The organism is Nitrosospira sp. Nsp18, assembly GCF_900103145.1.
Classification (GTDB): domain Bacteria; phylum Pseudomonadota; class Gammaproteobacteria; order Burkholderiales; family Nitrosomonadaceae; genus Nitrosospira.
This window is the reverse complement of the sequence record NZ_FMWY01000019.1, coordinates 1-57671: the sequence shown is the minus strand read 5'-3', so window position 1 is coordinate 57671 and position 57671 is coordinate 1. Positions and strand designations below refer to the sequence as shown.

The following is a 57671-nucleotide window of genomic DNA, read 5'->3' as shown; positions in this document are numbered from 1 at the left end:
CATACACTTCCCTCCGTCCAACTACCGGATTTAGGATAATTGGACCACGCGGGGAAGCTTGCGATTAATCCGTTATTGCCCCCCGGCTGGCGCTCGAAACCGATTTCGCATATTTTGCAAGGACGCCTCGCGTATAACGCGGATGCGGCGGCTTCCATTCGGCGCGGCGTCGTGACAGCTCTTCTCCCGAGACGTTGAGTTGCAGCAGGCGCTGTTCGGCGTCGATGGTAATGGAATCGCCTTCATGCACCAGCGCGATAGTGCCGCCTACGAAAGCTTCGGGTGCCACGTGGCCCACCACCATCCCGTAGGTTCCCCCAGAAAAGCGGCCATCGGTGATGAGTCCGACCGAATCTCCTAAACCTTCTCCAATAAGGGCGGAGGTAGGGGAAAGCATTTCGCGCATTCCAGGACCTCCCTTGGGACCTTCGTAGCGTATCACGACGACGTCGCCGGGTTGGATCTGCCGTGCAAGAATGGCCGCCATACAGGTTTCTTCGGATTCGAATACCCGTGCCGGGCCGGTAATTCTTGGTGTTTTCACCCCGGTGATTTTGGCTACACAGCCTTCAGGAGCGAGGTTACCCTTGAGTATGGCGAGGTGGCCCTGAGCATACATGGGATTTTCCCATTGCCGGATTACATCCTGATCCTTGCGCGGCGTCGACGGGATATTCTTTAATACTTCCGCCACGGTCTCGCCACTTATGGTCACGCAATCGCCATGCAACAGGCCGTGTTCAAGCAACATTTTCATTACTTGGGGAACACCTCCCGCTTTATGGAGGTCGGTGGCCACATACCGCCCCGAGGGCTTCAGATCGCAAAACACCGGCACCTTGCCGCGCATGCGTTCAAAATCGTCGATGGTCAGCGTCACTTCCGCAGCGTGGGCAATGGCCAGAAAATGCAGCACCGCATTGGTTGAGCCACCCACCGCCATAATCACGGCAATGGCATTTTCTATCGATTTTCTCGTGATGATGTCGCGCGGGCGGATCTGCTTCCTGATGGCATCAACCAAAACTTCCGCGGAGCGCGCGGCACTCACGTACTTTTCGTCATCCTCCGCCGCCATGGTGGAAGAGTAAGGCAGGCTCATTCCCATTGCTTCGAAGGCCGACGACATGGTATTGGCGGTAAACATACCGCCGCACGAACCGGCGCCGGGGCAGGCGCGGCGCTCCACTTCGAGCAATTCTTTCTCGTCTATCTTGTGCGCCGTAAACTGCCCGACAGCTTCGAAAGCGCTCACAATGGTGAGATCTCTCCCGTTGTAATGGCCGGGCTTGATGGTGCCGCCGTACACGAAAATGGCGGGAACGTTCATTCGCGCCATTGCAATCATCGCTCCCGGCATGTTCTTGTCGCAACCCCCGATTGCAATTACTCCATCCATGCTTTCCGCCTGCACCGCAGTCTCGATCGAGTCCGCAATCACTTCGCGAGACACCAGCGAGTACTTCATTCCTTCCGTGCCCATGGAGATGCCATCGGATACCGTGATCGTGCCGAACATTTGCGGCATCGCGCCCGCTTCTTTCAACGCACGCTCGGCATTAAGGGCTAACGCATTCAACCCTTTGTTGCAGGGGGTAATGGTGGAAAAACCGTTAGCCACGCCGACGATAGGTTTGTCGAAATCTTTATCGCCGAAGCCGACCGCACGCAGCATGGCGCGGTTGGGAGAACGCTGCGCCCCCTGGGTTATCGCGCGGCTGCGTTGATTGTCTGGCATAAATACTCCTTGAGAATATTGATAAACTTTGAAAAGCCCCTGAGTCGCGGGGGAACATTAAGGAAGTGATTTAACCTTGATCAGTGAATAACCCAGATAATTCATTAGGTAATTCATTAGGCGGTTCTGCGAGCCTACGCGAGCGCTGGCGGTCAGTTTGCGGCCATTTTCGCCGCTTGCTCGGCGTCCATAGACCAAGCTATGGACTTCTCTCAACCGGCAAAACTGTCTCGCAACCTGCCTCGCCATCATCTCGCGTCCTAATGGATTATCTGGGATAAAAAGAAGCGTGTTCTTTTTATATATCCTCTGCGGTTAATAGCTATTGGCCGTATGTATAATCATTGCCCGGAGAGAAACGCGAGTTTCGTGATTCTGGCTTAGCCCGGATCCATACAGCCAGCAAATAAATTTTATATGGTACGCTTTGGATACCGGCCTTCGCCGCTATCGCGGCTGAAGCGGCTATATTGTCCTCTCGCCAAATCAACAGTATTTTACCTCAAAAAAGCGGAAGCCCATGCTCGTTCACCCGCAGTTTGACCCTATCGCCATCCATCTCGGGCCACTCGCCATTCGATGGTATGGACTTATGTATCTCATCGGATTCGCGTCGTTCATCCTGCTGGGGCGCTATCGCATCAAACATAACCCTCAAGGCGTATTTACGCGCGCCATGCTTGACGACATGCTGTTTTATGGCGTGTTGGGCGTGATATTGGGCGGTCGCCTGGGTCACGTATTATTTTACCAATTCGGCTATTATCTACAGCATCCGCTGGAGATCCTTGCGGTTTGGCAGGGCGGAATGTCCTTTCACGGTGGCTTTCTTGGCGTAATATCCGCAATGGCGCTGCTGGCCCGAAAATATAAGTTGCCGTGGCTGGCCGTAACGGATTTCATTGCGCCGCTTGTACCGCTGGGCCTGGGCGCCGGCCGGATCGGTAATTTCATAAACGCCGAGTTGTGGGGGCGCCCGACCGATGTCTCCTGGGGCATGATTTTCCCCAACGTGGATAACCTCCCGCGTCATCCTTCGCAGCTCTACGAATTTGCATTGGAGGGGTTGGCTTTTTTTGCGCTGATATGGATTTATTCGGCGAACCCGAGGCCGGTCGCAGCCGTCTCCGGCATGTTTCTTATCGGCTATGGCGTATTTCGTTCGGTCGCCGAATTTTTCCGCGAACCGGAGGATGGCTTCATGGGGGTAATGACGCTCGGTATCAGCATGGGTCAATGGCTATCGCTGCCGATGGTTGTTGCGGGAATAATCATGATTACTTGGGCCTATCGCACCCAGCCTATCTTGCCACAGAGACCTGCGTGGTCCGATAAACCGGCCAAGCCTGTTACGGCAGGGAAGCGGAATCGAAGCTAGGAAAAAAATTTCTCATGTCCTTGCGCCATTCCTACACGATTATCGCCCCGCTTTACGACGCTTTTCTGGCGGCTGCAGGCACGGGCCTGCGTGCAGCAAGTCTTGCACAACTACCGCAACAGCCCCGGCAAGGTGGCCTCAACATCCTGATCAGCGGTATTGGAACGGGCCTCGACTTGCCCTATCTTCCCCCGGGCCATACTTATACCGGTCTGGATCTTACCGCCGCTATGCTGGAACGCGCCAAACCCCGGATCGGCAACCTGCATTTGAATCTCGTTCGTGGCGACAGCATGGCTCTTCCGTTTGCCGGCGCTTCCTTCGACTATGTGGTGCTGCATCTCATTCTGGCGATCGTTCCCGATGCGCGTTCCTGTTTGAAAGAGACCGCGCGCGTGCTGAAGCCGGGCGGCCACGTGCTGATACTTGACAAATTTCTCAAGCCGGGCGAGACCGCGTGGTTGAGAAGAGCGCTGAATCTGCTGTCGCAGCATATTGTTACACGGCTCGATGTTATATTTGAAGAGGTGCTAGAAGGCGTTCCGGAATTGAAAATGGAAGCGGATGTGCCGGTGCTGGCGGGCGGCTGGTTCCGTAGTATTCGCCTGACCAAAGACTGACCGGATGCCGAATAGAAGTACTTTTTATACGATGACGAAGCCGGTACCCACGTATTTCAAATATTTATCGGGAGTCTTATGCGCCGCATTGTTGCTTTCGCTGCCGCTGCCGTATTCGCTGCCACACCAGCGCAGGCGTTCGACGTGAAGAGCCCAGGGCCGGACTGGACGGAGGCTTATCACACCAGCGAACTTACCATTTTTATAAAGGACGTGGATGAGGGACGTAGAATCGTGGCAACCACCGAGGTGGTTGCCCGACCGGAGATTATTTTTGATGTTCTCAGTGACTTCGAGCATTACCCCGATTTCATGCCTTATGTAAAAGAATCACGCGTACTCGGGCGCGAGAGCAATGGCGAGGTCATCACTTACGCGCGCGTAGCACCGCCCTTCGTAAGTGAGCGTGACTATCTGCTCAGGGTCAGGATGGTGCGCGGCTCGGCCTCGAACACCGGCGTATTCAAGATCGAGTGGAAGGCAATCCCCGAGATGCAACCCGAGGTCGAGGGGGTCGTGCGTATCAAGCTTAACGAAGGCTCATGGCTTGCGGCGCCGCTTGATGGCGGCACGCGCACAAGGCTGACCTACACGCTGCTGACGAATCCCGGTGGGCTGATCCCGGATTTTGTCGCAAACATGTCGAATACGATTGCAATACCTGAACTCTTCAAGGCCGTAGGAAAGCGCTCCGTTCAAGAAGCGAAAGCAAAAGAGGAGTAAAGGAAAAATGGCAAACTGCGCTTCGAATTAGGCGTTGCACCGCGATACCGCATGCACTTTATTTGCATAAGGTATCGCTCAGACGGAACTGTTGAGGTGCTGATATGTTTGAGCTAAAAATTCTTTTTCTTTTCCTGGCTACGGCTGTTGCCGAAATTATAGGCTGCTACCTGCCTTATCTCTGGCTCAATCAGGGCCAGAGCGCCTGGCTGCTGATACCCGCTGCTGCGAGCCTCGCGTTATTCGCGTGGCTGCTCACTCTTCACCCTACAGCCGCAGGCCGCACCTACGCCGCGTATGGGGGTGTTTACATTTTCGTCGCGATTCTCTGGCTCTGGGCTGTCGATGGTATCAGGCCAACGGTGTGGGACGTGGCAGGCTCTCTGGTGGCGCTTGCGGGCATGGGCATTATCATGTTTGGGCCGAAACATGCATAATCGGTGTAAGTGTGGATTACATCTCTTACAATCGATCTCTCACGATCAGTTTCCTCTTGATGGCCGTTACTCGTTGAATTTGTACTACGCTTAAAACATGCAATCTTTTTTTAAAAATTGTTTATGAGCCGGTTCCAAACAGGGCGCAAGCGGGAATCCTGAAATCTTTTCTACAACTGCCTGATGACCGGCTCCATGTTTCAGCGAACGATAATCAAAAGACCAAAAACATCATAGGAGAGAAAAAGATGATCATGAAAAGAGGTGCTGCGGTATCAGTTCTTTTTCTTGTCGGCTGTTCAGCGATTTCAACGACGCCGGAAGGAAGGTCCGTGGAGCTTCTGACCGAAAAACCAGCAGGCAATTGCAAACCGCTCGGCGACGTCGTCGGCTCTCAGGGCAATTGGTTTACCGGCGACTATACATCAAACAAAAATCTGCTTATCGGCGCCCGGAACGACCTGCGCAACAAGGCATCTAAAATGGGCGGAAACTACGTTTGGGTGCAAGACTCCAGTAATACCAATGCATGGGGAAGTAAAGGCACATCAAATACCACGGTCCTGGGGGTTGTGTACCGCTGTGAGTGAGCGATAACCCTTGCGTTTAAGGTACTCTTTTCCTATTTCGTTTGAAATAGAGGGTGTCAAGGAAGATGTCCAGCAAGGTCTACTACAACAGCGCATGTCCCGTTTGCAACGCGGGAATCAAGGATCAACGCAAGCGCATGGAAGCGTCCGGTATCAAAGATATCGAGTGGGTCGACGTACATGCTCATCCGGAAGCGGTAGATGAGATAGGGACGCCGCTGGAGCAGGTGCGGGAGCGGCTTCATGTCAGGAGTGCGGATGGTCAGCTCAGCGTAGGCGCCGATGCATTCGCTCGTCTGTGGTCACAGACGCCGGGTCAGCGCTGGTTGGCAGCATTGTTGCGTTTACCGGTATTCAGGCAACTTACGCAGTTGGCATACAATTTGTTCGCCCGCCTGCTGTATCGCTGGAACCTTGCAAAGAGGCACTGGTAATGTCCACGCCTGATCAGGTGGTTCAGGCGGGAACGTACCGAAAAGGCGAGCTTTTTCTTTTTCAAATAAAGATCCATTCTTCGAAGTTCAAGCTTGGCGGTGGCGCAGCCATTCGTTGTCAGGCATACGCAAGCGATAGAGGTCCGGCGACTTCGAGAGAACCTGCATGAAGGAGGAAGAGGCTTCCGTTTTACATAGCGGTCCAGTCTGGAAAAAGCTGGGCCCCGGGCTTATCACCGGCGCAGCGGATGATGATCCCAGTGGAATTGCTACCTACTCCCAAGTGGGAGCCGGATTCGGCTATTCGATGCTGTGGACGACATTTCTGACTTTTCCTCTCATGGTGGGCATCCAGATTGTCAGCGCCCGAATTGGACGGGTTACCGGTAATGGTCTCGCAGCCAATATTCGCGAGCATTATTCTCCTTGGATCCTGCACGGCCTCATCTGCTTGCTTGTGATCGCAAACACAATCAACATTGCTGCCGATATCGGCGCAATGGCTGCAGCGCTCAAGCTCCTGATCGGTGGCCCGGCGCATCTGTATGGGGTGGCTTGCGCCGTGGTGTCCCTTGTGCTTCAGGTTTTCATACCGTTTCCGAGATATGCGCCAATATTGAAATTGTTGACGCTGTCGCTTTTTGCTTACGTCGCCACGGTTTTCGCCGTCGAGGTTCCATGGGGTGACGTCTTTCACAGCATAATCATTCCGTCCGTCTCTTTCGAAACCGATTATGTGGTGGCCGTTGTTGCTGTGTTCGGCACTACCATCAGTCCCTATCTATTTTTCTGGCAAGCTTCGCAGGAAGTTGAGGAACAGCGGGCCTCAAAGGGTGAGAAACCGCTTAAGGACGCACCGGAGCAGGCGCGCCATCACCTTCAGCGTATCAAGGTGGATACTTACATCGGGATGGGATTTTCCAATCTTATCGCGTTTTTCATTATGCTGACGGCAGCGGTTACCTTGCACCAACACGGCGTCAGGGATATCCAGACATCTGCACAGGCGGCCGAGGCGTTACGCCCGATAGCGGGGGAATATGCGTTTCTGCTATTTTCGGCAGGCATAGTAGGCACCGGGTTGCTTGCCGTGCCAGTTCTCGCAGGCTCGGCCGCCTATGCCGTGGCGGAATCCTTCAGATGGCGTATTGGCTTGGGCCGCAGGCTCCTGGAGGCCAGGGGTTTTTATATGATCCTGATCGTCGCGACCCTTTTAGGCGTGATGCTCAACTTTACTTCCATCGATCCAATCAAGGCACTGTTCTGGAGCGCGGTAATCAACGGCGTTATTGCTGTGCCCATCATGGTAATAATGATGTCAATGGCGGCGAAACCGGAAATAATGGGGAAGTTTATAGTCACGTCTCGGCTTCGGATACTCGGTTGGCTTGCGACAGCTGTGATGGCGCTTGCGGTGCTTATGATGGCGGCAACGTCGCTGGGATAGCGAGCCCACCACAAAGGTGAAGCTCAGGGGTAGGAAAAATCATTTTCGGTTATATGCGCTTAGATGACAAATGAGCGGTCAACTGCCGGATTCAAGATTATTACCAGCCCATGATCTATGGAACAGGTACGTATCGCGTCCCACCCGCTATTTTGCAAACCGCGCGTCCTAATTGCTGCTGCCAGAAACACCACGTCCGGCCAACACTTCAATAAGTACATTCAGCAGCGCGGTAAGCTCTTCCATATCGACGGTTTCACGAGATAGTGGTCGAAACCCGCGTCAAGTGTTGGCAGAAAAGCTGGAAAATGCTTTCGTTCTGGCCCATTTTTCATGAAAAGCATCACTATGTGACTAAACGCACGGTGGCATCCGGGATTAAATGCAAATATACAAGTGGGTTTAATAGCCTATTGCGTGCGTTTACTCGGCATGTGTTGACCGGAATAGAATCGGCATCACCTCACAAAAAAGGTTATGAATGGATAGCAACGGTCCTACGCTTTTCGGATTGAAAATACTGATCGTGGATGACGAACCGGATGCTCTGGAGTTTACCAAGCTCATACTGATTCTTAACCACGCCTGCGTGATTGCGGCCGGCAACGCTGCCGACGGATTGGAACAGGTACAAATACACAGGCCGGATGTCATAGTCAGTGACATCGGCATGCCCAAGGTGGATGGCTACCAATTTATACGCGAAGTAAGGAATCTGCCTGCGCATACCGGCGGCCAAACCCCTGCAGTTGCCCTTACCGCGTTCAATCGCGCGGAAGATAAAATAAGAGCGATCAACGCCGGTTTTCAAAAGCATCTCTCCAAGCCCTTCGAATTACGGGCATTAATTGACATGATCGCAGGCATGACAGGGAAAATAGGGACATGATTGCAGGCATGACAGGGAAAATAAGCCGTTAAAACGGATGTCTTGCATTCCTGCTTCACAACCCTATTAAGACCTCTTGGTACCTATATTTTGTGGATAGGGGGAAACTACTTTTAACTCATCCAAGGCGGCATTCATTCGTGAGACATATGAATGTTTATGCGGTTTTGGTTATATAAGGCAAGCGATATGAAGCGATTGATTCCAGGTGTGATGATTCTCCTCAGCTTGACGGGTTGTGTCTCCATCACTGAAGGATCAGCAGGAGAAAGCATGCAAAAAGGTGCTGCTGCCGAGGATCAGGGAGATTGGGATGCAGCACGGCGCATTTATGCCCAAACATTCGCTGACAAAAATCTCGCTCAAACAAGCCCCCGCTACAGAGCCGTTCTCCACTACGAATATGGACGATCTCTCGGCGTTACATGCTTTTTTACGGAAACAGAGCACGAGCTCACTCTTGCTCACAACCTTGATAAGAAAAATAGCGGCGTTTTCTATCTTTCGCTAGCAGAGTTGGCCCGGCTTAACCTGGCCCAACAAAAATTTCCTGAAGCTTTGTCTTACTTTGAACGCGCTCTAGCTGAGCTTGACTCCGCCATCACCGCAAAAACCGCGCCCGTCTTCTACGCCAACGTACTTGACGATTATGCCTTGGCTCTTTCCGGAGCCGGGCATCCCGGGAAGGCGAAAGCAGCAACCAGGCAAGCTGCGGAGGTTCGAGCAAACATAATCGGGGAGCAACGGAACGGTGACACGACTCCTTATGGCAAACAATGCGGCAAGTCGTAGGCGCACGCCGAGAGTCTGATAAACGGTCATAACAATCGGATAGGCGAGGAACCAGCGTTTTAACGGTTCCCAGCTTCAAGTAATAAAGTAGAGATATATCTTAATATAATATGCAGGTCCAGGTCTGTCATGCTGCGCCTCTTGTTCATCTCTCTATGAAATGATTGCAGAGGACCGCTTGCAGACGGAGTGAAAATATCTTCCTCAAGCGGTTCGCATGTCCTCGTTTACCGTACGTGCCATTATATAAACATCGCATGCATATCCATAGCAGAGAAAACAAGGCTTGGCTTGGGATCATCTTATGTACGCCGATTTTTCCGAAAACGGTAGTTCATATATCACCTCGGTTAGGTCTTCCGCGTCAGAAATGGATGATGCAGGCGTAGGGGCTCTACGGCTGAAATTTACGATATGAATAAAAGAAAGGAAGAAATATTGTTGTACTCCGCAGCCGTACGGTCTTCTCGGGCAATCCTTGAAGCACGAAAACGGAAGCGCGCGGAGCATGAGCTTGATCAGATAAAAAAAACGTTGGCGAAAACGATGGCGGAACGTGACCGTTCTCTTTCCCTGTTGCGAGCCACCATAGAGTCTACTGCCGACGGACTCCTCGTTACAGATGAGAGCGGCGAGGTGCTTTGCTATAACCAGCTTTACCTGGATATGTGGCCTATCCCTCGTGAACTCATGAAAACTGTACGGCATCAAGCACTCATCCAATATTGTTGCCGTTATTTAAAGGATCCCGAGCAGTTCGTGCTATCAACTGACGAAATTTATAAGACACGGCCGCAGGAAAGTTTTGACGTGCTCCAGTTTCATAATGGCCGGTTGTTTGAGCGATATACGAAGGTCCAGTTTGTGGAAGGACGCGAGATCGGCCGCGTCTGGAGCTTCAGAGACATCACGGAACGCCGCCAGGCCGACTCTTATAAGGCACAGTTGGCCGCAATCGTGGAATCCTCAAACGATGCGATCGTTGTCAAAGATCTCAACGGCATCATTACCAGCTGGAATGCCGGCGCGGAACGTATTTTTGGATACCATGCGAGCGAAATCATAGGTTGCTCGATATCTAAATTGATTCCACCCGACCGCGTGGGAGAAGAAATCAAAATCATGAGCCTTATCAAGAGCGGAAAACTCGCAGATCATTTTGAGACGGTGCGGTGGGCGAAAGGCGAGAAGCCGATCAATGTCTCCGTAACGGTATCGCCAGTAAAAGACGTTACCGGCAAAATTATCGGCGCCTCCAAGGTTGCTCGCGATATCACGCAGAGCAAGGAATCGCAAGAGCGCATCCGGTATCTCGCCCATTACGACCCGCTCACCGGCCTTCCCAACCGCACGTTGTTTGCGGACCGCATGAGAGTGGCCATCGGTAATGCTGAGCGGTATTCCTTTCGGCTTGCGTTGCTATTCATAGACCTGGATCGTTTCAAGCTGGTCAACGATTCCCTCGGCCATGAAATTGGCGATAAGCTGCTTAAAATTGTCGCCGAGCGCATGCACTCCGTCGTGCGCCTTACCGATACGGTCAGCCGGATGGGAGGTGACGAGTTTATTGTCTTGCTCAGCCAGATCGAGGCGCCAGAGGATGCGGCACGTGTCGCCGGGAAGCTTATTGAAGCGGTGTCTCAACCTTACATAATAGAGCTGCATGAGCTGGTATTGACCGCCAGCATCGGGATCAGTATTTATCCGGATCATGGTAAGGAAGCGAGCAGCTTGTTGCGTAACGCCGACGCCTCGATGTATTCCGCCAAAGAGGCTGGACGGAATCTGTATCGATTCTACTCTGAAGAGTCGACATCCCGGGCTACCGAACGGCTCAGCCTTGAACGCGACCTGCGTCGTGCTGTTGAGCAGAATGAAATCTATTCGGTGTACCAGCCGCAGATAGAGCTTGCAACCGGTCGTGTTATCGGCGTGGAAGCATTTACGCGCTGGCGGCATCCGAGCCGGGGATTGGTTTCTCCCGCTATTTTCATTCCTCTGGCAGAGGACACTGGCTTGATTCTGTCCCTTGGGGAACGTGTGCTGCGAGAATCCTGCACGCGGGCCCGCCAGTGGGGTGAGCGCGGGTTCGATTTTGGCGTCTCGGTAAATGTCTCAGCCGTGCAATTTCGCCAGGAGGATTTTACCGATGTTGTACTGCGCGTGCTTGTAGATACCGGCCTTTCACCAGAACGCCTGCAGCTCGAGGTAACTGAGAGCGTAGTGATGCAAGGAGTGGAATCGGTCGTTCAGAAAATGGGTATCCTGGACGCCCACGGAATAAAAGTGGCCATTGACGACTTCGGTACCGGCTATTGCAGCCTATCCTACTTGCGGCAGTTTACTGTTGACCGGCTGAAAATAGATCAATCTTTCATTCGTGACCTCCCGGAGGATGCCGATGCTAGGGCTATTGTCGGCGCTATTGTGGCCATGGGGCGCAGCCTCGGCTTGCGCGTGATTGCCGAAGGTGTCGAGACGGAAGCGCAGGCTGATTTTCTTCAAAGCATCGAATGCGATGAAAGCCAAGGCTATCTATATGCACGGCCCATGATGATAGATGATTTTGAAACGTGGCTGGCGACCTGGACGCCGTGTCAATAATTCTACGATTCGAGCCTTCGCTAAAAAACTGAATGGGGGATATCGGCCGAACGGTCGATCTTTAGCTAATAAGTCAGTTGGAATGCGATTTCGTCGGTTTTGGACCCATTAAATTTCGCCCATACCCTGTAAGCCAATCCTGATGTGCCCCCGGTAGTAGTGCCAAGGGCGTTCTAACCCAGTCCGCAGCCCTTGGATACCGACTGCCGCAAACACTTCATAGCGCGCCTGTGCCTGTGAAACGGTGCTGCCGAGGGAAACACTGTGCGTCAGCCAGACATTGCATCAATGATCGCGCCGCGTCCGCTTGCATCAAAAACATTTTTCTTTGGAGATTCTGCATGAGCAAGCTTGTTCCCTATATTCGGAACTCGGACGGGACAATTGAGCGCATCGGAAACGCTATGTACAACACTGAGAGTAAATTAACAGCACCTTATCTGCATGAAGAACCATTGGTCGGTTTTCCGGAGTCCAAGGTCTATTGGGCAAAGAAGCGTGGCCCCAGCCTTGGTGTAGCTCCTTATTACGGCCATCTTAAAACATTATCCTAAACGACCATTACTGGGGCACGGCTTTGCGCTGATTTACCGTCTGCAGCGAATCGGATGCCGCTACGCTGCTAGCGGCATCCAGAGGATGGTTTACTTGAGTTCTTCGATTACGAGCCGGTGGTAGCGGTGTGCAAACTCAAACGGCACACGGCGGATAACGTTCATGGCGCGATCTGAAGTGACTTTATCCGGCGCATAGATCACAAGAAAGGAACTTCCCTCTTTTGCTGCTTCCAGATGTTTTTCGATGACTTTATCGACGCCGCCCAGATGAGGCAGAAAGTTCCCCTGGTCAAGATTTTTGTTTGCAGCTTCCGTTACTTCCCTGCAGGAGAAAAATGTGCAGTCGTCGGGTTCATACCCTCCCGTCATTAGGTCCTGCTGTACCCGTAGAGCGTCTTCCCTGCTTTGAAATCCGACGACCAGATAGCCGACAGGATAAAACAGACTGAAACTCGTAGGATATTTCGGTTTCTCACTCGTTCTATTTTCACTTGCCATAACACCTCCTCATTGATTGAACTTCTGTTTTATCAAGGTTGATACCACTATTGCGATCGTTTCAATCGCCCAGGATGAACCTGTTCTGAATCTATGCATTTAGGTCGCCTGCTGTTTTGCAAGCTTTTCGGATTCGGCTTGAATTTCCACGATCCGTTGCTCAATTTTGGTTTTAGTTTCCAGAGTTGCCGCCGCAGCCTGCTTCTGGAGGGCCTTGATCTTCGTGTCTGCTTGCTGTTTTAACGCTTCCACCTTGGCCTTTTCGCGTTCCAGGGCGGTTTTCAATTTGGCCTCGGCAGTCTTGATCTTGATTTCCAGCCGGGCCTTATGCTCATCCTCGGCTTGTGCGTACTCCGCCTTGAGCTGAAAAAGCTCGGCATTGCGCGCCTGGATTTCATTTTCAATCAGATCACGTTCAACGTCCAGGCGCCACTGGCGAACTACGATTCCGCCTAGTGCTTCCATCCTCAGGTCAAGCCCCAAGGTCCAGAACTCGTCAACCTCGGCGACCAGAGCGCTCTTTCCGGGCGTTAAATTCCGCGATACCTCATCAACAAACTCCATGCCCACCCCATAATTGAAGGCATCGACCGCGTATCCCAAAAAAGCACCTGCAACCGCGCCTGCGGCAAGCCCCACTGGTCCTCCCAACAGACCCATCAAGCTACCCACGATTGTACCTACTGCCGTCCCAAGAGGCGCTTCGCCCGCTTCATCCTTCATAGAGACCTTGCCGTCTGCACGCTTGGTGATGATGGCCATCCCATGGATCGTAAGCTTTCCTTCATCCTGAAGTTCCCTGAGCGCTTTCCCGCCCTCGTCTGCCTGTGTCTCCGTCGGAAAGATAACGACAATAAAATTACTCATGAATGTCTCCTGTCTGCATCACGGGCCAGCGGACTCAGTTAAAAAACCCTGCTATGCAAGTTGCTCCCAGTCAATGTTGCCTTAACTGTGCGCGAGATACTGCTTTCGTTGCAGCCGGATTTTTTCTGGTTCAAGGCCGTTTATAGTGCCATCGGGGTCCTCAGGTCCGTTCGATGCCGAACGCAAAACTGTTCTTCTCCGGTGTAGGCAAAAAGGGTGCGGGTCGTGGTCTGGTAACGTCATTCACAGCAACGCTTAAATGGACATAGGCCCCCAAACTGACAGAAAACAATTGCCGCGCTTCAATTTGAGGCTAGCCCGGATAAAGGTAGTGGCAAGAGTAGTGAAGCTTAGCTCTCTGCTATGCGCTTCCTTATACTTGTGCACTACCTTATGTGTCTTTCCGCACAGCCACCCACAATTCACGTTTGTATCCTCGCTAACAACCTAGAGTATTCATAGAGATTTCATGTCAATGGCGAACTAAACCCAAGCACGAAGGGCTCGATGACAACTGAACTTGGGTGACATCATGAACGAATTGCTTTCAAAGACTTGGCACTTGTTGGCTTGGAATCACGCTGTTGTGGCTGCTTGTCATTTTTGCCGCCTATGCGTTAATCGGTAGCACCGTTTCCGCGCCGCCGCCTTTCAAAGCAGAAAAGTCGACAGCAACTGGTGGCTGATGCTCGCCTGGCGGGCAAAAAAATGGGGGCAGCATGAGATTCAAACCTCATGAGCTGCCCCATGAAATCTCCTGTTGAGGTTAAGGCAGGGGTTGCCTGGCACCGGTCCTGCCAACGGCAAGGCCGGATGCTAATAAGTTGGCGCACCTAAAACCGGTGCGTTTGATCACATTACTAGAAGGAGGAAAAGGTATGAATCTCACTAAAATGATTGTAGTCACAATTTGCAGCTTGTCCCTTGCCGCTACGGCCATCGCTGCGGATCCCAAGGCAGACAAGGACTTGGGCCCTACCTCGGAGGAGAGTGAGCTCATTAATCTGGGATGGCAGGTCTCGAAACTCAAGGGCGAGAATGTCTATAACGAGAACAAGGAAAAGGTCGGGGATATCGATGATTTTATCGTGACCAAAGATGGGCATCTGGTTTTTACCATCGTGAACCTTGGCGGCTTTCTTGGCTACGGTGATTACAAGGTAGCCGTCCCTGCGCACAGGTTCTCACAGATTGTCCCGAAAGCGATTCTTCCAGGCGCAACAAAGGAAAAATTGAGGCAACTGCCCAGATTCGATTATCGGATCCTGGTAGGAATAGAAAAGGAGCCAGAAAAACGTTAGGCAGAAAACCAGCGGGAACACTTACCGGTGTTCCCGCCTCTGGGGACGATGAGCTGTGAGGGCCTGGTGCACATGGCGCCTCACTCGCAAGTGAGGCGGTATAGGCTCTACCGTGCGATAGCCGAGCGGTTCAAGCCCTTCAATCCGCACAACCCGCGCGGATATCTAAATGGTACTCACATTTCTTAACGGTGTTTTCCAGTATGAGGAATGGTGGTTGTATCTGGCGTGGACTATTTCGATACGTCAGGTGGCGCGGCAGCACGGTAAGCATTTGCAAACCCGGGGCATTTAGACCGGTGAATGATTGGCGGATGAAATAATAGAAAACAGGTATTTTCCAGATATACCCAAGACATTACCAACCGGGTACGAGGCAGGACAGGAGATAAAACGCACCATCCCCAGTCAGATCACTATCTCAACCCCGGTGCGATGCTCTTATCGTGTTTTTTTCAACTTCGAAGAATCATAAGCAGATCGTCGCCGTAACTCTCCAGTTTTCTTGCGCCGATACCGGGCACTTCGCGCAGTTCATTTTCCGTCTTTGGATGCAGGCGCACCAGTTCTGCCAGTGTTGTATCGTGAAACACGACATAAGCGGGAACGCCGTGCATCTTTGCAGCTTCCGTGCGCCATGCGCGCAAGCGCGCCCATAGTGCACGAGCCGGGAGGTCAAGCGCGGCGGATTTATCTTTACGCGCCGCCTTAGTCTTGGCCGTAGCCTTCTTTCTCTCTGGCTGCATGCGCAGACGAACTGTGTGATTTCCAGTCAGTACTGCACGGCTGGCTGCGGCAAGACACAGCGAACCATGACCTTCACTGTCTGCGGTGAGCAAGCCGAGCGCCGCCAGTTGGCGGAATATTGCTCGCCATGCTTTTTCATCCAATTCCTTGCCAATACCGAAGGTGCTGACCTTGTCGTGAGCCCATTGCCTCACACGTGCGGTATCGTTGCCGCGCAGCACGTCAATCAGATGCCCGGCGCCAAAGCGCTGACCGGTGCGAAATGCACACGACAGCGCCTTCTGTGCGGCCACCGTGCCGTCCCACACTTGTGGAGGATCGAGGCAGACATCGCAATTGCCGCACGCGGCATCGGCGGACGATTCGCCAAAATACTCGAGCAGGCGCAAACGGCGGCAGGTGGTGGCCTCGCACAGCGCCAGCAGCGCATCGAGCTTGGCTGATGCGGTGCGTTTGAATTGAGCTTCCGCTGGAGAATCCTCTATCATCCGCCGCTGCTGTACCACGTCGCCCAAGCCATAAGCCATCCATGCGCTGGCGGCTTGACCGTCGCGCCCGGCTCGGCCGGTTTCCTGATAATAGGCTTCCACGCTTTTAGGCAGATCGAGATGAGCCACGAAGCGCACGTCCGGCTTGTCTATGCCCATCCCAAATGCGATAGTAGCGACCATTATAATGCCCTCTTCGCGCAGGAATTCTTCCTGGTTGCGGCTGCGGTCCAGTGCATTCATGCCGGCATGGTACGGAAGGGCGCGTATACCCTTTTCGACCAGCCATGCAGCTGTTTCCTCGACTTTCCTGCGCGACAGGCAATAGACGATACCGGCATCGCCATCGTGTTCAGCACGGATAAAAGCGATTAGCTGCGCCCTGCCGTTTGTTTTATCGACGATCTGATAACGAATGTTGGGGCGGTCAAAACTCGAAATAAAAGTTTTCGCGCCATTGAGGCCAAGACGCCATATGATTTCCTCGCGCGTCACGCTGTCCGCAGTGGCTGTCAGGGCCACGCGCGGCAGGTTGGGAAATTGCTCATGCAGGATCGAAAGCTTGATGTATTCCGGACGGAAATCATGCCCCCATTGGGACACGCAGTGCGCCTCATCGATGGCGAACAGAGAAAGCGGCGTGCGCGCCAGAAGATCGAGAAAGCGCGGGGTCAACAACCTCTCTGGCGCCACATACACCAGATCGTATATGCCCGCGAGTATGCCCCGCTCGACCATGGCCGCTTCCGTCTGTGGCAGAGAGGAATTGAGAAACGCAGCGCGCACTCCAACTTCATGCAGCGCCGCTACCTGGTTCTGCATAAGCGCAATCAGCGGCGAAACTACTATCGCGACACCCTCGCGCAATAAAGCCGGAATCTGATAGCACAACGATTTTCCGCCTCCGGTCGGCATCAATACGAGGCAATCCCCGCCTCCGGTAATATGCGTGATTACCTCGGCTTGCTGCCCACGAAAAGCGGGATAGCCGAAGATATCTTTCAGAAGGGCGAGAGCGCTGGGCGCCATGCTTAAGGAAGTTTCAAAATTAAGGGGGTTTCAACTCAAGGGAGTTTCAAAACTGAGGGAGCTTCAAAATCAAGGGAGTTTCAAGAATTGCCACGCTTCCGACGACGATTTGTAGAAAATCGGGTTGACAACTCGGGCGTGACTACGCAAATCCTGCATCTTAACCGATCAATTTCCATGCCAGGCTTTCCCCCGCCCGCAGCGGGATCAATGTTTCGTTTCCAAAACTCAGTTGCGACGGCACGATCCAGCTTTCCTTCTTCAGCGTAATGCTGTCCTTGTTGCGCGGCAGTTTGTAGAAATCCGCGCCATGGAAGCTGGCGAAGGCTTCCAGTTTGTCCAAAGCCCCCGCCTGTTCGAAGGCTTCTGCATAGAGTTCAATCGCCGCGTGAGCCGTGTAGACTCCTGCGCAGCCGCAGGTGCTTTCCTTTGCAGACCGGGGATGAGGTGCGCTATCGGTGCCCAGAAAGAATTTTGGGTTACCGCTGATGGCGGCTTCGACCAGTTTCTGGCGATGGGTTTCGCGTTTTAGTACCGGGAGACAATAGTGGTGCGGCCGGATGCCGCCCTGAAACATGGCATTGCGGTTAAGCAGCATATGATGGGCGGTAATTGTGGCTGCAATGTGGCCCCATGCGCCTGTAACGAACTCCACCGCCTCTTGGGTGGTGATGTGTTCGAACACGATCCGCAATTGCGGGAACCGCTGCGTAAGGGGCATTAATACCCTGTCCAAAAAAGATTTTTCCCTGTCGAACACATCCACTGCTGGATCAGTCACCTCTCCATGCACGAGCAGCGGCATACCTATCTCTTCCATTGCCGCGAGCGTCTGGTAACATCTGGCAATGTCAGTAACGCCAGCAGCGGAGTTTGTCGTGGCGCCGGCAGGATAATATTTCACGCCATGTATTGTACCGTTTCTCCTGCCTTCGAAAATTTCAGAAGGTGCGGTGTTGTCGGTAAGGTAAAGTGTCATCAGTGGTTCAAAGCGCATATCCGGCGGCAGAGCGGCAAGGATATGCTCGCGGTATATCAGCGCCATTTCGGCTGTGATTATCGGCGGCTTGAGGTTGGGCATGACAATGGCACGGGCGAAGCGGCGTGCCGTATCCGGCAGGACCGCCCGCATTTGCTCGCCGTCACGCAAATGAAGGTGACAGTCGTCCGGGCGGGTAAGGGTCAGGGTTTTCAAGATAACGTGTGCTAATTATTTTTCTAATCTATCGGACGAGAACCTGTAGTGGATTTCAACATTTCGGCGCCACCCCGGATCCCAACCCAAACCAATAATAAATGGCAGGCCGTGGACGACCTTGGATACCGCTCGTGTAAGTTGTACTGCTCGCGCGCCGGATCAGTAGCGGCATTTCCTGACGCGACCGAACCGAGGTCTTGAATTCAAACGCGTCTTTTATACCGGCGCGAAGGCATAGCGGGAGAACCGTATCTGACTGCCGCATCACGGGCTGCTAGCCCGTGATGCGGCCCATCAGTGTTTCGCTGGAGTGTACAGCTTTTTTGGCAATTAGCCGGGTAGCGGCGTCGACCTGTCCCCATGTGTTCCAAAGCAACACGCCGCGCACGAGTCCATCACGTAAATAATAAATCACGCCTTTACGAAAAGGCTCCTCCCAATCTTCGACGATATCCATGCGGGAGTCCAGTTCTCCCACCGCTTCATAGCCCAAGTCAAACAGGTCGGAATAAAAGAAAGGCTGATGATGGTAGGTATCCGATTGCCCTGCCATATTCCGCCCCGCCATTTCACCCATCACATTAGCATTATCCTCATGTTCCACGCGCATACGCTTATCCAATAACGCGCTGCGGAAGTTCGCTACATCGCCTGCGGCGTAAATGTCCGGATTGCTCGTGCGCAATTGATCGTCCACGACAATGCCGTTATCTACCGCCAGTCCCGCCTGCGTGGCCAAGTCGGTGTTGGGCGAGATGCCCAGTCCGGCAACGACGCCATCGGCGGAGATATCTGTGCCGTTTTCCGTGGTTACAATTGTTTTGGCGCCTTCAGTTCTCACGGATTTAACCGTTTCAGACGCAAGTACGGTGACGCCTTTTTCCCGGTAGTATGAATTCAGGAATTCAGCGAGAGGTTGCGCATAAACACGCGCGCCGATGCCGCTTTCCGGGAAAATCATCGTCACCCGCTTGTTGTTCATCGCAAGCGCGGCGGCAATTTCGGAACCGATGAAGCCGCCTCCGATAACAACGAAATCTGAACCGTGCTGACTCAACTCCCGCAGCTTAAGGTAGTCATCTGCGGTTCTGTAGTAGATTATGCTCTCACCAAAACCGGGAAAACTCCGCACCGAGCCGCCCGTGGCGAGCAAAAGCTTTTCGTATGTATAGACGTTTCCGGCATCATCCGTTGCAGTTTTTTTTGATGGGTCGACGGCCACCACTTTTTTTGCCAGATGCATCGCAACGTTTAGCCCGTGCGCATTCCGCCAGATTGATTCGTAAGCCGAGCCCTTCCAGAGAGACTTTGTCAGGGGTGGACGATCATAAGGCAAATGTCGCTCCTCGCAAATCATCGCGATTGCCCCTTCTTGATCGATCTTGCGAATACCGTGAACAGCAGAATCGGCAGTCATTCCACCGCCGACGATAAGGTATTTATGATGTTTCATAATCTTCCCCATTTTATATACGCGCCCAAGCGCAAATTGAGAATTGACCGGATTACGATATTTCAAAAAGCTTTTCGTAGTGTTCAGGAAAAAGATCGCTGCCGCATATTGGGGAACTCAATATAGATCGCCTTATCTAATTGTAGATCAGTCTGAATTCTTTGGTGAATTCCTTTTTTTGGAAGCATGATAGCGCGTCGGATTTATCCGGAACCGGATCGACAACCATCCAGGCGCGGGAAGATTCATCCTCCTTCAACAAGCTTTTGCCAGTATATAATGCGTTCCTCTAACAAATTCAAAGTTAAGGTTGGGCATGTCCCGTTATTACGACAATGAATGACACGAAAACTGACTCTGAAACGACTGTAATTGAGGTTTGCGTGGTGCGTGCGCGCGAGGTGCTGGAGTCTCAACTCCCGAAAATTAAAGACAAAGGATATGATTTCGCGCCACAGTTCAGGCAGATGACGATTCAGCTCTATCTGGTGGGTGTCATGTGGCGCCAGGGTGAGAGTCTCGATTTACCAGTTAATGCTCGCGACCATGCCTTTGCGGCGCTTGAGTCGATGCTCATCAGCGACGGCTTGAAAAAAAAGGATGCTCAAAAACGAGTTGCATTTCTGAGAAAAATGTCAAGAGCGGAGGGCGGCGACGACTCGCTTGCCGTGAGCATGGGCTACCAAGCTATGCCCAACGATGACAGCATCCTGGCAGTTTTTGATGAATATCGAAATGAAACACGCGTTTCCGGCTCATTGTGGCGACTGTATGAGCGTGGTAAAAAGATCATGGTTATCGGCGGTGCGGTGGCTGCTTTCCTGACGGTTTGGGTCGTAACTATTTTTCTTCCAAAAACTGAGGGAATTGACGTGCTGGCGGCTGGGCTCGTGGCTGCTGCCTTGGTTGTCCTTCCAACTTTTCTGGTGGGGTTGCTGATTTATCGAATGAAGATCAGAAAAGCAGACTCGTCGGGCGCGCGTCAATCTTGATCGTGGAGAACATCGGCATCATGGATGGCGCCGGTTTGCACATGGTCACCTAATAGGATGCCTGAATATAGCTTTGCCCTCATTCGCCTATCGGCGATCCACCTCCTGTTCCACTGCGGGTCGGCCTGGCGCTTACAGGGGCTTATTTACTGCCCCTTGGCGTATAATTGACCGTCTAATATTCGCTTAAGGCGATCCGAAGAAACGATGAATGCCAAAATTATGGATGGGAGTGCACTTGCTCGCGAGCTTCGAGCCGACTGTAAGATCCGCGCTGCGGGTTTGACGGAAAAGGGCATGCAACCTGGGCTGGCGGTGGTTATTGCCGGTGATAATCCAGCATCACGCATCTATGTGCGAAACAAGGCGAAAGCATGTAGCGACACGGGGATTTATTCCGAAATACACGAGTTTTCCGAAAACGCGAGCCAGGACGAGGTAATAGAGCGTATTCAGGAACTGAACCGGAATTCTAGGATTCACGGTATTCTCGTGCAGCTGCCGTTACCGCGACGCTTCGAAAGCGATAAAGTGATTGCATCCGTTGCAGTGGAAAAAGACGTGGATGGATTCCATCTTTACAATGTAGGATCGCTGGTTACCGGTAACGCTATTTTCCCGCCCTGCACACCTCATGGGGTGATCAAAATACTGGAAAAATACAGCGTTCCAATTGAAGGGCAGCACGCGGTGGTCGTGGGCCGCAGTAACATCGTCGGCAAACCCATGGCTCTGATGCTCTTGCAGAGAGGCGCGACAGTGACCATCTGTACCTCGAAAACCCGCGATCTGGCCGAGCATACGCATCGGGCGGATATCCTGGTTGTAGCGACCGGAAAACCGCATATGATCACCGCCAGCATGGTGAAGGACGGCGCAGTGGTGATAGATGTTGGCATCAATCGCATGCCGGACGGTAAACTGGCGGGTGACGTGGAGTTCGAATCGGTCAAAGAGAAGGCAGGTTACATCACGCCTGTGCCGGGCGGCGTGGGCCCGGTGACTATCGCGATGTTGCTGTATAACACTATCGAGGCTGCTGAGCGTGCATACGCACGGGCTTAACCGCGACGCAGACCAATCATATCGGTAATCCCAACAATTTCGAGACGAAAATGGAACCCATTCCCGACATAGATCCATCTGAAACACAGGAGTGGCTGGACGCGCTGGAATCCGTGCTGGAGCACGAGGGAACCGAGCGCGCGCATTACCTGCTGGAAAGGCTGGTAGAAAAAGCCCGGCGCTCAGGCGCATACCTTCCTTACAGTGCCACCACGGCCTATATCAATACCATTCCACCGGGCAAGGAAGATCGCTCTCCCGGTAATCACGCGCTGGAACATCGCATTCGCTCTTATGTCCGTTGGAACTCCATGGCAATGGTGCTGCACGCCAACAAGAACTCCAATGTCGGCGGCCATATTGCCAGCTTTGCCTCCGCGGCGACGCTCTATGATGTCGGCTACAATCACTTCTGGCATGCCAGATCGGAAAACCACGGCGGAGACATGATATTCGCGCAGGGCCATTCGTCGCCTGGTCTTTATGCCTATGCTTTTATGCTGGGGGAGCTGACGGAGGACCAGCTCAATAATTTCAGACGCGAGGTGGACGGCAAAGGGCTATCCTCTTATCCGCATCCCTGGCTAATGCCCGACTTTTGGCAGTTCCCCACAGTATCGATGGGGCTGGGGCCGCTGATGTCGATTTATCAGGCCCGTTTCATGAAGTATCTGGACAGTCGCGGACTGGTCAAGACCAGCGGCCGCAAAGTCTGGGCTTTCATGGGTGACGGCGAAATGGATGAGCCGGAATCGCTGGGCGGTATTTCTCTGGCCGCACGCGAGAATCTGGACAATTTGATTTTTGTGATTAACTGCAACCTTCAGCGCCTGGACGGGCCGGTACGTGGAAATGGCAAGATCATTCAGGAACTCGAAGCCGCCTTTCGCGGTGCCGGCTGGAATGTCATCAAGGTGATATGGGGCTCATACTGGGATCCATTGTTTGCCAAGGATACCAAGGGCCTGCTGCAGCAACGCATGATGGAATGTGTAGATGGCGAATATCAGACTTTCAAGTCGAGAGACGGTGCCTACGTCCGTGAACATTTTTTCGGCAAATATCCCGAGTTGCTGGAGATGGTCGCCAATATGTCGGACGATGACATCTGGCGCTTGAACCGCGGTGGCCATGATCCGCATAAAGTCTATGCGGCTTATGCAGCCGCGATACGGCATACGGGACAGCCCACCGTGATCCTTGCCAAAACCATCAAGGGTTACGGGATGGGTGAAGCGGGCGAGGCGCAGAACATCACCCATCAGCAAAAAAAGATGGGTACCACTTCATTGAAAGCATTTCGCGACCGCTTCGGTATTCCAATTGCAGACGACAAGATAGACGATATACCGTATCTGACGTTTGACAAGGCTTCGCCCGAGTATATTTACATGCATCAGCGGCGTGAGGCCCTGGGGGGTTTCATCCACCGGCGCCAGCGGAAGGCGGAAGCGCTGCAGATTCCACCGTTATCCGCATTCGATACTCTGCTCAAGGCGGGCGGCGAGGGGCGGGAATCTTCCACCACCATGGCTTTCGTACGCATACTCAACATTCTGGTAAAGGACAAGAGCATCGGTAAGCGAGTGGTGCCCATCGTTGCGGACGAGTCGCGGACTTTCGGTATGGAGGGGATGTTTCGACAACTGGCCATCTGGTCGTCGACGGGGCAGCTCTACAAACCGGAGGATGCCGATCAACTGATGTATTACAAGGAAGACAAGAACGGCCAGATTCTGCAGGAAGGGATCAACGAGGCCGGAGCGATGTGTTCATGGATGGCGGCGGCAACGGCATACAGCAATCACGGCGTGCAGATGATCCCGTTCTATATTTATTATTCCATGTTCGGTTTTCAGCGTGTGGGCGACCTTGCCTGGGCGGCTGGAGATATGCGTTGCCGCGGATTTTTACTGGGAGGCACTGCAGGACGCACAACCCTTAACGGAGAGGGCCTGCAGCATGAGGACGGCCACAGTCATCTAGCCGCATCCACTATTCCAAACTGCATATCTTATGATCCGACATTTGCGTATGAGATCGCCGTCATTATCCAGGATGGCCTGCGCCGTATGTACGAAGAGCAGGAGGATGTCTATTACTATATAACAGTAATGAACGAAAACTATTCTCACCCGGGGATGCCTGCAAATGCGGAACAAGGGATATTGAAAGGGATGTACCTGTTTCGGGAAGGTAATCCGGCAGGGGAGAATTCAAGTCTCCGGGTACAATTGCTCGGTTCCGGAACAATTCTGCGCGAAGTGATAGCAGCGGCGGAAATACTGGAAAAGGAATATGGCGTCGCTGCCGACATCTGGAGCGCCACGAGCTTTACCGAATTGAGACGTGAAGCGCTGGACGTTACCCGATGGAACATGATGCATCCCGCCGAGGCGCCGAGGTTGTCCTATGTCGGCACGTGCCTTAAGGATCGGAAGGGGCCCGTCATAGCCGCGACGGACTACATGAAAATTTTTGCCGATCAGATCCGGGAATTCGTGCCAGGGCGTTATAAGGTTTTGGGCACAGATGGGTTTGGTCGCTCTGACACACGTGAACAGCTGCGCCGGTTTTTTGAAGTAGACCGCTATTACATTACGATAGCGGCGCTCAAGTCGCTGGCCGAGGAAGGTCAGATCACGGCGGATAAAGTGGCGCAAGCGATAAGCAAGCTCGGCATTGACCCCGACAAGCCCAATCCGGTAACAGTATGAGGGGTCCGCAAAATGGCAAGCGCACATGCGCGAGCTGATTGTGCATTCGAGAGCGCCGAGCATGAACCGATTCGCGCTTCAGTAATATTTTTTCCACTACATCGACAAGAAACAGGGCGGTAAGGGTGATGGGATGGAAGGTGTGAATATGCCGGATCCGGGGTCGCAGATGAAGCCGGTGCATTATCATTTCATTGCAAATACCACACGTAAAATACGAATGAAGGAAGAGGCGTGGCAGAGACCAAACAGGTATTAATCCCCGACATTGGCGATTTTAAAGATGTCCCGGTGATAGAGGTTCTAGTGAAACCCGGTGATTCTATCCAGGCGGAAGACCCCTTGATTTCATTGGAGTCGGATAAGGCAACGATAGAAGTGCCTTCACCATTTGCAGGCATAGTCAAGGATATATCTGTAAAGGTGGGTGATAAGGTTTCTGAAGGTGCGCTCGTTTTGGTAATGGAAGTCTCCGACACGGATAGTGCGCCACCTGATTCCTCATCTGCCTCAGGCACAGAACCAGCAGTGGGTTCAGTCTCAGTTCCTGAGTTGTCCGCACAGCCTTCGCCTTCGGAGGCGCCTGCCGAGTCTCAGAGTGCGCCCGACTCTGAAACCCGGCCACGAGAGCCAGCTTCGGCAGGCCAACCGGTTAGTCCATCGGTAAATTTTGCCTCCGAGACAGACGAAGCCGACTTCGCAAATGCTCATGCCGGTCCATCAGTCAGGCGATTTGCCCGGGAACTTGGCGTGAATCTCGGACTGGTAAAGGGTAGTGGCCGCAAACAGCGCATTCTCAAGGAGGATGTTCAAGCCTACGTCAAGGCTGAATTATCGAAGACGCATGCCGGCGCCGCACTTGATCTGCTGCCATGGCCGGAGGTCGATTTCGCAAAATTCGGCCCGGTGGAGTTGAAACCACTGTCGCGTATTCAAAAAATATCAGGAGCGAACTTGCATCGTAACTGGGTAATGATCCCGCATGTTACGCAGTTCGAGGGCGCTGATATTACAGAACTGGAGGCCTTACGCAAGCAATCCAACGAGGAGATAAAAGAAGAGGGTGTGAAAATAACGGTACTGGCTTTTTTAATGCGGGCCTCCGCAGCCGCGCTGAAAAAATTTCCCGAGTTCAATGCATCGCTTGTCAACGACGGCGGGGAGATGAACCTGGCCATGAAGAAGTATTGCCATATCGGGTTTGCAGCAGATACACCCAATGGATTGATGGTGCCGGTAATCCGGGATGTGGATCAAAAAGGAGTCGTTGCCATTGCTAAAGAGATGGCGGGTCTGGCAGCACTTGCACGCAACGGGAAGCTGAAACCCACCGACATGCAGGGAGCAAGCTTTACCATCACCAGCTTGGGAGGCATCGGCGGCACTGCATTCACGCCTATTATAAACGCACCCGAGGTAGCCATCCTCGGCGTATCCCGCGCCAGCATGCAGCCAATTTATCGGGATGGACAGTTTGTCCCCCGTTTTATTCTGCCGTTGTCGCTATCTTATGATCATCGCGTAATCGATGGAGCAACTGCCGCGCGCTTCACTTCTTTCCTGGCCGAGGCCTTGGCCGACCTGCGGCGGTTATTGCTCTAAAAAAATACCATGAGGACAAAAATATTCTAAACAACGTTTCTCCGCTTCCATGTGTCTGATTTTATCGGCTCATGAATAGTTCCGAGCATACGCTCATCGGTATTTTCGGCGGAACCTTTGATCCTATTCATTATGGTCATTTGCGGATAGCTGAAGAGATTGCCGAAATGATCGATGTGCGAAAAATGCATTTTATCCCCGCTGGGTGCCCTCGTTTACGCTGCTCTCCCGAGGCATCGCTGCAGCATCGGGCTGTTATGGTCGGTTTGGCAATCCAAAGCAACTCCAGGTTTATTCTGGATGAGCGTGAAATCCGGCGTCCCGGAGTAAGTTATAGCGTGGAGTCGTTGCGCGAGCTCAAACAGGAACTGGGGGAGGACGTCGCGCTCTGTTTTGTTACCGGAGCAGACGCTTTCATGAATCTTGCCGCCTGGCACAATTGGCGTGAACTGTTCGGGCTGTGCCACTTTATTATTGCGGCCCGCCCGGGTCATATGCTTGCGGAAAATCCCGATCTCCTTCCGCTGGAATTAAACGCAGAGTGCGCGCGACGCTGGGTATCGAGCGTGGATAGCCTCAAACATGCAACCAGCGGCATGATTTTTATCGCTCAAACAACTTTGCTGGATATTTCAGCAACAGTCATTCGCGCACGGGTCGCCGCAGGGAAAAGCATCCGTTATTTGATTCCCGACGCTGCGCTCGATTATATTGCAGCAAATCACTTATATTCGGAAAAAGGATGACGCTCACTAAGCTGGTGAAAACGGTTGTTGCTGCCTTGGAAGAAATAAAGGCGCGAGACGTTGAAGTGCTGGATGTGACAAAAATAACAGCATTATTTGATCGAATGATTATTGCAAGCGGGGACTCTACCCGACAAACCAAAGCGATCGCCAATAATGTGGCGGAGAGCGTCAAGGCAGCCGGAGGTAAGGTTTATGGCATGGAAGGCGAGCAAAACGGCGAATGGATACTGGTCGACTTGGGTGATGTGTTGGTGCATGTCATGCAGGTTGCTGTGCGCGCGCATTACAACCTGGAGGAATTGTGGGCAGAAGGAATAAAAGTAAACAAGGCTTCCGCAAGTTCGGCCAGGAGCAAAACTCTCGTCGAGCCGTCTGCCGTCAAACGCCGTGCCGCCCCAGCTAAAGCTAAAGCGGTTTCCCCGGTTGAAAAAAATAAAGCCGCCAAGGCAAAGTTGGATTCCTCTGACGACGAGGCCTGAACCGCCACCGTATGAAGTTCATTATTTGTGCGGTGGGTCATAAAATGCCGGAATGGGTCGCGGCCGGGTTTGAAGAATACGCCAAACGGATGCCGCATGAGGCTGCTATTGAACTCCTTGAAGTCAAACCGGAAAAACGCATCGGCGGCAAAAAGGTGGAGCAGTTGCTGGCAGCGGAGGCCATCCGCATCCGGGCATTGCTGCCGGCCAAGCATTATGTCGTTGCATTGGATGAGCGCGGCAGGCAGCAGACCACCATCAAGCTGGCCGATTCTATTACCCGATGGATGGGGGTTGGGGGAGATATCGCTTTTCTCATTGGTGGCGCGGATGGGTTGGACGCCAACATAAAAAAGTCGGCCGATGAAGTTCTGGCATTATCCACGCTGACGCTGCCGCATGGCTTGGCGCGGGTATTGCTGGCGGAGCAATTGTATCGTGCCATGTCGCTTATCAAAGGACATCCCTACCATCGAGCATAGAAAGGCCATGCTCAGGTAAGATTGAGGCATTTCCCGGAGAAGGGCAATCTGGCTTATTCGGAATGTCTCGACACTTTCTACATGACTCTACCAGAAAATCGCATTTATCTTGCTTCCCGCAGTCCACGCCGCCGGGAATTATTGAAGCAGATCGGCGTGAATTTCGGAACCTTATTGCTACGTGAAGCTGCACCGCGGGGCGCGGATATGGCTGAGGTCGTGCTGCCAGGCGAGGCTCCGGCTGATTACGCCAGGCGCATTGCTATAGTAAAGGCTGAAATGGGGCGAGCTCGGATTTTAGAACGCAGGCTGACGGAGCTTCCCGTGCTGGCGGCGGACACGGCTGTGGTGCTGGGAGAGCGTATTTTTGGCAAACCAGAAAACCTCACGCATGCAAAAGACATGCTGCGCGCACTTTCCGGCCAGACTCATCAGGTATTGACCGCAGTAGCGGTAGCTGCACAAAGTGGGATACAAGTCAGTATATCCAGCTCTGCAGTGCGATTCCGCGATATCAGCGAACACGAAATCCACCGCTATCTCGCCGTGGGCGAGGCGCTCGATAAAGCAGGTGGTTATGCAATTCAAGGAATGGCGGCAGTTTTTATCGCGGAGATTTCGGGCAGCTACAGCGGTGTAATGGGATTGCCGCTATTTGAGACAGCGCAATTGTTACAAAAATCCGGTGTTGAAATATTTCCATGAACTTGAAAAAAAAACTACAGAAAAATCTTTCATGAACAGCGAGATTCTCGTCAACGTTACCCCGCAGGAAACCCGCGTGGCCGTAGTCGAGCATGGGGCGGTTCAAGAGCTGCACATAGAGCGCACCAGCAGTTGCGGAATTGTCGGCAACATCTACAGTGGCCGCGTTACAAGAGTCCTGCCGGGAATGCAGTCGGCCTTTGTGGACATCGGGCTGGATCGCGCTGCCTTTCTCCACCTCGCAGATATTTGGAGATTGCGCCAGAGCGAGGACGCCGGCAAGCCCATCGAGAAGTTGCTGCACGAAGGAAAGAATATTCTCGTCCAGGTAATCAAGGATTCCATCGGCGCCAAGGGGGCGCGGTTGTCTACGCAGGTCAGTATTGCGGGGCGAATGCTGGTTTATTTGCCCCAGGTATCCCACATTGGCATTTCCCAGCGTATCGAGGATGAAACCGAGCGAAAGTCGCTACGCGAAAAACTGAAACACTTGCTATCCCCTGATGAAAAAGGTGGCTTCATTATCCGCACCATGGCGGAAGCCGCCACCGACCAGGACTTGCAAACGGATATCGAATATCTAAATAAATTGTGGCACGACATCAAGGAAAAGTCCGCCACTGCTCAGCCCGGGTTACTGTATCAGGACCTGAACCTCAGCTACCGCGTATTGCGCGATTTCGTTAACGACAATACGGCGCGCATCTTGGTAGATTCGCGCGAAACCTCACAAAAAATGACGGCATTTGCCCAGGTCTACATGACCAACGTCGTGGGACGAATAGATCACTATGCCGGGGTGCGGCCACTATTCGATCTTTACGGGGTGGAAGATGAAATCGAGAAGTCCCTGGCGCGACGCGTCAACCTGAAATCCGGCGGATATCTGATTATCGACCAGACCGAGGCACTCACAACCATCGATGTCAATACTGGAGGCTTCATCGGTATACGCAGCTTCGACGATACCATTTTTAAAACCAACCTCGAAGCAGCCCAGGTCATAGCGCGCCAGTTGCGCTTGCGCAACCTGGGCGGAATTATCATTATTGACTTTATAGACATGGAGAACGTGGAACATAAAAATGCAGTCCTGGTGGAATTCAAGAGATCGCTGATGAAAGACCGGACGCATATGACGGTGAATGGTTTCACGGCGCTTGGGCTTGTGGAAATGACGCGCAAGCGCACGAGGGAAAGTCTTGCTCACATATTATGCGAGACATGCCCCACGTGCCAAGGCCGCGGCAAGGTGAGAACCGCTCAGACGATATGCTACGAAATCCTGCGTGAATTATTGCGTGAAGCCCGTCAATTCGATGCGCACGAATTTCGCATTCTCGCTTCGCAAGAAGTCATTGATCTATTTCTAGATGAAGAATCTCAAAGCCTTGCGCAACTGGCGGATTTCATTGCCAAAACAGTCAGCCTGCAGGTGGAGGTGGCCTATACGCAGGAACAGTATGACCTTATTCTGATGTAGCAGCTCGCTGATGCGCTACATCAGAAATCGGCATTTGTCCGGCTTGCTCCTTAGGTTCGTGTCTCGACTTCGAGTTCTATATTCTCGATATCCGGCGTTTCACAGTGAGCGAATTCCTCGCTATCCTCATAGGCCAGTCGCGTCGTGCCTGTGGCTTTGATCGCCGCACCGGCGATAAGTCCGGTCACGAAAGCGAACACGACACTGAAGATAATGCCGATGAGCTGAGCAGCCGCGATACCGGGCACCACCACAATGGCAGTCAACGCACCTAACAATCCGGGCATTCCGTGAAGATTATGGACGCCGCAAGTGTCGATAATCTTGAAACGTGCTTCCAGTCCAGGCTGAATGAACACATAACCGATGACGCTGACAGCGCCGGCCAGCAGGCCGATTGCGAAGGCGCCCGTCGGTGAAACAATATTGCATGTCGATCCTATGGCTACACCCCCAGCCAAGGCCGCATTTGCCATGTCGACCATTGACGTTTTTCCCTTGTGAAAATACGTGCTCAGGAAATAGGTGCTGAGGGTAGCGCCGCACAACGCGAGTACTGTGTTGACGACGGTTTGCGGCATCTCTTCAAAAGGAACAATGGCTGTGGCGAAGCTTGGCCAGAAAATCCACAATACCATGGAGCCGAGCATCGCAAAACGATCAGAGGTGGCATCTGATTCAATCGGTTGACTTCGTTGCCGCGCGGTGGTCAATGCGAGGGATAATCCCAAGCCAAAATAAGCGCCAAAGGCATGGATGATGACTGACCCGGCGGTATCCTGATAACCTTCCGTCAAACCCATCCCGTTATCCAGCACCAGCCATTCGTTCATCAGATACGCCGGAACGAGGAAAAGTGCCAGTAACGCATATTGAAAAACCCGCAGACGTCCAAGTACGGCTCCCATGGCAATGAGTGCGGCAGCCACTGCGAATTCGGCAAACAGGAGCGCCTTGATTGTGTTTGGAGCAATTTCATGAGCAAAAATACCATTTGCGCGCAGGAGCATATAAAGAGGAAGGCCGACCGCTACCACAAGGTAGGTGCCAGTCGTGGCGCCAAATCCGTATCTCCTGACAAACACCATCAGAAAACCGAAACCCACCAGCAACATTGCCAGGATGTGAATAACATAATTATACTGAGCCACTTGCCGAGCTTCATTGAGCTCGGATCCGGCGCCGCTCTCGCTCGCCCAGGCGCCGAAACACAGCAGAAACAGATTAGCTACACCACACAGCGTCAAGCAGAGGCTTTTTTTCATTTTGATTCCCCCCATGTTTCGCGATTATTGGTCTACCCACGCAGAGTGTGAACCTCAATAGCCGCGGACACAATAGGGATACTTCGAATGAGTTCGTGATGTCTAAAGATGGGGATTGCCTGGAACAACGCATGGTGTAGAGCGTTTCCCGATAGCGCACTGAGAGGTGGTAGCACATAGGTGGCAGATTACCTGTCCAGGCAGAATTGCGCCCGGGCTCACCTTTTTTCCTATCGCTCCACGACAGATGGGGGTTTGCCACTATTGACGGCCAAGGGCGTTCCGTGCAGTTACAACGTCATGCATCGATTCTGGTGAATCTTCCCAAGACTTGGAGATTACGTTTATGCAAATTTTTTATTATTCATCTTCCCAAAGCACAATGCTTTGGAAGATTTCGTTCTATATCCGCTGCGATCGTGTGATAAAGGGGAAGTAAATTAACCCGCATATTGTTGATAGTAGCGCTGACGCTCATCATCGAGGGGATGCGCTCGCCGTTATGCTCAATTGGGCTACCAATATATTGCAGATCGAAGCCTAGCTTGCTGAAGTGACTCGCCAGCCGTTTCTCCGTCAGAACGAACACCGTATCAATTCCGTTCAAGCGCGCAAGTTCGGTGGTGGCGAGGTACAGGCCAATCGGGATGAATGGGAAGCGTGGCTGGTCCGGCGTGCCAAAATCCCCGCCCGAGATGCCAACCGCGCTGTTTGCCTCACCTTTACGTCTGCGGAACGCGGCGATAACGGCGAGGCGTGATACCTCGGCGATGTCTTGCCGGGGTAATTTGGATGGGTCAATGATCGATCGGTCCAGCGCGGTAGCGCAAGTCTTTTCGAAAGGTAGCTGATAATAGGGATCCTCGGGCCGCGACAGGACAATGCGGGTGCAACCGATAAATTCGCCAGTCTTTATGCTACGCATCAGGAGATGTAGAGAATTGGCGTCGTGCTCATCGGTTTCACGTCTATCCGGCCTGGTAGGTTCAAATTTCAGGTCTTCACAATAAACCTGATGCCGCACCCGGTAGACCTCTTCCTTCAGGGCGTCTGAGAATGCGGGTACGATTTCGAAGTGCTGCTTGAATGCACTGCCCAGATTGAATATTTTTGATGAGAACATATTTGATTTCCCGCGACCTTCTGCTGGAGCGATGTTGGAAGGTAAAAAAATATCTGGAAATAAATTGGCTTCCTGTATGAGTATTAAGATGATTGACGTGAGCGTCCTTGAATCACAGGACGGACTTTACTCTCTGATTCGAGGCTGGTTCTTGGGAATTCACGTACCGGCACAGCGTCGGGGCCAAGTTCATCAGTCTCCATGCCCGCATGTATATTTACGGAAGGCCGGATGCTAACTTTAGAGCTACTCCTTTTATTTCTTCTCACGCCTTTTAGAATGATGAGCCTCAACTGGAATACAGGCCGATTTGGCCACACGATAGCGACATTAAACACAATGTCGCTATTTGGAACCGCGAGCACAAGCCGGGATTGAACCCGGTTGCGGAATTGAAGGTGGATATAGAACTGCTTGAAGGTGCGCTAAGGCTCAGCTTTGCTCAGCGAGATATTTTACCGCCACCCCGTAAGACGCTTCAAAGACATGAAAAATTGCGGGAAACGCTCCACCCGAATGTCCACGAAACATTGAGCCTTATGAATGGATACGTACTTTTTCGGTTGTTAGTCTTTTGTGCGGCCCGCCGATTGCCGGGGGCCGAACTGTCGCAAACGACTCATGAGAATGCACAAAAGATCCGCTTGAGTTCAGCGCGGTTTCAGTTTCCAGACTTTGTTAGTTGAGCCCCGTTTTCTGCAAAACATACTCGCGGTTTGTTATTTATTCGAGTTTTTTCAGATAGTCTTTGGTAAAAATCTTGTCGGGTAGATCTCGGAGTTTCATTTCTGTATATTCAAGCACGGATTCCTCGCCCCTGCGCAATGCGTCAGTCATAACGAGGCGGGTGGGCCGCTTCTTGCCCAGTATCATCTTAAAGTTTTCATAGCGAGCGGTTTTAAGCAAGCGATCCGACAATGAGTAGAACTCGGCGCGATAGGGCCAGAAATCCGATTGCCGTACCCAGTATAAGACTTTATGATACGTAACGCTTCGATCGACGCCAATAAGCTCCAGTACGTAGTACTTATCCCCGTCGATGGTGTCTGTGCGCAGAATCGTGGCGTTGTAATCGCCGGCAAAGTTTGCGCGCGCCAAATCACCGTTGGCTACCTGGCCGGTTAGTCGCTGCGACATGGAAAGGCGTATAGGTTGCGAAATCTCCGGCATGAATATCCACAAATCGCGCCCTTTCATCAGTAAAATTTGCCCGCGCTCGGAAGCCGGTTCGGTGGTCATCACCACGCTGTTCTCATTTCCTTTGGATAGAACCTGGTATTTGCGCCGCTCGGCAGTTTTATCAGGCGCTGTCGTATTGATATCGACGTCTACCTGGAAACTTTCACGCGGGAAGCGAATCTGGTCAGCTTTTTCCAGGATGCTTTGCGCTAATTCCGCATCCTCGGATGCGATCGATGCCATAGTGAAAAACATGAAAATCACCATAAGCAGGTATTGCAAAGTTTTTACTTGCATTTCAATTCCTGTCGTGAGATGCCGTTTACCCCTGTGTGGGTTTAAATATTTATGGAGTTTCTCATGAGCATTGTACACCTTGAAAATGTTTTCAAAGACTACACCCTCGGGGAGCAGCAGGTCCAGGCGCTGAGGGACGTTACGCTGAATATTGAGGACGGTGCTTTTCTTGCGATCGCTGGTCCCTCCGGCAGCGGCAAATCCACGTTGCTCAACCTGATCGGTTGCATCGATACTCCCTCATCTGGAAAAATATTCATCAATGGCCAGGATATCGGTGGCAAGAAGCCTGATGAGCTTTCCGACCTTCGGGCTCGAACGCTTGGTTTTATTTTTCAGACATTCAACCTCCTGCCGGTTCTTTCGGCTGAGGAGAACGTCGAATATCCCCTATTGCAATTCAAGGAGCTGAACGCAACAGAGCGGCGCGGCCGGGTGGCAAAATACCTCGCAATCGTAGGTCTGTCTTCATTTACTCGTCATCGTCCGAGCCAGCTGAGCGGTGGACAGCGGCAGCGAGTAGCCATCGCGCGTGCGCTGGCGACACAACCGAAGATTGTGTTGGCTGACGAGCCAACCGCCAATCTTGACCATAAGACTGGTGAAGGCATTCTTCAATTAATGAAGAATATTAACGTCGAATTCAAGACCACCTTTATTTTTTCTACGCACGATCGGCGCGTGATGGAATTGGCGGACAGGTTGGTGCACATAGAAGATGGACGGATTGTTACGCAGGAAGTGAGGGCGGGCGGGCCAGCTGTAGTTATCGAGCGGTCTCCCGCGACAAACCACCCTCTGGTTCAGGGCGCCAATCAAAGCGAGGCGGATGGAACACACATCTAAATCGACGTGTGTTGTATTGGTCGCGGCATTGATGGGTTTGCCGCTACAAGGCTTTGCCGGGGCTGGCGTACCCGACTCCCCTGCTCGTGCAAAACCGCCATCAGACACATCGCTAGTGGGTGATCCTGATAAGGAGCCTTTATATTTGACCTTATCTTTATCCATATCCCCATCTTCAACTCGCAGCGCGGTGAAACCGGCCAGCAGCGCACATATCGCTGTCGACCTGGGAAATGCCTTGTCAGGGGAGACCAGCGGCGAGCCCCTGCACATCTCTTTATCCCCCTCCCTTTCACTGTTCTCTGTCGAATCCTCAATCAAGGAAAATATGGCTGACTTGGCCTCGGAAGCTAAAGAGGACACCGAAACCGGATTTACATCCCGCGAGTCGCTATTTGGAGGCAACGCCCCGGTAAAGGAGAAATCGCCTCCCATACCGGTGTGGAAGCAGTTGGCAACGGGATGGAAAGGGTTTTCCCAGCTCGAAATCGCTGACAATTACGCGGATCCGGAACATTTATCCAAAGCAAAGCTGCGAACCGAATTGTCCCGAACCGGACAATTTGGCGAGCACGTAAAGTGGAAGATCAGTGGCCGTTTTGATTACGACGCCGCCTATGATCTATCCAATTTCTATCCCCCGGCGGTTCGCCGGGATCAACGCTATGAGTTTTTCCTGCGCGAGAATTACCTGGATGTTTCTGCCGGTGACTTCGACTTCCGCCTCGGCCGTCAACATGTCATCTGGGGCGAAATGGTCGGGTTGTTTTTCGCAGATGTGGTCTCGGCCAAGGATATGCGCGAGTTCGTCCTGCCCTCCTTCGATATCATACGAATACCGCAATGGGCGATGCGTGCGGAATATTCGAAAAATGACATACATGCTGAAGTAGTGTGGATTCCCGTACCGACTCTTGACGAGAGCGGCAAGCCGGGCGCGGATTTTTACCCGGGTCCCCTGAGGGGAGCAGCCAGTTTTCTGCCCGAAGACCGTTCCGGGCGCAATGTTGCGCACTCTAATTATGGAGTTCGTTTATCGCAACTTAAAAATGGCTGGGATATTTCAGGTTTCTATTATCACAGCCTGGACGCCGCGCCGACCTTCTATCGTGCCAGCGCACCGGCCGAACCCCTTGTCTTCCAGGCGCGACACGACGAGATCGACCAGGTTGGCGCAACGCTGGCGAAAGATTTCGGCTCAGTCGTGCTAAAAGGTGAGTTAATTTACACGGATGGGCGCAAGTTCAACGTCGCGCGCCCAAACGCGATCGATGGACTGGTCAGGCAGAATACGCTCGACTACGTACTGGGTCTTGATTTCAGCTTACCGGCCGAGACCCGATTGAATCTCCAGTTCTTTCAACGCGTCTTTTTCGCGCACGATCCAACCCTTGTTACCGATAAGCTGGAGCATGGAGCCAGCATACTCCTCAACGGCAAACTCCGGCACAACGTTGAGGCGCAGGCATTGCTGATTCATAGCCTGAATCGCAGCGACTGGATGTTCCGCCCAAGGCTATCCTGGAATTTTGAGAGAAATTGGCGTGCAGCACTCGGGGCCGATGTTTTCGGCGGACAACCCACGGGGTTATTTGGTCGTTTCGATCAGAGTGACCGCGTCTATACCGAGTTACGCTATTCGTTCTGATGACTATGCATATAAAGCTCAGCCGGCATTACCCAACAATGGACGGATCCTATAGTAGCGCTTGGGGCTCATGCGGAACCATCTTTTTTTCTGACCGATCGGAGAGCCAATTGCGCGGCATGGCGTAAAGAGTGCTGTTCAGCCAGCGTGAATGAATCCATTGCTGAGCGTATTGCCGGAATGATTCTCAATTAATTTGGTTGCGTCGGATATTCGTCGCGGTTGAGGTTATAATGAAAGGGAGTGTGATACGTATAACGAAGTAATCCGCTCCTTCATATCCTCGCTTTTCTCACTGCTGGTTATGGTAATTTACAGCTTGCTCAGGTAGAAACTGGCGCTTGCCGGGATTTTTGCATCGCATGTTATCCTTTATCTATGATGAAGCCTTTTCGAGGAACATCGGCTGGCTAACCCAGCGGGAGCAGGATCAGTTGCGCCATAAACGTGTGGCGATTGCGGGTCTGGGGGGCGTCGGCGGACTGCATCTATTAACGCTTTGCCGTCTGGGCATCGGCAAGTTTCATCTGGCCGATTTCGATATATTCGATCTGGCGAACTTCAATCGTCAGGCGGGCGCGACTGTAAGCGCCTTGAGTCATTCAAAGCTTGAGGTAATGACTCAGCAAGCGCGGGACATCAATCCCGAGCTGGAAATAACAGGATTTGCCGAAGGTGTAACTGCCGGCAACTTGGATGATTTTTTGAATGGAGTCGATATTTATATCGACGGTCTGGATTTCTTTGCCTTCGAAGCTCGTCAGCAGGTTTTTGCAGCGTGTGCGGCAAGGCGCATTCCTGCTGTGACTGCCGCGCCCCTGGGTATGGGCGCCGCGGTACTGAATTTTTTACCGGGTAGCATGAGCTTTGACGATTACTTCCGTTTTGAGGACGGCCATGAGCCAGAAAAGCCCCTGCGCTTCCTCATGGGCCTGGCGCCTGCTCGCCTGCAAATGGGCTATCTGGTTGATCCTTCTACGGTTGATCTGGCCAATCGCAAGGGGCCATCCACCATCATGGCCTGCCAACTGTGTGCTGGCGTGGCAGCAACCGAGGCTCTGAAAATCCTTCTCGGACGGGGTCCGGTCCGGGCCGCGCCCAAGGGCTATCATTTCGATGCTTATCGCAACAAGTTGGTGTTGACCTCGCGGCCTGGTGGAAATCGCAATCCCCTGCAACGCCTCGCTATAGCCTTCGCAAAGCGCAAATTGGGTCTTTAGATGCACCAAATCCCCCAGTCCATCTCGGATATTCTCGAACTCGCCCGCTGGGCGCCCAGTGGGGATAATACCCAGCCCTGGCGGTTCGAAATCAATGACGAACGCCACCTCGTCATCCACGCCTTCGATACGCGCGACCATTGCATATATGATCTGGACGGGCACCCCAGCCAGATTTCCTTGGGAGTCCTACTGGAAACTCTTGCTATAGCCGCCAGTGCGCACGCCATGCGAGCCGAATTTCGGCACAACCCCGAATCCCCCGATACGCGTCCCGAGTATTTTCTGGAACTGATCCCTGACAGCCTCCTGCAACCGGATTCGTTGTTGCCTCACGTCCAGCATCGTTCCGTGCAGCGGCGGCCCATGCGTACCATTCCCCTTACCGAGCCACAGAAGCAAGCGCTGCAGCATGCGATCGGAATGTTCTATACCGTCCGTTGGTTCGAGGGAGGGATACAACGCTGGCACCTGGCGAAACTGATGTTTGATAACGCCAAACTCAGGCTTACCTTGCCGGAGGCTTATGACGTTCATCGCAGAATCATTGCATGGAATACGCGTTTCAGTGAAAACAAGGTACCTGATCAAGCACTGGGGCTGGACCCGATGACGCTCAAATTGATGCGCTGGGTAATGACCAGTTGGGGGCGTGTCGATTTTTTTAACACTTATCTTGCGGGACACCTGGTTCCCCGAATTGAAATGGATTTGCTGCCCGGCCTGTTCTGTGCCGCACACTTTGCCATTCTGGCTAAAAAGCCACCTGAGACTTTAGACGATTATGTTGCGGCAGGCCGCGCGGTTCAGCGTTTCTGGCTGACGGCGACGGGTCTTGGTCTGCAATTACAACCAGAGTTGACTCCTTTGATTTTTACGCGCTATGTGCGCGAAGGCAGACCATTCAGCCGCCTGCCCGGCGCCATGGATACCGCGACCAGGCTAGGTAGTCGTCTCTCGAGGTTACTGCAGAACGATCCGGTAGAACAGGCGGTTTTTCTCGGACGCATCGGCAGTGGCGACGCCGTAACCAGTCGATCCCTGCGGTTGCCCGTTGAGAGATTAATAAGTGCGGAATAAATAAAAACTGTAACTCCGATTCGCTGAAACCGGTATTTGAATAAAAATGCGACGGCAGCTGTTACCCCACGGTTTTTTTCCGCGAAAAGGAGGGTGCTCGAGCCATAGGGTATGGAGTAGTTTCATAATGAAGGATATTTAGATATTGTGCCGTAGCGCGTCTACGACCTGCAGGCGCGACGCTCGGCGCGCCGGGAGCACGGCAGCCATGACGGATGCCAGTATGCCGGTAGCGGCTGCTGCCACAAGCGCCCACGGCACCAGACGAATCGTTGCAGTATAGCCAATGCTTGACCCCGGCGGCGGCGGCATGGCTATTCCCACTGCGGAGATAACGCTCGCAAGCATGATCCCCAGGATTACGCCGAGCAAGCTGCCAAGCAAACCCATCAGTGTATTCTCTAGCAGCACGAGTTTGAAGATCTGGCGTTGACGCAGGCCCAGGGCGAGCAATGTCCCGAATTCGCCGGTACGCTCGTAGATCACCATGTTGATGGTGCTAGCCACGCTCAGAACCAGCATGACCAGTATGATGGCCTGCAAGGCTCCGAACTGACGCCGGTACAATGCCTCGGTCTTTTGATAAAAGTCGGCCAACTCCTGCCAGGGCTTCACTTCATAGCCGAGCGGTCCCAGCCGCGCTCTGACAATTTCTGTCACAGCGTCCGTCGCGCCGGTATCATCCAGCAGCACAACAATGCTGTGAGCCGATGGCGTAAACAGCAATTCCTGAGCGGCTGACAGCGGTATGCGTACAGCCCGGTCATCGTATTCCTTGGAGAAAGTGCGGAATACGCCGACGACTTCATATTCATGCGTGTTCAGCGCGCCCTCAGGCGTATTCACCATCAAGGTCATGAAACTGCCGGGAGGCAAATGCAGAGCGGAAGCGACGCCTTCGCCAATTACCGCTCCGAATGCATCGGAGTCCTGCAATGAGCGGCCTTCAACGATGGTTGTTGCTGTTCCCAGTTGCGCTTCCTTGCCTGGTTCGATGCCTTCGCCAATGATAGGTAAATCAGCGCGGCTATTGTTGGCAAGACCGGAAAAATTCACGCGGGCCATTACGGCTTGTACATGTGGGATGGATTTTACCAAATCCACCACGACCTTTGGCTGCGTGATCATATAACGCGCCGGCTCGCGCCGCCCGTACTCGTTAAAACCGCGCCGGAAAATCTGCACATGCCCTATACGGGAGTGAATTGTCGTCTCCCGCAGTTGCACGAACACATCCTCGATAAACCCGCCACTGATGATAATGGCAATCACCCCGGTGACGATTGCCGCCAGCGTCAGCGCCGTGCGCAAACCGTTACGGAAAATATTGCGGAAGGCAAGCCTGAACATGCGCTTTCGAAGTTCTAGATGTTATGACGCAATGCGTCAACAATTGGCAGGCGCGACGCCTTCCAGGCGGGATATAAACCAGCGAGCAAAGTGGTTACAAACGCAATTAAAAACGCGTTCATTAACACACTTATCGTTACCCGGATTTCTCCGGTATAGCCTTCTTCCATGCCTGGAGGCGGCGGCATGGGAATGCCGATCGCAGAAATCAGTTCGGCCAGGCCGTAACCAGACACCAGGCCCAAGGATGCGCCAGCCAGCCCAAGTACGAGCCCTTCGATGGCGAACAGATAAAGTATTTTTTTTCGTTTGAAACCGAGGGCCAGCAGCGTGCCGATCTCGCCGGTGCGCTCGAGGACGTTCATCACCAGCATGTTGGAAATGCTGAGAGCAATGATGCATCCAATGATCAGCCGCAGCACGTTCATCTGCTGCGAGAACAGCGCCACCGTTTTATTGTAGAAATCGGCTTGCTGATACCATGGCACAAATTCCAGCTTGTTTTCTGCGGCCGGGAAGCGCGTGCGAAACCGCGCCAGATAATCGTCTGTGCGTTCGGTGTCTTCGAGCAGCACTAGCCAGGCGTGGACATCGCTAACCCGCATCAGTGACTGCGCCAGGTCGATGGGCAGACGTAAAGCAGAATCGTCGTAAGCCTGGTTAGTGCTAACGAATATTCCAACGACTTTCCCCTCGACAGCGTTGATACCACCACCCGCAGTGGTTGTCAGCAGTGCCACGCTGGCATCCGGCCTCACGTTAAGGGTACGCGCCAGACCGCGGCCCAGAATCACTTCTTTCGCAGCCGCATCGGCGAGATTCCGTCCTTCCACAATACGCAAGGACTTGCTCAACTTCGCTTCCTGTTGCGGGTCGATACCATCTGCCACAAATGCCACTGTTGTCTCACCATGGCTGATGAGCCCGGTTACCACCAGCCGCGGCGCCACCATCTTGACGCCAGGAGTGGATTCGATCGCTTTGCGCTGCGGCGAGCTCTCCGGCAATAAATAAGCGTAAGGATCGGCTGCGCCCGCATTGAGGTATCCCGGCCGCATGACTTGAATATGGCCTAATTGTGACTCGATGGTGCTTTCGCGCATGGCCCAGAAAATCCACTGGATGAATCCATCGGCGAGTACCAGCGAGCTGGCCCCGACAGTCACCGTAAGTAGGGCTACCAGTGCCCGTCTTCGATTACGCGCAAGATTGCGCGTGGCGATCAGCAGGTCAGCCATGGCATTCAAAAATCATAGAAGATTTAACTGGACAATTCATGAGTTGCGGGGGTAACGTCATTACCTGAGTCGCGGCCGCCTACGTATTCCGACTGCCGGGAATGGATTGCTGGCGCCTCGCACATCTACCACACACGGCTTTTGCCTTGATATTAACGGCCAAGCGGAGTGTATCTGTAAAATGACGCCAATTTTTTCGCCCAGTCATGATACAAAATAATCTGGATGTTATGTTGTTTCTTTCCTTGGAGCGGGTGTAATGGGAACGCGAAAACCAGTTATTCTTCTTATTGCCGAGGCGGTAACGCTTGCGCATTTTGGGCGGATCGCGACGCTGGCAAAGGCGCTTGCTTCGTCTGCATATGAAATAGCTGTCGCGTCAGACCCTCGCTACATCGGTCTGGAACCCTCTTTGGAACGCGCATTCCATCCTATTCGATCGATCCCGTCCGCGGAGTTCGCGCGCGCCCTTGCTCAGGGTAAGCCGCTGTACAGCGTCGAGACGCTCACCCGGTATGTTGAAGACGACCTGACACTGCTCGACAAACTGAAACCCGATCTGGTCATAGGTGACTTCAGGCTATCGCTGGCCGTGAGTGCGCCGTTGCGGGAAATACCTTATGCCGCCGTAGTGAATGCTTACTGGAGTCCATTCGCGAGCACCCACTACCCTGTACCTGACCTGCCCATGACGCGAATTGTGGGCGTACGCCTGGCGCAAAAGCTGTTTGATACCGTCCGGCCCATAGCCTTCGCACAGCATGCGCGGCCTTTGAATCGAGTGCGCCGCAACTATGGGCTGCCGCCTCTCGGACCCGATCTCAGAAATGCGTACACTTGGGGCGATTACACATTATATGCCGACATCCCCGAAATGGTGCCGACCTGCAATCTGCCAGCCAACCATCAGTATCTCGGTCCTGTGCTTTGGTCAACCCATACTCGGTTGCCCGAGTGGTGGGATCAACTGCCCGACGGCAAGCCGGTGATTTTTATAACCCTGGGCAGTTCGGGGCAGGCGAGCCTCCTGCCCATGGCGCTCGAAGCCCTGTCACGGCTACCAGCCACGGTCATCGTTGCCACTGCTGGCAAAATTGCAATTGTCGATACGCCTGCCAATGCACACATTACCGATTACTTACCCATGGATATCGCAACCCGGCGCTCAAGATTGGTGATCAGCAACGGCGGCAGCCTGACCACTTATCAGGCACTAGCCATCGGCGTGCCGGTCATCGGCCTGTGTTCCAATATGGACCAGTTGTTGAACATGGGAGCGGTGGAACGTGCAGGAGCCGGCCTTACGCTGCGTGGTGCAGAGATATCTGCTGCCGATCTCTTTTCGGCAGCAGATGCCATACTGGGGGATTCTCGTTTTTATCAGGCGGCTAGCGGGCTCAGCCGATTGTTGCAGCAGTATGATGCGGGGCAGCGCTTACGGGAAATTGTAACGGAGATACTTGCTAAAAAGGGAAAGCAATCTTCATTGGATCAACTTGTGGGATAGCAGCAGAGCAGCTCACTTTTTTTATAACCAGGTTCAAGTAATGTCGAAAATATTACACCCGTCGCCGGGAGTACTTCCGGTCAGTGCGGACCGGCCGCAAATAGCCAATGCTGAATTAAAAAGGGCAAGGATCTGACCCCTTGCCCTTCAAAACAGCCAACAGCAAGCATTATGCAGGCCGGCGACGGCGGCCCGCGAAGCCCATGCCGAGCATTCCCAAACCTACCAGCGCCATTGTGGCTGGTTCTGAAATCTGATTGTGACTTACAAACTGGGATTCATTTGTGTCCAGCGTAAATTCGTAGCGGCCAGTGGGTAACGTATGGGTTATTACATTAAAAAAAGCGAAAGTATTAAGAGGCGAGAATGAGATATTATCGCCGGCCCTGACCGTTCCCACGGTTCCATTCAGATTTTCGGGATCAAAGAGTTCGATTCCCCCGATCGTGCCACCTGGCGCGTTGATAATGCCATCCGGAGCCCAGTTGAACACTTCTGTGTGTGGCGCTATACCGGCGACGTCAACGGCAGTGACGGTGAGGCTGTTGTCGAAGTTCGCTTCGGCCTTCGAACCGGGCCCCGAATTCAGGTCCAGAATCACCTGCGCGTATGGGTTCGCGAAAAATTGGAATGCCATCGTGGCGGGACCGTCCAGGTCGATTGTGAATGACGCCAGGGAGGACGATGAGCTGTTTTCCGCGCCCGAGTTGGCGAACCCGGTGAGCGGGATGTTACCCTCCGCAGCGTTCCGGACCGCGATCAGGGAAGTTGCCGTCTGTTCGCTAGGCGTATTGCCATCTCCCCAGGAGTAGGCCGTCGCAGTTTTGCCAAACGGTGTATAGCCGGCTTCAAAAGCACCTGGGCCCCCAGTCGGGCCGGCGTTCGTGACCGTCTCATCTGTTCTCAACGTTCCCTGGCTTGCGGCGGTAGCATTCGGCAGCGGACCAGACTTGACGTCTTCCGGATTATTCATTGGCGCCGGTGTTCCTGATGTGCTGGTTGCGGAAGAGGCAATGCCCGGCGTGACTGTACCACCCGTTACGCCGATCTGGCCATCTTGGAGAACGACAGAGGATAAGGCATAGGCACCGGCCTGGGCTTGCTCCGACAGGACCAAGCCCCCGGCCAGCAGGCTGGCCGACAGCGTAAGCAGCTTGAATTTCGTTTTCATAATTAATACTCCTGAGTTGGATAATCCTGCGAAACCGAAACCCGTCAAAAGCAAGACAGCTGCTCTAACTCGACAACTCGACAGCCTTGCTCCTGCTATTTTTGAAGCAATGTATATGCGAGTGTAATGTTAATCCTAATTAACAATAACTTACAATATGATGTGCAAAGTCAGGAGCAGGTATTCGTCTTGGCTGTAAAATAATTCGACACTTATTGCCTGCGATGCGCTACCGGACAGGAGCCCGTCGGTTGTGGTTGGAATGCTCAGGCAGCCCATTTTATTACCCTGCTGTTGCACCTAATTTGGGCGCCTTATAGCGTCATGTGGTCGGGAACAGCTGGTACTGGCAAACGCGTGGAGGAGAGGGCAAAAGAAACACCGTGGCCGTCTGCATGCACTGACGAAATCCCCAGCGAGGTAGGCCAAAAACTCAACAGGTGAATAATGTTGCGCCTGCGTAGGATTTATTAAGAGATTTTTTTGCAGAATCGGCTCTAGGGGGAGGCATGCTCGTCAATTGCAGATGGGCAAGGAAAGTACACTCAGCCGGGTCATCCCCTGGTGTGTGAGTAAACCGACATTTTGCTCGTATAACAGATTACCTTCTTATTTTATCTATACTTCGCTGCCCCGCTTGAGTAGTTTAGCTGGGACGCCACCCCAGACTTCGCCCTTTCCGATTCTGCTGCCCTTGGTTACCACTGCACCCGCCGAGACGATGGCGTCATCACAGATAGTTACCCCCGACATTACGACAGCGGTTGCGCCGATAGTCACATTGTCTCCGATATGAATTGCGGAAAGTGAAAGCCGTCTGTTTTCTATGGCATGGGAAAATAGCACCGCATCGTGGCCAATAATGCAGTTGTTACCGATATAAGTCAGCGGCGGATCGAGGATCGCGCCTGCGCTGTAAGTGTTGTGTCCCAGGCGTGCGCCAAGCGCAAGATAAACCAGACGAAGCAGCGGTTGGTATACTGCAAAGGCTTAAATTTACACCCAGAACAGGGCCGCGCACGTCAGCGCTATACCGCGGAAATCTCCTAGCAGTAGTGAGCCAAAAAGCAGTCAGCTAGTACCTAAGCCAAGCGCGAGGATCAATATAAGCAACATCAGGAAAGCAAGACATTGACTTGACGTAATCTGTCGCATATCGGCTAAACGACGTCATGATTGCTGAGAGGCGGGGAACCTAGGCCGAACAAAATGGAAAGTGTGAGCAACTACTGAGCCCAGTAGCAGCGTCCCTGAAGAAAGGGTGGATTGGCAGCAGTTGCGCCGAACGCATCGAGCGTTTCGTTAAGCCATTGCCGCGAAGGCTATTGTCGCAACGACGATTTGCCTCTGGCTTTACAGGCTACAGCCTGCACCACAGAATGCTCGCAAGCGTACGCCTAAAAAAATTACAAATAGATTCTGCACCTGTTCGATCCCGTGCAGAGATAATTAATACGTCCCGCTTATTGCTGTTCTGGTTTTACGCGAGAACCGATTCCGTAGAGAGTCACAGTAAAAGCTAAAACCCGGGGTGAAGTGCATATAAGAAAAGCGTTTTTGCTTAACCGTATAGAGCGGCAAAATCGAAAGCTGTTGCTCGGTTAATGTGATTAATCCTCTTGGCCACCTTTTTTTCCTCATGCTCAGGTAAAAAATAGGGGTAGAGCGATCTTTCCCGCGGTTCATGCGAACCTGCCAAGCAGGAAACCTGCGCATCCACGTAATCCAGTTCCAAATGCAGCAGCACAGCCGGGGCGTTGACCCGTCGACAGTTAGAGGTTTCGCCAAGCTGGCGAAACCCTAGCATACGCTTATAATACCCGGTATGACGCGGGTTAACCTCAATAAAGAAATCTGTCGCCCTGTGAATGATGCGCCCGCATATGTACGCGAGGTTGAACAGGGATGCTAGCAATTCCTTTGAGCTGAACTGAGGATCGATTGCGAGTTTTGATAATTCGCATACTTTTCTATCTTTTACCCGAAAGGTGCTGATTTTCTCTTTATAAAGTTCGTCAGCCAGCAGCCCATGTTCCGAATCGAGCCTTAGTGAGAGTGTGCCGACAAGGTCTTCCCCGTTGAACGCCTCCAAAGTGGTCTGACTGGGCGGTACCGCAGTATTCTCGGTATTGTAGCCACGCCATGAGTACATACGCTTAACGAGCGCGCTCACCTCACTACTTCGCCCCGGTGAATCTGCTAGGCGGATGCTGTAGTCCCCACGCCTCAAAACACACTGATCAAAGGCTTCATTCCGCAACCCCTCATTAGGTCGTACATGTGGCGCAGTCATTAACCTCAGCGAAGTGCGGTTTCCGCTCATTGCTGCGGATGAGAAGGAATGGGGTCTGTTCAAGCGACGAGCTTCATCATTATGTAATAGCATGGTATGTCCAGAGATTTAATCGGATTGACTCAAATTTGAAACGCGCAAGCTTGGCAGTATGGCCACAGCCTCTAGCCCGCTCCCTTTTCCAATAGATGGGCTGGTAAACGCAGCAGAAGAAATCAAGTTGAGCAATTTGCGGGTCAGGCGTAGGCGGTTGAGATTGCGGGGTACGTTTTTAGAACTCTTGCATAACGAAAATTTATTGGGATGAGCTTGGTTGCATTAGCATAAAGCACAATTCGTGCCAGTTTAATAATGTTTTATAATCAATCGGTAATAAAGGTCAGGAATACTTGGACTGTCGCCGAGCAAAGCCAAATATTTCCCCTTATATCGTAATATATTGAATACATGGGATTTTTCCTGTCGCTAGAAAGCGACAATTTTGGCGGCAATCATTGAGATCATTCGCGGCCGGTTGAACTTAAATCCGCCATTGGACGGAGCGGAGTGAGCGGTTTTTGGATAAGGGCAAGACGCAACGACGCAAAATGGTGCGACCGCGCAGGGCGGAGCAATGCCTTCGGAAGGAAGGTGTGACCCCGAAGGGGATGCGGGCGCCCTGAACACAGTCGCGGCATCCCTATGCTGCCCGATTCCCCCGTGGCACGGCCTCTCGTGAAACGCTCTGGGCGCCCCATCCCAAGGAGTTGTAACGCAGCCCGTGCCGTGAAAACTGTTCAACTCGTTCTGTTGCGAGCTCATCAGAAAGGTAAGGTTCGCGGGATACAACGGTTGTGGATAGATTGTAGCTTGAAGCGGATCTGCGGCTTCCCGAAGTGGAAATCGTTGCCAGACGAATCGAGCTTCTCGCGGGCACCCGGCTTCGCTGAAGCGAAGCTGACCGAACGCGTCCACGAAGCGTTGATCAAGGAGCATCTGGCCACTGTGTTGACGGGTTACATGGACCCGAATGGCACAGCCGTTGAGGTAAGTGAGAAGCCGGTGAAGACGCCGCTCGCTCATACACCGTTGCTAAACTGGTAGAACCGCTTGACCGAATACAAGCCAGTGGTTTTTCCGACCTTGTGCAGTTCCGGTCAGGCCGAACTTCCGCACATGGTTTTTACCGCCTTATCGCAGCTCCGCTCACGATTATTGTTGCCACAGGTGGCAGAATCGCATTTGCTCATGCAGCTGCCAACGTATTCATTGCAGATTACGTGCTCCTGGACATCGGTAGTCGTTGCTCTCTATTGGTGATCAGCAACGGCCGCAGCCTTACCACTCGTCAGGCACTTGCCTGACGGGCGCGTACCACTGGCGTTTCCCTATGCAAGTACACCGAAACGATTCGCAGGTTGTTTAATAAAAAAGGGCAAGGAGTTGAACCCCTTGCCCTTCAAAACTATTAGCTTGGAAGCAGTTATGCTTGCTTACGGCGTCGCGCGGTAAAACCCATGCCAGCTAGCCCCAGTCCTACCAGTGCGAGCGTGGCAGGTTCCGGAACACTACTGTTGCTTCCTGGAGCCAAAATCGTTCCCAAGGTTGCTCTGATGTCCGCGCTATTGACACCACCTCTCACGTCTGAAGCAATGACATAAGTTAAAGGATCAGCGAGCTGCGCTGCGGTACAGGTAGCAGGATTGCAAATACTGCTCGCAAATGATGGCAAACCGCCGAGAACTTGAGCAATTGTGTTCATCGCAGCGAATCCACCAGCAGAGGTTAAAAAGCCTTGATTGAGTGTCCCTGTAAGAATATGTTGGTTCGATTGGATGATCAACCCCTCCCCAGAGCCTGTGGGAGTTGTTACAGTCAGCCAGTCAACGCCCGGATGCGGTGAAATCAGCGTGCCATCCGTATTTGTCAGCGGACCCCCGTTTTCCGGCTGAAACAAAATATTACCCTGTTGGTCGGTAGCTGTAGTTGTACTAATGCCCGACTCATTAACAGCCGACGCCGGCAAGTTAAAGCCAGTATAGCCGGAACCAGGCGCGATATTGTCGGGGGTACCTAAGCTGAAGACCGCAATCGGCGTGTTAAGTAAATTTCCCGCAGCATTCGTTGCTCCCCACGACAAGGGATTATTTAAATTGAACGAATTCGCGTCGGAAATTGTGAAAAATGCCAAATTGCCGCTCGTGAATGTCGCGGTTGATACACCATTAACATCCGTTGCAGACGTACTTCCAAAAAGGGAAAAGACACCTACGAGCGGCAGACCGTTAAACGTTGCGGCCGCCCCCATACCGCCGTCCAGACTGTAAGAGCCAAGGAGGTTTGAGCCAACCACGTGAATCGTCCCACCCAGGTTAGGTGCATTAGTGGTAACGTTGTTGGTATAAGTTGCCCCGCGGCCTGTGATGCCATTTACATCAGTCACATTGTCGACTCTACCGCCGACGAAGTTTGTCGTAAAGGAGGAAAGGTCCGTGAAGAACGTTGCTGACGCTGGAGAACTACCGCAGGCCATAGCAACTGCAGCGCTTATCAAAATTTTTCTTAAATGCTTGTCCATTTTAAATTTCCTCTTCTTGTAAAGTAAAATCGAATTTTGCTACTGCCACAGTCGTTATAAAGCAATCTACGTGCCAGCCACGTTAAGAAAGTTATATGTCCTTGTTTAAATGGGACAAAGATTGATTTTTATTGCGAGAATCAAAAGGGCAACGAAAATTTTGATAACTAATGGGGCTTTATTGTAAGAAGTTTCGACAACTATCCCCGTTATCACTTATTCCTAAATTATTGCCACTGACTACTCATGGTAAAAGGTCATGTTCCGTCGCGGGAACGCGGACATATGGTCGCCTAACAGCGTCACGTCATTATAATGTCACAGTTGCTTCATTTATCGTATACCGATGAGCATCTTCCCCAATGCCTGCGCTATGGAGGTAATTCCTTTTCAGCAAAATTTCACGTTGTGGGAATTGCTATGACAAGGCGCCCATCGAAAGCTTCTGGGGAGTACTCAGAAACGAACTGGCGCATCACGGGATTTCAAACGGCATCGAGGCCATCCAATCTATTGCCGAATATATCGAGCTCTAGAAACGGCAGCGTAAGCAGGCGTGATCGGGTTATTTGTTTCCCGCTGCATTTAAACGCCAGTTCTACGTGAAAAAAGGTTGTGGCATGAGTCCATCGGCGCTCATCATTTACAACCTATCTCAAAATTATTAAAGGTGTTTCGGTGAATAAATTAAATAGTATCAAGAGTACCAATTGGGATGTCATTGTCATTGGGACAGGTGTTGGAGGTGCAACACTTGGCCATGCACTAGCTAAAGCGGGGAAAAGCGTTCTATTTTTAGAAAAAGGGCGAGTTCAACTTAAAGGGAACTGCGATTCGATATCGGGGAGATATGCAGAGGATTTTTTTGACACGGAGGCATCGCAACCGGAGAACAGTCATCGCGACATACTTCGAAGAGCTGGTCGTTATTGGGAAAAGATTCTAGAAGTTACTTCAGACCGTCCTTATGCTTTTTCTCCGTTTATCGGCGAGGGTGGCGGCGGATCAAGCGCACTGTATGGCATGGTGATGGAGAGATTCTTCTCGGAAGATTTTAACGTCAATTCTTACTTCAATGATGTGAAGGGTGCCAATTTACCTGAGGCCTGGCCGATCAGTTACGAGGATATCCGGCCGTACTACGTCTTGGCTGAACGGCTCTATCGGGTCAGAGGTGGCTTGGATCCCTTGCGAAAGCCCTTGCTGGATCCGCTGATAAATCCTCCTGCCTTAAGTAAGCCGAGTGGAGAGTTGTATGATTTTCTTGTAGCGAAAGGGCTACATCCGTACGTGATGCCTATGGCTTGCGAATATGTTCCGGGCTGTCAGGAGTGCATTGGGTACATTTGTCCAAAAAACTGCAAGAACGACAGTAGTCGCATCTGCATAAAACCCGCGCTAGAGGAATACTCCACCGAGCTATTAGAGCAATGCGAAGTCACTCATTTGGAAGCAACGACCGATCGCGTCACCAGGGTATGGTGCAAATATGGTCAGGAGACGCTCAGCCTCAGCGCCGATTTGATTATACTCGCCGCTGGTGCATTGCATACGCCAGCGATCCTGCTGAAATCGAAATCTCCAACTTGGCCCAACGGGCTTGCAAATCAATCGGGGATGGTCGGCAAGAACTTAATGCGCCATTATTTCGACCTTTATTGTGTTGACACCAAGGCTAAAGTTTCGGCTGCGACGCTGACAAAACAGATAGCGCTAAACGATGCTTATTTTGATGATGGACACAAACTGGGAACGCTACAGGCTGTAGGTAGGCTTCAGTCACCCGATGTGCTCGTTAAAGAGCTATGGCAGGAATTTGACCGGAAGGGCTACCCTATTATCGCCAGGTTAATCAGATCGGTGACGCCGCTCATAACTTACATTGTCAATAGAAATATCTCGCAACGACTCATTCTAACGGGAATTATGGAAGATATACCCTACGAGCATAACTTCGTCGGCGTTACTGGTTCTGAGAATGACATAAAAATCCATTATAAGATCAGTGAGTACGACAAAAAGAGAATTTCACTATTTCGAAAAAAAGTAAAAGAATTACTCCATCCGTATACATTTACTTTTGTTAAGAACGCCGAAAATAATGAAAGGCTGGCACATGCGTGCGGAACCTGTCGATTTGGTAATGATCCTGCGACAAGTGTTTTGAGCGCTGATAACCGTGCTCACGGTCTCGAAAATCTTTATGTTGTGGATGCCTCTTTTTTTCCGACGAGTACTGGTATCAACCCATCACTGACCCTCGCAGCAAATGCGCTTAGGGTTGCTGACCGCATCCTATTGTCCTCTGAACATTAATTCATGTACAGAATCTACCGACTGATTCGATGGTTTGATCTGTAATGGTTTAATTTGCACAGACACCTTGATAAGTGGATTATTCACTTATGGAGGAGTTTATGATAACCAAACGCAGAGTCCGCAGGCAATTTGACAGCAACTTCAAATTGGAAATTGTGCGCATGATAAAGGACCAGGGATTGCCCTGAGTGATGTTTGCGGCAGCATGAATCTGGGAGAGACGTTAGGCGCTCGGTGAAGCAATTCGAGGCTGAACTGAATGGGCAGGGGGCATTGGCAAGCCGCTCACGGTCGAGCAGGAGCTTACGGTCTGGCTATGGCCGTTACCGGGTTCATTTTGATGTGGAAAGCCGCCTTGCGTCCGGTATGGAAACGCAAGTTTATTCACACCACGGATAGCCGTGATGACTTGCCGGTAGCTGAGAACCTGTTGAATCGACAGTTCGAGACAGACGCACCGAATCAGGCCTGGGTATAGAATATTACCTATGTTTGAACGCGCCAAGGCTGGCTCTACCTTGCCGCAGTCATAGACCTGTTCTCGCGCAAGATCGTCAGCTAGGCAATAACACCAACGATGCCAATCGAACTGGTAGCCGCTGCGCTAGGCATGGCAGTGCAACAGCGCGAGCCCGCGCCGGGATTGCTGCTGCATATGGATCGCGGCAGTCAATATGCTGGCTTGAGTACCAGGCATTACTGGATCAACATGGAATTCGCTGCAGCATGAGCCGGAAAGGGGAATTGCTGGGACAATGCCGTGATGGAACGCTTCTTTCTGAATTTGAAGATGGAGCGTGGATGGCAACGTGACTATGCCAATCACGGCGAAGGTCAACGCGATATTACCGAATACATCGTTGGCTTCTATAACAACGTTCGATTGCACTCAAACTGGGTTATCTGCAACCCCACCGCCTATGAACGAAAAATGGCAGCAATACCACCTATCTCGGTGTCTGAAATTACTTGACCACTACAATAGGCGGTCTTATACCAAACGAATTGAGTCTGTTTTGGTTATAGACAGCAGCTCTTTTCGTTGATAGAAGTAGGAAGCAGGTGGGGCTTTCGCTAATCTCGCTACCGCGCCCCACATTGCGATTACCAAATCATCAGTCCATGCACAGTTGTCACAATTGATTCAATAACGTGTGAGCTTGCTCCCGTTGTGTGAATTCTTGGCCGGTAGTAAGCAATTTCTCTAGTTGTGTACGTGCCTTGGTCTTCTCCCCCATCTTGGCTAACGCCACTGCGTAATGATAGCCGATCTCCAAGTTGTTCGGCGCTGCGGCTGCGGCTCTTTGCAACAACTCAACACCACCGGCAGTTTCTCCCTGTTCCAGAAGGATCCATCCCAAGGTATCTACGACGGTAGGTGAGTCGGGATTGAGCTTATAGGCTTTCTCAGCAGCAGCCCGTGCTCGCGGGTTTTTTTCCTGCTGGTATAGTCCGGCAAGATTATTTAACACAAGAACATTATCTGGGGATTTCTGTAAAATAAGTTGATACTGCTCAATCGCTTGCTTGTTGCGGCCCGCTTTCAGGTAGGTTTGCGCCAGATAATCCCGTGCGCCGAGGTCGTCCTGCTGCCCTTTCAGCCACCGTAGTAACCCCGCATCAGCTTTTTTTTCATCGCCAGCAAGAGTCCACGCCTTGTGTGCCTCAATCGCAAGTGAGCCGCTGCTTTCAATCGCAAATGCTTTCTCATAAACCCTTGCCGCCTCCGCATATTTATTTTGTGCCAATAGAATCCTGCCTTCAAGCACGAGTCCCATCGGAGATTTAGGAGATTGCTTCTGGATTCCCTGCGCGATTTTTAGTGCTTCTGCGTGCTTGCCGGCGTTAAATTCCAGCCAGATTAGCGCTGTTTGCGCTGGTAAATAGTCGGGCTTGAGAGTCAGCGCTTTGTTAAGCGAGGATCTGACGGCGTCAGCGTCCTCCAGAGCACCCTGAACCGAGGCGAGCTTGTAATACGCAAGCGGAGACTTTGGTGCCATGACAGTTAGTTGGGTATAGGTGGCCAGCGCCTTATCCTTTTCACCATTGGCCCACTGAGCCGTACCCAACAGGTCAAGAGCGTGAGGGTTATTGGGGTTTGCGCGTACCGCTTCCTGCGCAAGTGCTAAAGCTCTGCCCGGCTGCTTTTGTTCCATGTAGTATTGAGCCAAAAGTACGCTGGGTTGGAGGGCCGATGAATCAGCCTTGACCGCCTGCTCGAGCCAGGAACCCCTCTCTTTTTCATTGACCGCCAGTTTCGCCAGAGCCAGCATTGACTCAACATGCTTCTTATCTGTTGCAAGGATGGCTTCGAAGCGCTTGCGGGCAGCAGGTAGATTCTTGTCCTGCAGATCCAATTGCGCTAGGTTAATCAATGCGGCCTTATAGTTAGGGAGTATTGCCAGCGCCTGCTCAAAACTCCTGCGGGCATTGACCACATCTTTCTTACCTGCATAGACCGCCCCACGGAAATTGTAGATAATGGGATCATTCGGCAGTTTTTTTTCCAGTTTCGTGATAGCTGCAAGCGCCTTATCATATTCCCGCTTGTCTAGATGGCTTAAGATCAACAGCGTATCCGCAGCGCTTTGACCCGCATTGTCTGTGGCTGCGGACTCCAATTCCGCCATAGCGCGGTCCGAGTCGCCGGTGGCCATAAGACTCATGCCCAGCGCGGTGCGCAGTTGGGTATTTTTTGGATCGAATGCAGTGGCTCTTTGAAGATAATCACGCGCTTTCGCGGGTTCGCCCGCCTGAAGTGACGCTTGGCTTGCCATCACCCAGACGCTCAGATCTTGGTCTTCCGCTATGAGCAGGGGTTTTAAGATGACCAATGCGCGATCGGGTTGTCCTGTTTTCATCAACGTGGTGGCGAGGCCTTTGCGTGCATACACGTTATCGGGAAGCCGGTCCAAGACCTTTGTAAGGTTCTGAATGGCTTGCTGAAAACTGCCGAGCTCATGGAATACCAAGCCAGAAAGCAGGAGGCTCGGCATATCATCGGGTGCATCCTTCAATACTATCAGTAGGTTATCTCTTGCTGCAACATAACTGGCCTTCCGAAAATCCAGTAGAGCTTGCAGGTATATGATTCTGAGGTTATTTGGCGCCACCTTGCGCGCTACGCTAATCTCCGCCTGCGCGGTATCGTATCTGCCCGTTGACAGGTGTAGAAAAACCAAGTTCTGGTGAGCTTCGATGTGATCCGGGGAGATCCCGAGTACGGTGGAGTACGCCTCTTCTGCCGTTTTTGGATCATTTTCCGCTTGCGCCACTTTAGCAAGCCACATCCAAGTGCTGGTGTTCCGGGCATCAAGTTTAAGCGCCTGCTCAAGTAGCACCTTGGCGTGTTCAAAATCCTTCGTGATGGCGGCGCATCTGGCAAGTCCCCAATAGGTAGGGATATATGTTGAATCGGTCTGTGCGGACTGCTTGAACAGATCGCACCCCTCATTCGGATGGCCCAAGCCAAACTGGGCCTCGGCGTGAAGTTGCTGTATTTTTGCGATGTCCTTGAGAGATGTTTTTGATCCGGGATTGACTTCATTAAGGACACGTGCGTAGCTTTCTTGCAAAAGTAGCGCCTGCCCCAGCATTATCTTAATTAGGTCCTCGTCGATTCCGAGTTTATGTGCTCGCAGCAGTTCTTTTTCAGCGTTCGCCCCCTCACGCACCTTGATATATATCTCACCTAGAAGCAGCCGTGCCTCACCACTATCACTTTGCTGCAATGCGTTCTTAAGTTCGATGATACTTGCGCGTAACTGACCTTTGTCCCGGAAGTCCTTCGCCTTTTGGATATACTGGTCGGAAGTTGAACTTCTCGAATCGCACCCAGAGACAACAGGTAACACGATCATCGCCACCAACAACACGGCTTGGCGCAGCTTTCCAAGCAAATATGAATGCATTATCCTTTTCTTCATCATTGAGCCTTTAGCTTCATTATATTTGCCGACTTGCAATATTTAAATGTCTTGCGTATCGTTCAAGCGAACATGCGGATCTTGTTGCCAAGAGTAAAGCGCTTAAATTTTATAAACCTGCATTGAGTTACGGCGAGTTTGCTAATACTTGGAAACAGCCTACTGCATCTGCTTCAGCAAGCTTCTGGCCTCATCGATACCAGCGAAATTCTTTCCCGTGCCTAGCAGTTGTTCGAGTTCCTTGCGGGCACCTGCCTTGTTGCCCGATTTGCCAAGCCCGACCGCAAGATGGTAACGAAATTCCGTCGACTCGGGCACGAGGGATGTCGCTTTCTCCAGAAATGGCAGGCCTCGTGCAATATTGCCTTGCTCCACCAGCACCCATCCCAGCGTATCCAGTACAGTCGGATCGCTGGCGGTCACCCGATAGGCCTTCTCCGCGTATTCCAGGGCGCGCGGATCTTTTTCCTGCTGGTAGAGCCAGGCCAGATTATTTAGTGCGGGCATAAAATCAGGGGCTTGCTTCAGAATGACTTGAAACTGCTCGATGGCGGCTGTATTCTGCCGCTCCGCCATATAGATTTCGGCAAGATACATGCGGGTAGCTGCGTCGGCAGGGTGTTGCTTTAGCCATTCGGTCAGCCTGGAAGTTGCCTCTTTCCCTTTTCCGGCCTCGCGCAGCGATGCATGCAACTTCGTCAACAACGATCCACTTTTACTGAGAGCAAACGCCTGCTCATACGCCCTCGCAGCAGCGGCGGGCTCTTTTTGCGTCATCAGCAGATCGCCTTCCAGAATATAACCCACAGGCAATTTTCCCTGCTGTTTCTGGATCTGCCTGGCGATAGCGAGAGCTTGCTCATGATTTCCTTTGCGTACCTCTAACGCAGTTTGCGCCAATTGAGCATCCACATAATCCGGCTTGATCGCCAGCGCTTTTTTCAAGGCTTCTGATGCCGCCGACGGGTTCTCCATCGCCGCATAAATCGAGGCAATACGCAATTGAGCGCGCGCATATTCAGGTCGCATGGCGGCAAGTTTCTTGTAGCTTTCCAGCGCAGCCGCTTTGTTCTCACCGGCGAGCTGGGCTTGCGCCAGAAGTTCCAGAACCCCTGGATCGGTGGGGTTGCTGCTTTGCAGCTTTTGCGCAAGAGTCAGAGACTTCTGTTTTTCCCCCGAACGAAGATAATGCTCCGCCAGAAGCATGGCTGCCTGCTGTGATTCCGGATTCTCCTGACTGGCCCGTTCCAGCCATGCGGTGGCCTCCTTGTTCTGTTGTTGGCTGAGAGCGAGGCGCGCCAGCGCGGTCATGGCCTGAATGTTCTTCTTGTCTTTTTCCAAAATCGCTTCAAAGCGCTTTTTGGCGGCATCCGGTTTTTTTTCCAGCAAATCAAGTTGAGCCAGATTAGCCACAGCGGGAAAGTAAGCTGGCTGGAGAGAAAGCGCCCTCTCAAAGCTGGCGCGTGCGTTTGCGACATCGTTTTTGCCCATGTAGATGCCACCTTTCAAATTTTGAACAAGCGGATTGTCTGGATTTTCCTTTTCAACGGTTTTCGCGGCGACGAGCGCCTTGTCGAATTCCCTGAGACGAAGGTGGGTCATGACCAGCAGGATGCCTGTCTGCGACGATTTAGGGTCGAGTTTCGCCGCTGTTTCCAACTCGGCCACTGCGCGACCGTTCTCACCCTGACCCAGTTTGCTCATGCTGAGCGCGGTGTGGAGTAGCGCATTTTTTGGGGCGAGCTGACTGGCTTTTTCAAAATTTTCCGTGGCTTTAACGAAATCTTTGGATTGCATATAGGCTTCGCCTGCCAGAGCAAACAATTGGGGATCCTGTTGCCCGCTTTTTAGGGCCGGTGTCAATACGTCGATTACCCGCTGAGGCTGGTGGCTTTTCAAGAGACTGGAAGCCAACAACTTGCGTGCGTAAAGGTTTTGCGGGTCCTTCTTTAGATATTGTTTCAGATGTTGCTCGGCTTGTGGCGCAGACCCCAAAGCGATTTGGACTGCCCCAGCAAGCAATAGGCTGGGCATGTGGTCCGGTGCTTTACTTAATATTTGCTGCAGAGAGTCCAAGGCGGCGCCGTATTTACCCTCGTTGAAATCCAGGAGCGCCTGGGTATAGAAAACCATAAGGCTGCCGGGCGCCACCGCGCGAGCTGCGTCGATATTCGATTTCGCAACGTCGAATTTCCTGGCGCCAATTTCCAAAAGTGCTTTATCAAGGTAGGCGGTGGGGCTGTCTGGTTTTAGCTTGGTAACCTGATCATAGGCGGCTAGCGCTAAATCAACTTTCCCCTGTACGCGCAGCAGGTTACCTTTATAAAGCCAAGCATCGGGGTTGCCCGGGTTTTTGGCTACGGCTTGCTCCGCGAATTGATTTGTTGCTTCGAGATCCTGATTCGCCAATGCGCATTTTGATAAGCCGATCAGCGCATCGGAAAAATCAGGTTTGCCCTTGAGCGCGCCTTCGAACAACTCCTTGGCCGAATTGCGCCGAATTAAATGTAACCGAAAGGTATTCTGAGAAATAACGTTGCGCCATATTGAAGGTTACCGAAAAGGAGACCTTGATATGGTAAAGAGTG

General features: G+C 52.3%; 46 protein-coding genes and 1 pseudogene. 30 read left to right on the top strand and 17 right to left on the bottom strand.

Annotated features, from left to right (window positions below; genetic code table 11):
* Nucleotides 1-64: 64 nt before the first annotated feature.
* Nucleotides 65-1738: a dihydroxy-acid dehydratase gene (gene ilvD / locus BLS94_RS09700; RefSeq protein WP_090960286.1), complete on the bottom strand. Its 1674-nt coding sequence runs from the start codon at nt 1736-1738 to the stop codon at nt 65-67.
* Nucleotides 1739-2258: 520 nt separating this feature from the next.
* On the opposite strand from ilvD, the gene lgt reads away from it, so the two are divergent.
* The 11 genes from lgt to BLS94_RS09645 all read left to right on the top strand — a co-directional run bounded on the left by lgt (nt 2259) and on the right by BLS94_RS09645 (nt 12206).
* A complete protein-coding gene (gene lgt, locus BLS94_RS09695) occupies nt 2259-3116 on the top strand; it encodes a prolipoprotein diacylglyceryl transferase (protein ID WP_090960283.1) in 858 nt (285 codons plus the stop codon).
* Nucleotides 3117-3130: 14 nt separating this feature from the next.
* Nucleotides 3131-3736, top strand: a complete 606-nt coding sequence (locus BLS94_RS09690; RefSeq protein WP_072768047.1) for a class I SAM-dependent methyltransferase — start codon at nt 3131-3133, stop codon at nt 3734-3736.
* Between the two features lie 78 nt (nt 3737-3814).
* Nucleotides 3815-4459 (top strand): SRPBCC family protein, encoded by a 645-nt coding sequence (locus tag BLS94_RS09685; RefSeq protein ID WP_090960280.1) that lies wholly within the window; start codon nt 3815-3817, stop codon nt 4457-4459.
* Nucleotides 4460-4563: 104 nt separating this feature from the next.
* The gene (locus BLS94_RS09680; RefSeq protein WP_072768049.1) at nt 4564-4896 is read left to right on the top strand and encodes a YnfA family protein; all 333 of its coding nucleotides are present in this window, start codon (nt 4564-4566) and stop codon (nt 4894-4896) included.
* 254 nt (nt 4897-5150) lie between these two features.
* Nucleotides 5151-5486 carry a DUF4156 domain-containing protein gene (locus tag BLS94_RS09675; protein ID WP_256325372.1) on the top strand — a complete coding sequence of 112 codons (336 nt, stop codon included), beginning with the start codon at nt 5151-5153 and terminating at the stop codon, nt 5484-5486.
* 65 nt (nt 5487-5551) lie between these two features.
* Nucleotides 5552-5920, top strand: coding sequence for a thiol-disulfide oxidoreductase DCC family protein (locus BLS94_RS09670; RefSeq protein WP_090960277.1), 369 nt, complete (start codon nt 5552-5554; stop codon nt 5918-5920).
* A 166-nt stretch (nt 5921-6086) separates the two neighbouring features.
* Nucleotides 6087-7367 carry an Nramp family divalent metal transporter gene (locus BLS94_RS09665; RefSeq protein WP_090960274.1) on the top strand — a complete coding sequence of 427 codons (1281 nt, stop codon included), beginning with the start codon at nt 6087-6089 and terminating at the stop codon, nt 7365-7367.
* 481 nt (nt 7368-7848) lie between these two features.
* On the top strand, nt 7849-8256 hold the full coding sequence (locus BLS94_RS09660; protein ID WP_090960271.1) for a response regulator: 408 nt from the start codon (nt 7849-7851) through the stop codon (nt 8254-8256).
* A gap of 189 nt (nt 8257-8445) precedes the next feature.
* Nucleotides 8446-9048 (top strand): hypothetical protein, encoded by a 603-nt coding sequence (locus tag BLS94_RS09655; RefSeq protein WP_143021681.1) that lies wholly within the window; start codon nt 8446-8448, stop codon nt 9046-9048.
* A gap of 414 nt (nt 9049-9462) precedes the next feature.
* On the top strand, nt 9463-11652 hold the full coding sequence (locus tag BLS94_RS09650; protein ID WP_256325371.1) for an EAL domain-containing protein: 2190 nt from the start codon (nt 9463-9465) through the stop codon (nt 11650-11652).
* A gap of 341 nt (nt 11653-11993) precedes the next feature.
* Entirely contained in the window at nt 11994-12206 is a 213-nt protein-coding gene (locus BLS94_RS09645; protein WP_072768441.1) for a hypothetical protein, read from the top strand.
* 90 nt (nt 12207-12296) lie between these two features.
* Here the strand turns inward: BLS94_RS09645 and BLS94_RS09640 are convergent, their stop codons facing one another.
* Complete coding sequence (locus BLS94_RS09640) at nt 12297-12707, bottom strand: hypothetical protein (RefSeq protein WP_072768442.1); 411 nt, start codon at nt 12705-12707, stop codon at nt 12297-12299.
* A gap of 99 nt (nt 12708-12806) precedes the next feature.
* Entirely contained in the window at nt 12807-13574 is a 768-nt protein-coding gene (locus BLS94_RS09635; RefSeq protein WP_090960264.1) for a DUF1269 domain-containing protein, read from the bottom strand.
* An 878-nt stretch (nt 13575-14452) separates the two neighbouring features.
* Here BLS94_RS09635 and BLS94_RS09630 point away from each other — a divergent pair.
* Both BLS94_RS09630 and BLS94_RS15295 read left to right on the top strand, forming a co-directional pair.
* Nucleotides 14453-14875 (top strand): PRC-barrel domain-containing protein, encoded by a 423-nt coding sequence (locus BLS94_RS09630; protein WP_090960260.1) that lies wholly within the window; start codon nt 14453-14455, stop codon nt 14873-14875.
* 169 nt (nt 14876-15044) lie between these two features.
* On the top strand, nt 15045-15170 hold the full coding sequence (locus BLS94_RS15295; RefSeq protein ID WP_256325370.1) for a hypothetical protein: 126 nt from the start codon (nt 15045-15047) through the stop codon (nt 15168-15170).
* Nucleotides 15171-15330: 160 nt separating this feature from the next.
* Here BLS94_RS15295 and recQ read toward each other — a convergent pair whose 3' ends face one another.
* From recQ to BLS94_RS09615, 3 genes are all read right to left on the bottom strand, one after another.
* A complete protein-coding gene (gene recQ / locus BLS94_RS09625; RefSeq protein WP_090960255.1) occupies nt 15331-17139 on the bottom strand; it encodes a DNA helicase RecQ in 1809 nt (602 codons plus the stop codon).
* Nucleotides 17140-17299: 160 nt separating this feature from the next.
* Complete coding sequence (gene pyrC / locus BLS94_RS09620; protein ID WP_090960250.1) at nt 17300-18337, bottom strand: dihydroorotase; 1038 nt, start codon at nt 18335-18337, stop codon at nt 17300-17302.
* A gap of 274 nt (nt 18338-18611) precedes the next feature.
* Nucleotides 18612-19790 (bottom strand): NAD(P)/FAD-dependent oxidoreductase, encoded by a 1179-nt coding sequence (locus tag BLS94_RS09615; RefSeq protein WP_090960296.1) that lies wholly within the window; start codon nt 19788-19790, stop codon nt 18612-18614.
* Between the two features lie 335 nt (nt 19791-20125).
* Between BLS94_RS09615 and BLS94_RS09610 the strand changes: the two genes are divergently transcribed.
* The 9 genes from BLS94_RS09610 (at nt 20126) to rng (ending at nt 30064) form a co-directional block, all read left to right on the top strand.
* Complete coding sequence (locus BLS94_RS09610; protein WP_072768448.1) at nt 20126-20782, top strand: hypothetical protein; 657 nt, start codon at nt 20126-20128, stop codon at nt 20780-20782.
* Nucleotides 20783-20989: 207 nt separating this feature from the next.
* Nucleotides 20990-21847: a bifunctional methylenetetrahydrofolate dehydrogenase/methenyltetrahydrofolate cyclohydrolase FolD gene (gene folD, locus BLS94_RS09605; protein WP_090960247.1), complete on the top strand. Its 858-nt coding sequence runs from the start codon at nt 20990-20992 to the stop codon at nt 21845-21847.
* A 50-nt stretch (nt 21848-21897) separates the two neighbouring features.
* Nucleotides 21898-24564 (top strand): pyruvate dehydrogenase (acetyl-transferring), homodimeric type, encoded by a 2667-nt coding sequence (gene aceE / locus BLS94_RS09600; RefSeq protein WP_090960244.1) that lies wholly within the window; start codon nt 21898-21900, stop codon nt 24562-24564.
* A 234-nt stretch (nt 24565-24798) separates the two neighbouring features.
* A complete protein-coding gene (gene aceF / locus BLS94_RS09595; protein ID WP_090960241.1) occupies nt 24799-26166 on the top strand; it encodes a dihydrolipoyllysine-residue acetyltransferase in 1368 nt (455 codons plus the stop codon).
* Nucleotides 26167-26237: 71 nt separating this feature from the next.
* Entirely contained in the window at nt 26238-26912 is a 675-nt protein-coding gene (gene nadD / locus BLS94_RS09590; protein WP_090960239.1) for a nicotinate-nucleotide adenylyltransferase, read from the top strand.
* Nucleotides 26909-27394, top strand: a complete 486-nt coding sequence (gene rsfS / locus BLS94_RS09585; RefSeq protein WP_090960236.1) for a ribosome silencing factor — start codon at nt 26909-26911, stop codon at nt 27392-27394. The genes nadD and rsfS overlap by 4 nt, the downstream gene beginning before the upstream one ends.
* Before the next feature lie 11 nt (nt 27395-27405).
* On the top strand, nt 27406-27876 hold the full coding sequence (rlmH, locus tag BLS94_RS09580) for a 23S rRNA (pseudouridine(1915)-N(3))-methyltransferase RlmH (protein ID WP_072768454.1): 471 nt from the start codon (nt 27406-27408) through the stop codon (nt 27874-27876).
* A gap of 81 nt (nt 27877-27957) precedes the next feature.
* Nucleotides 27958-28581 (top strand): Maf family protein, encoded by a 624-nt coding sequence (locus BLS94_RS09575; protein ID WP_090960232.1) that lies wholly within the window; start codon nt 27958-27960, stop codon nt 28579-28581.
* A 31-nt stretch (nt 28582-28612) separates the two neighbouring features.
* The gene (rng, locus tag BLS94_RS09570; protein ID WP_072768499.1) at nt 28613-30064 is read left to right on the top strand and encodes a ribonuclease G; all 1452 of its coding nucleotides are present in this window, start codon (nt 28613-28615) and stop codon (nt 30062-30064) included.
* A 50-nt stretch (nt 30065-30114) separates the two neighbouring features.
* Here rng and BLS94_RS09565 read toward each other — a convergent pair whose 3' ends face one another.
* The 3 genes from BLS94_RS09565 to BLS94_RS09555 form a co-directional block, all read right to left on the bottom strand.
* A complete protein-coding gene (locus BLS94_RS09565) occupies nt 30115-31329 on the bottom strand; it encodes an ammonium transporter (RefSeq protein ID WP_072768456.1) in 1215 nt (404 codons plus the stop codon).
* A gap of 364 nt (nt 31330-31693) precedes the next feature.
* Nucleotides 31694-32452 carry a PEP-CTERM/exosortase system-associated acyltransferase gene (locus tag BLS94_RS09560; RefSeq protein WP_090960228.1) on the bottom strand — a complete coding sequence of 253 codons (759 nt, stop codon included), beginning with the start codon at nt 32450-32452 and terminating at the stop codon, nt 31694-31696.
* A 723-nt stretch (nt 32453-33175) separates the two neighbouring features.
* Nucleotides 33176-33928 carry an outer membrane lipoprotein-sorting protein gene (locus BLS94_RS09555; RefSeq protein ID WP_090960225.1) on the bottom strand — a complete coding sequence of 251 codons (753 nt, stop codon included), beginning with the start codon at nt 33926-33928 and terminating at the stop codon, nt 33176-33178.
* A 63-nt stretch (nt 33929-33991) separates the two neighbouring features.
* Here BLS94_RS09555 and BLS94_RS09550 point away from each other — a divergent pair, with 63 nt between their 5' ends.
* From BLS94_RS09550 to BLS94_RS09535, 4 genes are all read left to right on the top strand, one after another.
* Nucleotides 33992-34774, top strand: a complete 783-nt coding sequence (locus BLS94_RS09550) for an ABC transporter ATP-binding protein (RefSeq protein ID WP_090960294.1) — start codon at nt 33992-33994, stop codon at nt 34772-34774.
* Entirely contained in the window at nt 34758-36422 is a 1665-nt protein-coding gene (locus BLS94_RS09545; RefSeq protein ID WP_090960222.1) for a DUF1302 family protein, read from the top strand. The genes BLS94_RS09550 and BLS94_RS09545 overlap by 17 nt, the downstream gene beginning before the upstream one ends.
* Before the next feature lie 362 nt (nt 36423-36784).
* Nucleotides 36785-37642: a ThiF family adenylyltransferase gene (locus BLS94_RS09540; RefSeq protein WP_090960219.1), complete on the top strand. Its 858-nt coding sequence runs from the start codon at nt 36785-36787 to the stop codon at nt 37640-37642.
* Nucleotides 37643-38722: a nitroreductase family protein gene (locus BLS94_RS09535; RefSeq protein ID WP_090960216.1), complete on the top strand. Its 1080-nt coding sequence runs from the start codon at nt 37643-37645 to the stop codon at nt 38720-38722.
* Nucleotides 38723-38860: 138 nt separating this feature from the next.
* Here BLS94_RS09535 and BLS94_RS09530 read toward each other — a convergent pair whose 3' ends face one another.
* Nucleotides 38861-40072 carry an ABC transporter permease gene (locus BLS94_RS09530; RefSeq protein ID WP_090960213.1) on the bottom strand — a complete coding sequence of 404 codons (1212 nt, stop codon included), beginning with the start codon at nt 40070-40072 and terminating at the stop codon, nt 38861-38863.
* Between the two features lie 14 nt (nt 40073-40086).
* Nucleotides 40087-41310, bottom strand: coding sequence for an ABC transporter permease (locus tag BLS94_RS09525; protein ID WP_090960210.1), 1224 nt, complete (start codon nt 41308-41310; stop codon nt 40087-40089).
* A gap of 259 nt (nt 41311-41569) precedes the next feature.
* Between BLS94_RS09525 and BLS94_RS09520 the strand changes: the two genes are divergently transcribed.
* Nucleotides 41570-42817, top strand: coding sequence for a nucleotide disphospho-sugar-binding domain-containing protein (locus tag BLS94_RS09520; protein WP_090960207.1), 1248 nt, complete (start codon nt 41570-41572; stop codon nt 42815-42817).
* A 169-nt stretch (nt 42818-42986) separates the two neighbouring features.
* Here BLS94_RS09520 and BLS94_RS09515 read toward each other — a convergent pair whose 3' ends face one another.
* The 3 genes from BLS94_RS09515 to BLS94_RS09505 all read right to left on the bottom strand — a co-directional run bounded on the left by BLS94_RS09515 (nt 42987) and on the right by BLS94_RS09505 (nt 46248).
* A complete protein-coding gene (locus BLS94_RS09515; protein WP_090960204.1) occupies nt 42987-43988 on the bottom strand; it encodes a PEP-CTERM sorting domain-containing protein in 1002 nt (333 codons plus the stop codon).
* A gap of 618 nt (nt 43989-44606) precedes the next feature.
* A complete protein-coding gene (locus BLS94_RS15290; protein WP_256325369.1) occupies nt 44607-44834 on the bottom strand; it encodes an acyltransferase in 228 nt (75 codons plus the stop codon).
* A gap of 715 nt (nt 44835-45549) precedes the next feature.
* Nucleotides 45550-46248, bottom strand: a complete 699-nt coding sequence (locus BLS94_RS09505) for an N-acyl amino acid synthase FeeM domain-containing protein (RefSeq protein WP_218124784.1) — start codon at nt 46246-46248, stop codon at nt 45550-45552.
* A 798-nt stretch (nt 46249-47046) separates the two neighbouring features.
* Here BLS94_RS09505 and BLS94_RS09500 point away from each other — a divergent pair.
* Nucleotides 47047-47364 (top strand): hypothetical protein, encoded by a 318-nt coding sequence (locus BLS94_RS09500; RefSeq protein ID WP_143021680.1) that lies wholly within the window; start codon nt 47047-47049, stop codon nt 47362-47364.
* Nucleotides 47365-47743: 379 nt separating this feature from the next.
* Here BLS94_RS09500 and BLS94_RS15285 read toward each other — a convergent pair whose 3' ends face one another.
* Nucleotides 47744-48838: a PEP-CTERM sorting domain-containing protein gene (locus BLS94_RS15285; protein ID WP_090960198.1), complete on the bottom strand. Its 1095-nt coding sequence runs from the start codon at nt 48836-48838 to the stop codon at nt 47744-47746.
* A gap of 678 nt (nt 48839-49516) precedes the next feature.
* Here BLS94_RS15285 and BLS94_RS09490 point away from each other — a divergent pair.
* Nucleotides 49517-51154, top strand: a complete 1638-nt coding sequence (locus BLS94_RS09490; RefSeq protein WP_090960195.1) for a GMC oxidoreductase — start codon at nt 49517-49519, stop codon at nt 51152-51154.
* A 340-nt stretch (nt 51155-51494) separates the two neighbouring features.
* Nucleotides 51495-52130 (top strand): annotated as a pseudogene (locus BLS94_RS15280) (IS3 family transposase); the annotation flags it as partial.
* Between the two features lie 160 nt (nt 52131-52290).
* On the opposite strand, the gene prsT (BLS94_RS09475) reads toward BLS94_RS15280, so the two are convergent.
* Both prsT (BLS94_RS09475) and prsT (BLS94_RS09470) read right to left on the bottom strand, forming a co-directional pair.
* Nucleotides 52291-55086: an XrtA/PEP-CTERM system TPR-repeat protein PrsT gene (gene prsT, locus BLS94_RS09475; RefSeq protein ID WP_090960188.1), complete on the bottom strand. Its 2796-nt coding sequence runs from the start codon at nt 55084-55086 to the stop codon at nt 52291-52293.
* A 156-nt stretch (nt 55087-55242) separates the two neighbouring features.
* Nucleotides 55243-57585 (bottom strand): XrtA/PEP-CTERM system TPR-repeat protein PrsT, encoded by a 2343-nt coding sequence (gene prsT, locus BLS94_RS09470; RefSeq protein ID WP_256325373.1) that lies wholly within the window; start codon nt 57583-57585, stop codon nt 55243-55245.
* Nucleotides 57586-57671 lie beyond the last annotated feature (86 nt).

Bases quoted from the DNA above. Each gene is read 5' to 3' on its own strand.
- BLS94_RS09665 (WP_090960274.1), top strand. From the start codon at position 6,087: ATGAAGGAGGAAGAGGCTTCCGTTTTACATAGCGGTCCAGTCTGGAAA.
- BLS94_RS09635 (WP_090960264.1), bottom strand. From the start codon at position 13,574: ATGAGTAATTTTATTGTCGTTATCTTTCCGACGGAGACACAGGCAGAC.
- BLS94_RS09575 (WP_090960232.1), top strand. From the start codon at position 27,958: ATGACTCTACCAGAAAATCGCATTTATCTTGCTTCCCGCAGTCCACGC.
- lgt (WP_090960283.1), top strand. From the start codon at position 2,259: ATGCTCGTTCACCCGCAGTTTGACCCTATCGCCATCCATCTCGGGCCA.
- nadD (WP_090960239.1), top strand. From the start codon at position 26,238: ATGAATAGTTCCGAGCATACGCTCATCGGTATTTTCGGCGGAACCTTT.
- recQ (WP_090960255.1), bottom strand. From the start codon at position 17,139: ATGGCGCCCAGCGCTCTCGCCCTTCTGAAAGATATCTTCGGCTATCCC.
- BLS94_RS09545 (WP_090960222.1), top strand. From the start codon at position 34,758: ATGGAACACACATCTAAATCGACGTGTGTTGTATTGGTCGCGGCATTG.
- aceE (WP_090960244.1), top strand. From the start codon at position 21,898: ATGGAACCCATTCCCGACATAGATCCATCTGAAACACAGGAGTGGCTG.
- BLS94_RS09630 (WP_090960260.1), top strand. From the start codon at position 14,453: ATGAATCTCACTAAAATGATTGTAGTCACAATTTGCAGCTTGTCCCTT.
- BLS94_RS09660 (WP_090960271.1), top strand. From the start codon at position 7,849: ATGGATAGCAACGGTCCTACGCTTTTCGGATTGAAAATACTGATCGTG.
- BLS94_RS09640 (WP_072768442.1), bottom strand. From the start codon at position 12,707: ATGGCAAGTGAAAATAGAACGAGTGAGAAACCGAAATATCCTACGAGT.
- BLS94_RS09685 (WP_090960280.1), top strand. From the start codon at position 3,815: ATGCGCCGCATTGTTGCTTTCGCTGCCGCTGCCGTATTCGCTGCCACA.
- BLS94_RS09520 (WP_090960207.1), top strand. From the start codon at position 41,570: ATGGGAACGCGAAAACCAGTTATTCTTCTTATTGCCGAGGCGGTAACG.
- BLS94_RS09560 (WP_090960228.1), bottom strand. From the start codon at position 32,452: ATGTTCTCATCAAAAATATTCAATCTGGGCAGTGCATTCAAGCAGCAC.
- rsfS (WP_090960236.1), top strand. From the start codon at position 26,909: ATGACGCTCACTAAGCTGGTGAAAACGGTTGTTGCTGCCTTGGAAGAA.
- BLS94_RS09680 (WP_072768049.1), top strand. From the start codon at position 4,564: ATGTTTGAGCTAAAAATTCTTTTTCTTTTCCTGGCTACGGCTGTTGCC.
- BLS94_RS09515 (WP_090960204.1), bottom strand. From the start codon at position 43,988: ATGAAAACGAAATTCAAGCTGCTTACGCTGTCGGCCAGCCTGCTGGCC.
- BLS94_RS09610 (WP_072768448.1), top strand. From the start codon at position 20,126: ATGAATGACACGAAAACTGACTCTGAAACGACTGTAATTGAGGTTTGC.
- BLS94_RS09565 (WP_072768456.1), bottom strand. From the start codon at position 31,329: ATGAAAAAAAGCCTCTGCTTGACGCTGTGTGGTGTAGCTAATCTGTTT.
- BLS94_RS09525 (WP_090960210.1), bottom strand. From the start codon at position 41,310: ATGGCTGACCTGCTGATCGCCACGCGCAATCTTGCGCGTAATCGAAGA.
- folD (WP_090960247.1), top strand. From the start codon at position 20,990: ATGAATGCCAAAATTATGGATGGGAGTGCACTTGCTCGCGAGCTTCGA.
- BLS94_RS15295 (WP_256325370.1), top strand. From the start codon at position 15,045: ATGGTACTCACATTTCTTAACGGTGTTTTCCAGTATGAGGAATGGTGG.
- prsT (WP_090960188.1), bottom strand. From the start codon at position 55,086: ATGATGAAGAAAAGGATAATGCATTCATATTTGCTTGGAAAGCTGCGC.
- BLS94_RS09540 (WP_090960219.1), top strand. From the start codon at position 36,785: ATGTTATCCTTTATCTATGATGAAGCCTTTTCGAGGAACATCGGCTGG.
- BLS94_RS09690 (WP_072768047.1), top strand. From the start codon at position 3,131: ATGTCCTTGCGCCATTCCTACACGATTATCGCCCCGCTTTACGACGCT.
- BLS94_RS09675 (WP_256325372.1), top strand. From the start codon at position 5,151: ATGAAAAGAGGTGCTGCGGTATCAGTTCTTTTTCTTGTCGGCTGTTCA.
- ilvD (WP_090960286.1), bottom strand. From the start codon at position 1,738: ATGCCAGACAATCAACGCAGCCGCGCGATAACCCAGGGGGCGCAGCGT.
- BLS94_RS09615 (WP_090960296.1), bottom strand. From the start codon at position 19,790: ATGAAACATCATAAATACCTTATCGTCGGCGGTGGAATGACTGCCGAT.
- BLS94_RS09530 (WP_090960213.1), bottom strand. From the start codon at position 40,072: ATGTTCAGGCTTGCCTTCCGCAATATTTTCCGTAACGGTTTGCGCACG.
- BLS94_RS15285 (WP_090960198.1), bottom strand. From the start codon at position 48,838: ATGGACAAGCATTTAAGAAAAATTTTGATAAGCGCTGCAGTTGCTATG.
- BLS94_RS09650 (WP_256325371.1), top strand. From the start codon at position 9,463: ATGAATAAAAGAAAGGAAGAAATATTGTTGTACTCCGCAGCCGTACGG.
- rlmH (WP_072768454.1), top strand. From the start codon at position 27,406: ATGAAGTTCATTATTTGTGCGGTGGGTCATAAAATGCCGGAATGGGTC.
- BLS94_RS09535 (WP_090960216.1), top strand. From the start codon at position 37,643: ATGCACCAAATCCCCCAGTCCATCTCGGATATTCTCGAACTCGCCCGC.
- BLS94_RS09550 (WP_090960294.1), top strand. From the start codon at position 33,992: ATGAGCATTGTACACCTTGAAAATGTTTTCAAAGACTACACCCTCGGG.
- BLS94_RS09655 (WP_143021681.1), top strand. From the start codon at position 8,446: ATGAAGCGATTGATTCCAGGTGTGATGATTCTCCTCAGCTTGACGGGT.
- rng (WP_072768499.1), top strand. From the start codon at position 28,613: ATGAACAGCGAGATTCTCGTCAACGTTACCCCGCAGGAAACCCGCGTG.
- BLS94_RS09555 (WP_090960225.1), bottom strand. From the start codon at position 33,928: ATGCAAGTAAAAACTTTGCAATACCTGCTTATGGTGATTTTCATGTTT.
- BLS94_RS09645 (WP_072768441.1), top strand. From the start codon at position 11,994: ATGAGCAAGCTTGTTCCCTATATTCGGAACTCGGACGGGACAATTGAG.
- BLS94_RS09670 (WP_090960277.1), top strand. From the start codon at position 5,552: ATGTCCAGCAAGGTCTACTACAACAGCGCATGTCCCGTTTGCAACGCG.